59 protein-coding genes and 1 pseudogene (1 of these 60 running past the window's edge) are annotated in these 55568 nt (G+C 67.5%); 38 read left to right on the top strand and 22 right to left on the bottom strand.

The features are described 5' to 3' along the window. A protein-coding gene (locus MRAB57_RS06605) for a FadD7 family fatty acid--CoA ligase (protein WP_077090425.1) crosses the window boundary here: on the top strand, positions 1 to 1299 show its 3' portion. 282 nt of this gene lie to the left of the window's left edge; 1299 of the gene's 1581 nt are visible here — the last part of the coding sequence; its start codon lies beyond the left edge, outside the window; its stop codon occupies positions 1297 to 1299. A 10-nt stretch (positions 1300 to 1309) separates the two neighbouring features. On the opposite strand, the gene MRAB57_RS06600 is transcribed toward MRAB57_RS06605, so the two are convergent. The 3 genes from MRAB57_RS06600 to MRAB57_RS06590 form a co-directional block, all read right to left on the bottom strand. Beyond that, positions 1310 to 1783, bottom strand: a complete 474-nt coding sequence (locus tag MRAB57_RS06600) for a DUF2231 domain-containing protein (protein WP_077086864.1) — start codon at positions 1781 to 1783, stop codon at positions 1310 to 1312. Positions 1784 to 1813: 30 nt separating this feature from the next. After that, entirely contained in the window at positions 1814 to 3979 is a 2166-nt protein-coding gene (locus tag MRAB57_RS06595; RefSeq protein ID WP_077086863.1) for an elongation factor G-like protein EF-G2, read from the bottom strand. A 122-nt stretch (positions 3980 to 4101) separates the two neighbouring features. Continuing rightward, a complete protein-coding gene (locus tag MRAB57_RS06590) occupies positions 4102 to 4527 on the bottom strand; it encodes a TIGR03668 family PPOX class F420-dependent oxidoreductase (RefSeq protein ID WP_077086862.1) in 426 nt (141 codons plus the stop codon). Between the two features lie 124 nt (positions 4528 to 4651). On the opposite strand from MRAB57_RS06590, the gene MRAB57_RS06585 reads away from it, so the two are divergent. From MRAB57_RS06585 to MRAB57_RS06565, 5 genes are all read left to right on the top strand, one after another. Further along, entirely contained in the window at positions 4652 to 5677 is a 1026-nt protein-coding gene (locus tag MRAB57_RS06585; RefSeq protein ID WP_077086861.1) for a S1C family serine protease, read from the top strand. A gap of 109 nt (positions 5678 to 5786) precedes the next feature. After that, positions 5787 to 7559, top strand: coding sequence for a maltose alpha-D-glucosyltransferase (treS, locus tag MRAB57_RS06580; RefSeq protein ID WP_077090424.1), 1773 nt, complete (start codon positions 5787 to 5789; stop codon positions 7557 to 7559). Then, positions 7556 to 8938 carry a maltokinase N-terminal cap-like domain-containing protein gene (locus MRAB57_RS06575; protein WP_077086860.1) on the top strand — a complete coding sequence of 461 codons (1383 nt, stop codon included), beginning with the start codon at positions 7556 to 7558 and terminating at the stop codon, positions 8936 to 8938. The genes treS and MRAB57_RS06575 overlap by 4 nt, the downstream gene beginning before the upstream one ends. 39 nt (positions 8939 to 8977) lie before the next feature. After that, positions 8978 to 9646: a YoaK family protein gene (locus MRAB57_RS06570; protein ID WP_077090423.1), complete on the top strand. Its 669-nt coding sequence runs from the start codon at positions 8978 to 8980 to the stop codon at positions 9644 to 9646. A 244-nt stretch (positions 9647 to 9890) separates the two neighbouring features. Further along, a complete protein-coding gene (locus MRAB57_RS06565; RefSeq protein ID WP_108638060.1) occupies positions 9891 to 10889 on the top strand; it encodes an IS481 family transposase in 999 nt (332 codons plus the stop codon). A gap of 66 nt (positions 10890 to 10955) precedes the next feature. Here MRAB57_RS06565 and MRAB57_RS06560 read toward each other — a convergent pair whose 3' ends face one another. The 5 genes from MRAB57_RS06560 to MRAB57_RS06540 form a co-directional block, all read right to left on the bottom strand. Beyond that, positions 10956 to 11984 carry an esterase family protein gene (locus tag MRAB57_RS06560; RefSeq protein ID WP_077086858.1) on the bottom strand — a complete coding sequence of 343 codons (1029 nt, stop codon included), beginning with the start codon at positions 11982 to 11984 and terminating at the stop codon, positions 10956 to 10958. A gap of 235 nt (positions 11985 to 12219) precedes the next feature. Next, positions 12220 to 12966 carry an ABC transporter permease gene (locus MRAB57_RS06555; protein ID WP_108637892.1) on the bottom strand — a complete coding sequence of 249 codons (747 nt, stop codon included), beginning with the start codon at positions 12964 to 12966 and terminating at the stop codon, positions 12220 to 12222. A 70-nt stretch (positions 12967 to 13036) separates the two neighbouring features. Beyond that, the gene (locus MRAB57_RS06550) at positions 13037 to 13855 is read right to left on the bottom strand and encodes an ATP-binding cassette domain-containing protein (RefSeq protein WP_077086856.1); all 819 of its coding nucleotides are present in this window, start codon (positions 13853 to 13855) and stop codon (positions 13037 to 13039) included. Beyond that, the gene (locus MRAB57_RS06545; protein ID WP_077086855.1) at positions 13852 to 14313 is read right to left on the bottom strand and encodes a MarR family winged helix-turn-helix transcriptional regulator; all 462 of its coding nucleotides are present in this window, start codon (positions 14311 to 14313) and stop codon (positions 13852 to 13854) included. The genes MRAB57_RS06550 and MRAB57_RS06545 overlap by 4 nt, the downstream gene beginning before the upstream one ends. A gap of 56 nt (positions 14314 to 14369) precedes the next feature. Then, positions 14370 to 14867, bottom strand: coding sequence for a metallophosphoesterase family protein (locus tag MRAB57_RS06540; RefSeq protein ID WP_077086854.1), 498 nt, complete (start codon positions 14865 to 14867; stop codon positions 14370 to 14372). Positions 14868 to 14902: 35 nt separating this feature from the next. Here MRAB57_RS06540 and MRAB57_RS06535 point away from each other — a divergent pair, with 35 nt between their 5' ends. Next, entirely contained in the window at positions 14903 to 15358 is a 456-nt protein-coding gene (locus tag MRAB57_RS06535) for a MaoC family dehydratase (RefSeq protein WP_077086853.1), read from the top strand. A gap of 76 nt (positions 15359 to 15434) precedes the next feature. On the opposite strand, the gene MRAB57_RS06530 is transcribed toward MRAB57_RS06535, so the two are convergent. After that, on the bottom strand, positions 15435 to 16730 hold the full coding sequence (locus MRAB57_RS06530; protein ID WP_077086852.1) for an acyl-CoA dehydrogenase family protein: 1296 nt from the start codon (positions 16728 to 16730) through the stop codon (positions 15435 to 15437). Between the two features lie 98 nt (positions 16731 to 16828). Between MRAB57_RS06530 and MRAB57_RS06525 the strand changes: the two genes are divergently transcribed. Next, positions 16829 to 17338, top strand: coding sequence for an SAM-dependent methyltransferase (locus MRAB57_RS06525; RefSeq protein WP_077086851.1), 510 nt, complete (start codon positions 16829 to 16831; stop codon positions 17336 to 17338). A gap of 6 nt (positions 17339 to 17344) precedes the next feature. On the opposite strand, the gene MRAB57_RS06520 is transcribed toward MRAB57_RS06525, so the two are convergent. After that, the gene (locus MRAB57_RS06520; RefSeq protein WP_077086850.1) at positions 17345 to 18448 is read right to left on the bottom strand and encodes a F420-dependent hydroxymycolic acid dehydrogenase; all 1104 of its coding nucleotides are present in this window, start codon (positions 18446 to 18448) and stop codon (positions 17345 to 17347) included. A gap of 333 nt (positions 18449 to 18781) precedes the next feature. On the opposite strand from MRAB57_RS06520, the gene MRAB57_RS06515 reads away from it, so the two are divergent. Next, positions 18782 to 19387: a GNAT family N-acetyltransferase gene (locus MRAB57_RS06515; RefSeq protein ID WP_077086849.1), complete on the top strand. Its 606-nt coding sequence runs from the start codon at positions 18782 to 18784 to the stop codon at positions 19385 to 19387. Positions 19388 to 19396: 9 nt separating this feature from the next. On the opposite strand, the gene MRAB57_RS06510 is transcribed toward MRAB57_RS06515, so the two are convergent. Then, on the bottom strand, positions 19397 to 20071 hold the full coding sequence (locus MRAB57_RS06510) for a TetR family transcriptional regulator (protein WP_077086848.1): 675 nt from the start codon (positions 20069 to 20071) through the stop codon (positions 19397 to 19399). Positions 20072 to 20141: 70 nt separating this feature from the next. Between MRAB57_RS06510 and MRAB57_RS06505 the strand changes: the two genes are divergently transcribed. From MRAB57_RS06505 to MRAB57_RS06485, 5 genes are read left to right on the top strand one after another with little or no spacing between them, the layout of a single operon-like run. After that, complete coding sequence (locus tag MRAB57_RS06505) at positions 20142 to 21215, top strand: ferredoxin reductase (protein ID WP_077086847.1); 1074 nt, start codon at positions 20142 to 20144, stop codon at positions 21213 to 21215. Positions 21216 to 21243: 28 nt separating this feature from the next. Further along, positions 21244 to 22365 carry a fatty acid desaturase family protein gene (locus MRAB57_RS06500; RefSeq protein WP_077090422.1) on the top strand — a complete coding sequence of 374 codons (1122 nt, stop codon included), beginning with the start codon at positions 21244 to 21246 and terminating at the stop codon, positions 22363 to 22365. Positions 22366 to 22387: 22 nt separating this feature from the next. Beyond that, positions 22388 to 22912 (top strand): SRPBCC family protein, encoded by a 525-nt coding sequence (locus tag MRAB57_RS06495; protein WP_173813908.1) that lies wholly within the window; start codon positions 22388 to 22390, stop codon positions 22910 to 22912. Then, positions 22912 to 23949: an LLM class flavin-dependent oxidoreductase gene (locus MRAB57_RS06490; RefSeq protein WP_077086846.1), complete on the top strand. Its 1038-nt coding sequence runs from the start codon at positions 22912 to 22914 to the stop codon at positions 23947 to 23949. Before MRAB57_RS06495 ends, MRAB57_RS06490 begins: the two co-directional genes overlap by 1 nt. A 52-nt stretch (positions 23950 to 24001) precedes the next feature. Beyond that, entirely contained in the window at positions 24002 to 24316 is a 315-nt protein-coding gene (locus MRAB57_RS06485) for a hypothetical protein (protein ID WP_077086845.1), read from the top strand. 2 nt (positions 24317 to 24318) lie between these two features. On the opposite strand, the gene MRAB57_RS06480 is transcribed toward MRAB57_RS06485, so the two are convergent. Further along, entirely contained in the window at positions 24319 to 25422 is a 1104-nt protein-coding gene (locus MRAB57_RS06480) for a DUF1214 domain-containing protein (protein WP_077086844.1), read from the bottom strand. After that, complete coding sequence (locus MRAB57_RS06475) at positions 25419 to 26006, bottom strand: TetR/AcrR family transcriptional regulator (protein WP_077086843.1); 588 nt, start codon at positions 26004 to 26006, stop codon at positions 25419 to 25421. Before MRAB57_RS06475 ends, MRAB57_RS06480 begins: the two co-directional genes overlap by 4 nt. A 28-nt stretch (positions 26007 to 26034) precedes the next feature. On the opposite strand from MRAB57_RS06475, the gene MRAB57_RS06470 reads away from it, so the two are divergent. The 4 genes from MRAB57_RS06470 (at position 26035) to MRAB57_RS06455 (ending at position 29646) form a co-directional block, all read left to right on the top strand. Next, a complete protein-coding gene (locus tag MRAB57_RS06470) occupies positions 26035 to 27270 on the top strand; it encodes a sulfotransferase family protein (protein WP_077086842.1) in 1236 nt (411 codons plus the stop codon). A gap of 167 nt (positions 27271 to 27437) precedes the next feature. After that, positions 27438 to 27995, top strand: a complete 558-nt coding sequence (locus tag MRAB57_RS06465; protein WP_077086841.1) for a CsbD family protein — start codon at positions 27438 to 27440, stop codon at positions 27993 to 27995. A 30-nt stretch (positions 27996 to 28025) separates the two neighbouring features. Then, positions 28026 to 28700, top strand: coding sequence for an IF2 family translation initiation factor (locus MRAB57_RS06460; protein WP_077086840.1), 675 nt, complete (start codon positions 28026 to 28028; stop codon positions 28698 to 28700). Between the two features lie 52 nt (positions 28701 to 28752). Continuing rightward, positions 28753 to 29646 carry an alpha/beta fold hydrolase gene (locus tag MRAB57_RS06455; protein WP_077086839.1) on the top strand — a complete coding sequence of 298 codons (894 nt, stop codon included), beginning with the start codon at positions 28753 to 28755 and terminating at the stop codon, positions 29644 to 29646. A 2-nt stretch (positions 29647 to 29648) separates the two neighbouring features. Here MRAB57_RS06455 and MRAB57_RS06450 read toward each other — a convergent pair whose 3' ends face one another. Together MRAB57_RS06450 and MRAB57_RS06445 are read right to left on the bottom strand one after the other, a co-directional pair. Then, positions 29649 to 29861 (bottom strand): TOBE domain-containing protein, encoded by a 213-nt coding sequence (locus MRAB57_RS06450; protein WP_077086838.1) that lies wholly within the window; start codon positions 29859 to 29861, stop codon positions 29649 to 29651. A 51-nt stretch (positions 29862 to 29912) separates the two neighbouring features. Beyond that, positions 29913 to 30518: a TetR/AcrR family transcriptional regulator gene (locus tag MRAB57_RS06445; RefSeq protein ID WP_077086837.1), complete on the bottom strand. Its 606-nt coding sequence runs from the start codon at positions 30516 to 30518 to the stop codon at positions 29913 to 29915. A 150-nt stretch (positions 30519 to 30668) separates the two neighbouring features. On the opposite strand from MRAB57_RS06445, the gene MRAB57_RS06440 reads away from it, so the two are divergent. Beyond that, positions 30669 to 31991, top strand: coding sequence for a cytochrome P450 (locus MRAB57_RS06440; protein WP_077086836.1), 1323 nt, complete (start codon positions 30669 to 30671; stop codon positions 31989 to 31991). Between the two features lies 1 nt (position 31992). On the opposite strand, the gene msrA is transcribed toward MRAB57_RS06440, so the two are convergent. After that, complete coding sequence (msrA, locus tag MRAB57_RS06435) at positions 31993 to 32508, bottom strand: peptide-methionine (S)-S-oxide reductase MsrA (RefSeq protein ID WP_077086835.1); 516 nt, start codon at positions 32506 to 32508, stop codon at positions 31993 to 31995. A gap of 128 nt (positions 32509 to 32636) precedes the next feature. On the opposite strand from msrA, the gene MRAB57_RS06430 reads away from it, so the two are divergent. The 3 genes from MRAB57_RS06430 (at position 32637) to MRAB57_RS06420 (ending at position 34598) form a co-directional block, all read left to right on the top strand. Then, positions 32637 to 33143, top strand: coding sequence for a nuclear transport factor 2 family protein (locus MRAB57_RS06430; protein ID WP_077086834.1), 507 nt, complete (start codon positions 32637 to 32639; stop codon positions 33141 to 33143). Beyond that, positions 33140 to 34153, top strand: coding sequence for an NAD-dependent epimerase/dehydratase family protein (locus MRAB57_RS06425; protein ID WP_077086833.1), 1014 nt, complete (start codon positions 33140 to 33142; stop codon positions 34151 to 34153). The genes MRAB57_RS06430 and MRAB57_RS06425 overlap by 4 nt, the downstream gene beginning before the upstream one ends. Positions 34154 to 34220: 67 nt before the next feature. Next, complete coding sequence (locus MRAB57_RS06420; protein ID WP_077086832.1) at positions 34221 to 34598, top strand: DUF427 domain-containing protein; 378 nt, start codon at positions 34221 to 34223, stop codon at positions 34596 to 34598. Here the strand turns inward: MRAB57_RS06420 and MRAB57_RS06415 are convergent. Next, positions 34582 to 35001, bottom strand: a complete 420-nt coding sequence (locus tag MRAB57_RS06415) for a nuclear transport factor 2 family protein (RefSeq protein ID WP_077086831.1) — start codon at positions 34999 to 35001, stop codon at positions 34582 to 34584. The genes MRAB57_RS06420 and MRAB57_RS06415 overlap by 17 nt on opposite strands. Before the next feature lie 61 nt (positions 35002 to 35062). Between MRAB57_RS06415 and MRAB57_RS06410 the strand changes: the two genes are divergently transcribed. Beyond that, on the top strand, positions 35063 to 35974 hold the full coding sequence (locus tag MRAB57_RS06410) for a DNA-3-methyladenine glycosylase family protein (protein WP_077086830.1): 912 nt from the start codon (positions 35063 to 35065) through the stop codon (positions 35972 to 35974). Positions 35975 to 36018: 44 nt separating this feature from the next. Beyond that, positions 36019 to 36570 carry a DNA starvation/stationary phase protection protein Dps gene (gene dps / locus MRAB57_RS06405; RefSeq protein ID WP_077086829.1) on the top strand — a complete coding sequence of 184 codons (552 nt, stop codon included), beginning with the start codon at positions 36019 to 36021 and terminating at the stop codon, positions 36568 to 36570. A 9-nt stretch (positions 36571 to 36579) separates the two neighbouring features. On the opposite strand, the gene MRAB57_RS06400 is transcribed toward dps, so the two are convergent. Then, positions 36580 to 38025, bottom strand: a complete 1446-nt coding sequence (locus tag MRAB57_RS06400) for a chloride channel protein (RefSeq protein WP_245835855.1) — start codon at positions 38023 to 38025, stop codon at positions 36580 to 36582. Positions 38026 to 38102: 77 nt separating this feature from the next. Here MRAB57_RS06400 and MRAB57_RS06395 point away from each other — a divergent pair. The 8 genes and pseudogenes from MRAB57_RS06395 to MRAB57_RS06360 form a co-directional block, all read left to right on the top strand. After that, positions 38103 to 39068: pseudogene (locus tag MRAB57_RS06395) on the top strand (pirin family protein); the annotation flags it as partial. 19 nt (positions 39069 to 39087) lie between these two features. Further along, a complete protein-coding gene (locus MRAB57_RS06390; protein WP_425436701.1) occupies positions 39088 to 39723 on the top strand; it encodes a TetR/AcrR family transcriptional regulator in 636 nt (211 codons plus the stop codon). 80 nt (positions 39724 to 39803) lie between these two features. Continuing rightward, positions 39804 to 40745 (top strand): class I SAM-dependent methyltransferase, encoded by a 942-nt coding sequence (locus tag MRAB57_RS06385; protein ID WP_077086827.1) that lies wholly within the window; start codon positions 39804 to 39806, stop codon positions 40743 to 40745. A gap of 25 nt (positions 40746 to 40770) precedes the next feature. Continuing rightward, entirely contained in the window at positions 40771 to 41712 is a 942-nt protein-coding gene (locus MRAB57_RS06380) for a class I SAM-dependent methyltransferase (RefSeq protein ID WP_077086826.1), read from the top strand. Continuing rightward, on the top strand, positions 41712 to 42635 hold the full coding sequence (locus MRAB57_RS06375; protein WP_077086825.1) for an SAM-dependent methyltransferase: 924 nt from the start codon (positions 41712 to 41714) through the stop codon (positions 42633 to 42635). Before MRAB57_RS06380 ends, MRAB57_RS06375 begins: the two co-directional genes overlap by 1 nt. A 79-nt stretch (positions 42636 to 42714) precedes the next feature. After that, positions 42715 to 44283, top strand: a complete 1569-nt coding sequence (locus MRAB57_RS06370) for an LCP family protein (protein ID WP_077086824.1) — start codon at positions 42715 to 42717, stop codon at positions 44281 to 44283. Between the two features lie 138 nt (positions 44284 to 44421). Further along, complete coding sequence (locus tag MRAB57_RS06365; RefSeq protein WP_077090419.1) at positions 44422 to 45843, top strand: aldehyde dehydrogenase family protein; 1422 nt, start codon at positions 44422 to 44424, stop codon at positions 45841 to 45843. Positions 45844 to 45904: 61 nt separating this feature from the next. Then, positions 45905 to 46768 (top strand): SDR family oxidoreductase, encoded by an 864-nt coding sequence (locus tag MRAB57_RS06360; protein ID WP_077086823.1) that lies wholly within the window; start codon positions 45905 to 45907, stop codon positions 46766 to 46768. Positions 46769 to 46772: 4 nt separating this feature from the next. On the opposite strand, the gene MRAB57_RS06355 is transcribed toward MRAB57_RS06360, so the two are convergent. Both MRAB57_RS06355 and MRAB57_RS06350 read right to left on the bottom strand, forming a co-directional pair. Next, the gene (locus tag MRAB57_RS06355) at positions 46773 to 47597 is read right to left on the bottom strand and encodes a tyrosine-protein phosphatase (RefSeq protein WP_077086822.1); all 825 of its coding nucleotides are present in this window, start codon (positions 47595 to 47597) and stop codon (positions 46773 to 46775) included. Next, on the bottom strand, positions 47594 to 48811 hold the full coding sequence (locus tag MRAB57_RS06350) for an acyl-CoA dehydrogenase family protein (protein ID WP_077090418.1): 1218 nt from the start codon (positions 48809 to 48811) through the stop codon (positions 47594 to 47596). The genes MRAB57_RS06355 and MRAB57_RS06350 overlap by 4 nt, the downstream gene beginning before the upstream one ends. A gap of 120 nt (positions 48812 to 48931) precedes the next feature. Between MRAB57_RS06350 and MRAB57_RS06345 the strand changes: the two genes are divergently transcribed. From MRAB57_RS06345 to MRAB57_RS06330, 4 genes are all read left to right on the top strand, one after another. Continuing rightward, positions 48932 to 49399 carry a nuclear transport factor 2 family protein gene (locus MRAB57_RS06345; RefSeq protein WP_077086821.1) on the top strand — a complete coding sequence of 156 codons (468 nt, stop codon included), beginning with the start codon at positions 48932 to 48934 and terminating at the stop codon, positions 49397 to 49399. Positions 49400 to 49472: 73 nt separating this feature from the next. After that, positions 49473 to 50561, top strand: a complete 1089-nt coding sequence (locus MRAB57_RS06340) for a Re/Si-specific NAD(P)(+) transhydrogenase subunit alpha (RefSeq protein ID WP_077086820.1) — start codon at positions 49473 to 49475, stop codon at positions 50559 to 50561. Next, a complete protein-coding gene (locus tag MRAB57_RS06335; RefSeq protein WP_077086819.1) occupies positions 50562 to 50885 on the top strand; it encodes an NAD(P) transhydrogenase subunit alpha part 2 in 324 nt (107 codons plus the stop codon). Then, positions 50882 to 52306 (top strand): NAD(P)(+) transhydrogenase (Re/Si-specific) subunit beta, encoded by a 1425-nt coding sequence (locus tag MRAB57_RS06330; RefSeq protein ID WP_077086818.1) that lies wholly within the window; start codon positions 50882 to 50884, stop codon positions 52304 to 52306. The genes MRAB57_RS06335 and MRAB57_RS06330 overlap by 4 nt, the downstream gene beginning before the upstream one ends. Here MRAB57_RS06330 and MRAB57_RS06325 read toward each other — a convergent pair. Then, positions 52303 to 52881 (bottom strand): TetR/AcrR family transcriptional regulator, encoded by a 579-nt coding sequence (locus MRAB57_RS06325; protein ID WP_245835853.1) that lies wholly within the window; start codon positions 52879 to 52881, stop codon positions 52303 to 52305. The two genes, MRAB57_RS06330 and MRAB57_RS06325, sit on opposite strands and share 4 nt — an antisense overlap. Positions 52882 to 52999: 118 nt before the next feature. Here MRAB57_RS06325 and MRAB57_RS06320 point away from each other — a divergent pair, with 118 nt between their 5' ends. Continuing rightward, entirely contained in the window at positions 53000 to 54232 is a 1233-nt protein-coding gene (locus tag MRAB57_RS06320) for a cytochrome P450 (RefSeq protein WP_077086817.1), read from the top strand. Positions 54233 to 54244: 12 nt separating this feature from the next. Here the strand turns inward: MRAB57_RS06320 and MRAB57_RS06315 are convergent, their stop codons facing one another. Beyond that, positions 54245 to 54373 (bottom strand): hypothetical protein, encoded by a 129-nt coding sequence (locus tag MRAB57_RS06315; protein WP_173814006.1) that lies wholly within the window; start codon positions 54371 to 54373, stop codon positions 54245 to 54247. A gap of 179 nt (positions 54374 to 54552) precedes the next feature. Between MRAB57_RS06315 and MRAB57_RS06310 the strand changes: the two genes are divergently transcribed. Next, positions 54553 to 55188, top strand: a complete 636-nt coding sequence (locus tag MRAB57_RS06310; protein ID WP_077086816.1) for a TetR/AcrR family transcriptional regulator — start codon at positions 54553 to 54555, stop codon at positions 55186 to 55188. Positions 55189 to 55568: the final 380 nt, after the last annotated feature.

The raw sequence follows: 55568 nt of genomic DNA, 5'->3' as shown, positions 1-55568 counted from the left end.
GTGGTGCCGTTGGATCCCGCGCTGCCCGTCGGTGAGCAGGCCGTGCGCGGCGACGCGGCGGGCGCGCGGGCCGTGCTCGTCGACGGCAGCGCCGACGGGGAGCCCGACACCGGCACGCGGTGGTGGCCGATCGCGGTGGCCTTCGGAGGCGACGCTGGTGCGCTCCAGGTCACCCTCGACACCGCGGCGGGCCTCCAGCAGGACGTCTCGACGCCGCGGGGCCTGCGCCCCGACGACGCGATGATCATGTTCACCGGCGGGACCACCGGCACGCCGAAGATGGTGCCGTGGACCCGCGCCAACCTCGCCGGTTCGGTGCGGGCCATCATCGCCGGCTATCGGCTGGGCCCACAGGACGCCACCGTCGCGGTGATGCCGCTCTACCACGGCCACGGCCTGGTGGCCGCGCTGCTGTCGACGCTGGCGTCGGGCGGCACGGTGTTGTTGCCGGCGCGCGGGAAGTTCTCGGCGCACACCTTCTGGGACGACATCGATGCCGTCCAGGCCACCTGGTACACCGCCGTCCCGACGATCCACCAGATCCTGTTGGAGCGGGCCAGGACCGAACAGCCCAACAGCGACAAGATCGCGCTGCGCTTCATCCGCAGCTGCAGCGCCCCGCTCACCACGGAAGCTGCTCAGGCGCTGCAAGATACGTTCTCGGCGCCGGTGGTGTGCGCGTTCGGGATGACCGAGTCCACCCATCAGGTCGCCACCACGGGCATCGGTGAGGACGAAAATCCCGCCGAGACAACGGGTCTCGTGGGCAAGTCGACCAGCCCGCAGATCCGGATCGCCGGCCAGGACGGGCGGCCCGTCGGCGCCGAAGCCGTCGGCGAAGTCTGGCTGCACGGCCCTACGGTGGTCCGCGGCTACCTCGGCGACCCGGCGATCACCGCCGCCAACTTCACCGACGGCTGGCTGCGCACCGGCGATCTGGGGTCGCTGTCGGAGGCGGGGGACCTGAGCATCCGCGGCCGCATCAAGGAACTGATCAACCGGGGCGGCGAGAAGATCTCCCCGGAGCGCGTCGAGGGCGTGCTGGCCAGCCATCCGGGCGTGCTGGAGGTGGCCGTGTACGGGCTGGCCGACAAGATGTACGGCGAGACGGTGGCCGCGGTGATCGTTGCGCGGGGATCGAGCGTGCCGACCCCCGACGAGCTTGCGGCGTTCTGCGCCAACCGGCTGGCTCCGTACGAAATCCCCACCAGCTACACGGAAGCCAGCGAGTTGCCGCACACCGCAAAGGGTTCGCTGGATCGCCGCGCGGTGGCCGAGCAATTCGGCAGTCCGGCCTGACGCGGGCCGCTTACGCGGCCGACGACGTCACGTTCCCCCAGGCGGCCCGGGCGCCGGAATCGCCGACGCGGTAGGTCTGCACCAGCGTGGCCACGGCCGCGATGAGCACCAGCACCGCGACCGCGGCGTGCAGCGTCCCCCGCACTTCCACGCCGCGCTCCAGGCGAACGTGCACGGCGGCCAGCAGCGCCACCGTCCCGGCCAGCGCCGCGATGATGTAGATCAGCGTCGAGCCGAGCTGCTCGTGATTGATCAGGATCGGCGACGGCCTACCGACGCGGGCCGCCAACCAGACGCCCGCGGTGGTCGTCATCGGCGTCAACACGAGCGTGCCCACCGCGAGCAGCAGCACCGGCCAGATCAGCCGGCGTCGCGCCGCGGGCCACACCACGCACAGGATCGCCAGGATCGCCGCCAGCGGGCCCAGGACGACGACGAAGTGGTTGAGCAGGATATGCAGGGGCAGGCCATTGAATGTCGACATAATCCCAATCTGGTTGGTCCGCAGGTGCTTTCACACAGTAGCCTGCACCCGGGTGGCCGCGGATTCGGGCATCGGTTCGTACCGGGCGAACGAACGGGTGAACGACGCCGCCCCGTGCGCCAGTGAACGCAGGTCGATGGCATACCGGGTCAGCTCCACCTGAGGAACCTCGGCGCGCACCATCGTGCGGTCCTGACCGACCGTGTCGGTGCCGAGCACCCGGCCGCGCCGGCCGGACAGGTCGCCCATCACCGCGCCGACGAAGTCGTCGGGAATCAGCACCGAGATTTCGTCGATGGGCTCGAGCAGGCTGACCTTGGTGGCGGCCGCGGCTTCCCGTAGGGCCAGCGAGCCCGCCATCTGGAAGGCGAAGTCCGAGGAGTCGACGCTGTGCGCCTTGCCGTCGAGCAGGGTGACCCGGATGTCGACCACCGGGTAGCCGGTGTGGACACCCTTTTCCATCTGCGCCCGCACCCCCTTCTCCACGCTCGGGATGAAATTCCGCGGCACCGCCCCGCCGACGACCTTGTCGACGAACTCGAAGCCCGACCCCTCGGGCAGCGGTTCGACCTCGATCTCGCAGACGGCGTACTGCCCGTGCCCGCCGGACTGCTTGACATGGCGGCCATGGCCTTTTGCCTTGCCGCCGAACGTTTCTCGCAGCGGGATGCGCAGCTGGACAGTGTCGACAGTGACGCCGTACCGATTGGCCAGCGCGTCGAGCACCACGCCGGCGTGCGCCTCGCCCATGCACCAGAGCACGATCTGGTGGGTCTCCTGATTCTGCGCGATCCGCAGCGTCGGGTCTTCCGCGGCGAGCCGGCCCAGCCCCACCGACAGCTTGTCCTCGTCGGTCTTTGCGTGCGCCGCAATCGCGATCGGCAACAGCGGTTCCGGCATGGTCCATGGCTTCAGCACCAGGGGCTCGGCCTTATCCGAAAGCGTGTCACCGGTTTCGGCCCGGCTCAGCTTGCCGATCGCGCAGATGTCGCCCGCCACCACCGCGGGCGCCGGGCGCTGCTGCTTGCCGAGCGGGAAGGACAGCACGCCGATGCGCTCGTCCTCGTCGTGGTCGGGGTGGGTGCTGGCCCTGGAGTCGGAGCCGTTGGACTCGCCGAAGAAGGACGAAAAATGGCCCGACACATGGACGGTCGTGTCGGGCTTGATGGTCCCGGAGAACACCCGGACCAGGCTTACCCTGCCGACGTAGGGGTCCGACGTCGTCTTCACCACCTCGGCCAACAGTGGGGCTCCCGCGTCGCAGGCCAGCTCGGCGTGCGGGGCGCCCAACGGTGTAAAGACTTCCGGCAGTGGGTGTTCCATCGGGGACGGGAATCCGCGGGTCGCCACCTCCAGCAATTCCAGCGTCCCCACGCCGGTGCCGCTGCACACCGGGATCACCGGGAAGAAGGAACCCCGGGCGATGGCCCGCTCCAGGTCCTCGATGAGCACCGCCTCGTCGATGGCCTCGCCGCCGAGGTACCGCTCCATCAGCGACTCGTCCTCGGATTCCTCGATGATGCCTTCGATCAGGGTGCCGCGCGCGTCCTCGATCCGCTCGGCGTCCGAGTCCTCCGGCGCCGCCGTGGTCCGCTTCCCGCCGGCATACAGGTACCGGGTCTGCGACAGCAGGCCGATCAGGCCCTCGCAGGACGCCGGCCCGATCGGCAGGTACAGCGGCATGACCTTGTCGCCGAACGCGTCCTGCGCGGCGGCCAGCGCCTCGGCGTAGTTCGCCCTGGCGTGGTCGAGCTTGGTGATCGCCACGGCGCGCGGCATGCCGACCTGGCGGCATTCCTGCCACAGCGACTTGGTCGGCTCGTCGACGCCCTCGTTGGCCGCGATCACGAACAGCGCGCAGTCCGCCGCCCGCAATCCGGCCCGCAGCTCGCCGACGAAATCGGCGTATCCCGGCGTGTCGACCAGGTTGATCTTGACGCCGTCATGCAGCAACGACACGACCGCGACACCGACCGACCGCTGTTGGCGGATCTCGGCGTCGTCGTAGTCGCAGATGGTGCTGCCGTCCACGATGGAGCCCGGCCGCACCAGCACCCCGGCCGCCACCAGCAGGGTCTCCACCAGAGTCGTCTTGCCGCCGCCCGACGGTCCCACCAGGACGATGTTGCGAACGTCGCCCGGGCCGTTCGCGATGGGCGCGGCTCCGCTCCGGGCGATGTTCGCTTTGTCGGCCATGGCGTTCCTCCAGACGGCCGCGCCGGCGGGTCCAGTTCGCGCGCGGTGTGGCCCAGCTCACAGATGTAGTAAGCAACCTTTCTCTCAACTGCCGCCCAGCACAAGGCCTGCGTGAGCGCGCCTCAGGCGTGCCAGCTCGACCAGCGGCGCACCGTCACCGCGATCACCGGGCCGTTCAGCGAAACAGATTGGTACTGAGGGTATTTCGCGCGCAGCAGCGCGTAACCGGCAGCCATCGCCGCGCCCTCTGAATGGATCGCCGCGACGCCGTCGACGCGTACCCACCACAACTGCGTCCAATCGTCGCCGTAGTGGTCGACGAGCAGGCTGACCCGCGGATTGGCCTGGATGTTCGCCAGCCGGCGGAGTCGTTGCGTCGTCTTCGGCTTGGCGTCCACGGCGGTGTACACGACGTCGTGACCGTCCGGCGGGTCCGGGTCGACCGCGAACACCACGGGCACCAGGTGCGGCTTTCCGTCGGGCGTGCTGGTGGCCAGCCGCGCCACCGGGGACCGTCCGAAGCCGGCCCGCGGGTCGAATTCGCCCATCTGCCCAGCTTATGGGCCGCAACGCTGTCTCAACTAGCTACCTGCACTACGGTGATGTACACAGTTCGTACCGCTTCGAGCAAATACTCGGCGGATTCTGGTGTTCACAGCAGGAGGCACGGGGATGAATAGACGGCATCACCGCCAGATCTGGTGGTCACGGTTGGCCAGCATCCTGGCCGTGCTCGCGGTGGGTCTGGGCCTGGCCGCGGTGCCGGCATCCGCCACACCTACCAGGCCGCTGCCGCTGGATGCCGCGGCGATCGTCACGCCGCAGATCGTCAACATCAACACCAAGTTCGGCTACAACAACGCGATCGGGGCCGGCACCGGCATCGTCATCGATCCGGGCGGCGTCGTGCTCACCAACAACCACGTCATCTCCGCCGCCACCGACATCAGCGCGTTCGACGTCGGCAACGGCCAGACCTACGCCGTCGACGTGATCGGCTATGACCGCAACGCGGACATCGCGGTGCTGCAGCTGCGCGGCGCGGGTGGCCTGCCCTCCGCCGCGATCGGCGGCGGAGTCGCCATTGGCGACCCGGTCACCGCGGTGGGCAACGCCGGCGGTAGCGGCTCGCCCGAGGCGGTCCGGGGCAAGGTCGTCGCCCTCAACCAGAGCGTCTCGGCGTCCGACACCCTGACCGGCGCCGACGAAAAGCTGGGCGGGCTGATCCAGGCCGACACCGCGATCCGGCCCGGCGACTCCGGCGGACCGCTGGTCAACAACGCCGGTCAGGTTATCGGCGTGGACGTCGCGGCCAGCGACAGCTACAAGATGTCCGGCGGGCAGGGCTTCGCCATCCCGATCGGTCAGGCGATGGGCGTGGCGGGCGCCATCCGCGGCGGGGCCGGCTCCAACACCGTGCACATCGGACCGACGGCCTTCCTCGGCATGGGCGTCGCCGAGAACTCCGGCAACGGCGCGAAGGTCGCCCGCCTGGTCAACGGCGGCCCGGCCGCCGGTACCGGGATCGCACCGGGCGACGTCGTCATCGGCGTCGACAACGTCGCGATCAACGGGCCCACGTCGATGACCGACGTGTTCGTTCCGCATCACCCGGGGGACACGATCACCCTGCGCTGGCGCTCCCAGGACGGCGAGCACAGCGCGCCGGTGGTGCTGGCGGAAGGGCCTCCGGCCTGATAGCCGCGCGGGAAGTGCCTGGCAGCCGGTCAATTCGGTTGTCATTAGGCAATTTAGGCCGCGTGGTTCCGAAGTGGCGGCCTCGGGTACCCGTGGCATCGTGGAATTGATGAACGACGCAAAAGACGCTGTCGAGCACCATCCCGCCGGGGGAAGTCACGTCGAAGGAGGCGTGGTCGAGCACCCCGAAGCCGAAGACTTCGAGAATGCCGCGTCGCTGCCGGCCGATCCCACGTGGTTCAAGCACGCGGTGTTCTACGAGGTCCTGGTCCGGGCGTTCTCCGATGCGAACGCGGACGGTTCGGGTGACCTGCGCGGGCTGATCGGGCGCCTCGACTACCTGCAGTGGCTGGGCGTGGACTGCCTCTGGCTGCCGCCGTTCTACGATTCGCCGCTGCGCGACGGCGGCTACGACATCCGCGACTTCTACAAGGTGCTGCCCGAGTTCGGGACGGTCGAGGACTTCGTCGCCCTGCTCAACGCCGCGCACGAGCGCGGCATCCGGGTGATCACCGACCTGGTGATGAACCACACCTCGGATTCACACCCGTGGTTCCAGGAGTCGCGGCACGACCCGGACGGGCCATACGGCGACTACTACGTGTGGAGCGACACCAGCGAGAAGTACACCGACGCCCGGATCATCTTCATCGACACCGAGGAGTCGAACTGGACGTTCGACCCGGTGCGCAAGCAGTTCTACTGGCACCGGTTCTTCTCGCACCAGCCGGACCTCAACTACGACAACCCCGCCGTGCAGGAAGCCATGATCGACGTCCTGCGCTTCTGGCTCGACCTCGGCATCGACGGATTTCGGCTGGACGCCGTGCCCTACCTCTTCGAGCGCGAGGGCACCAACTGCGAAAACCTGCCGGAAACGCACGCCTTCCTCAAGAAGGTCCGCAAGGTCGTCGACGACGAATTCCCGGGCCGGGTGTTGCTGGCCGAGGCCAATCAGTGGCCGGCCGACGTGGTCGAGTACTTCGGAGATGCCAGCACCGGCGGCGACGAATGCCACATGGCGTTCCATTTCCCGCTGATGCCGCGGATCTTCATGGCGGTCCGCCGGGAGTCGCGGTTTCCGATCTCGGAGATCCTGGCGCAGACACCCGACATCCCGGACATGGCGCAGTGGGGGATCTTCCTGCGCAACCACGACGAGTTGACGCTGGAGATGGTCAGCGACGAAGAACGTGACTACATGTACTCCGAGTACGCCAAAGATCCGCGGATGAAGGCGAACGTGGGGATCCGCCGCCGGCTGGCGCCGCTGCTGGACAACGACCGCAATCAGATGCAGTTGTTCACCGCGCTGTTGCTGTCGCTGCCCGGTTCGCCGGTCCTGTACTACGGCGACGAGATCGGGATGGGTGACGTGATCTGGCTGGGTGACCGCGACGGGGTGCGCACCCCGATGCAGTGGACACCGGACCGCAACGCCGGGTTCTCCAAGGCCACCCCGGGCCGGCTGTACCTGCCGCCCAACCAGGATTCGGTCTACGGCTATCAGGCCGTCAACGTCGAAGCGCAGCGCGACACCTCGGCGTCGCTGCTGAACTGGACCCGCACCATGCTCGGGGTGCGCCGCCGCCACAACGCCTTTGCCGTCGGGGATTTCGAGGAACTCGGTGGGTCGAACCCGTCGGTGCTGGTGTTCGCGCGCCAGGCTCGGGAAGACGGCGACACCGTGCTGTGCGTCAACAATCTGTCGCGGTTCCCGCAGCCCATCGAGCTGAACCTGCAGCAATGGAGCGGGAGCATCCCGGTCGAACTCACCGGCCAGGTGGAGTTTCCCCGCATCGGCCACCTGCCCTACCTGCTGACACTGCCGGGTCACGGGTTCTACTGGTTCCAGTTGTCGGCATCAGAGGAGAACGCATGACTGTCTCATCCGAGTCGGCGGCCAACTTGCCCTGGACCGACTGGCTGCCACAACAACGCTGGTATGCCGGGCGCAACCGCGAACTGGCCACTGCCGAGACCGCCCTGGTGGTCTCGCTGCGCGACGACCTCGACCTGGTGCTGGTCGACGCCTACTACACCAACGGCTCCTCGGAGCGTTACCAGGTGATCGTCGAGTGGGACGCCGCGCCGGTCTCCGAGTACAGCAGCATCGCGACGATCGGCGCCGCCGACGACCGGACCGGCTTCGACGCGCTGTACGACGCCGACGCGCCGCAATTCCTGCTGTCGCTGATGAACTCCGCGGCCGTGCGCGATACACGCGATTCAATGGGCACCGAGGTGTCGTTCTCCAAGGAACCCGACACCGAACTGCCGCTGGAGGCCGTGCCCCACGTGTCGGACGCCGAACAGTCCAACACCAGCGTGATCTTCGACCGGCGCGCCATCTTCAAGGTGTTCCGCCGGGTCAGCAGCGGCATCAACCCGGACATCGAGCTCAACCGGGTGCTCGGCCGCGCCGGCAACCCGCACGTGGCGCGGTTGCTCGGGACCTACGAGATCGCCGGGCCCAACTCCAACGGTCAGCGTGACACCGACGGCGCCTGGCCGCTGGGCATGGTGACCGAGTTCGCGGCCAACGCCGCGGAAGGCTGGGCGATGGCCACCGCCAGCGTTCGCGACCTGTTCGCCGAGGGCGACCTGTACGCCCACGAGGTGGGCGGCGATTTCGCCGGCGAGTCCAACCGGCTCGGCGAGGCCGTCGCGTCCGTGCACGCGACGCTGGCCGAGGCGCTGGGCACGACGCAGGCGACCTTCCCGGTGGATACCGTGCTCGCGCGGCTGTCGGCGACGGTCGCGCTGGTTCCCGAACTGCAGGACCACGCGGAGGCCATCGAGCAGCAATTCCAGAAGGTCGCTGGCGAACCGGTCACCATGCAGCGGGTGCACGGCGACCTGCACCTGGGCCAGGTGCTGCGCACCCCCGAGCGCTGGCTGCTGATCGACTTCGAAGGTGAGCCGGGCCAGCCGCTGGAAGAGCGACGGGCGCCGGACTCGGCGTTGCGCGACGTGGCGGGCGTGTTGCGCTCGTTCGAGTACGCCGCCTACGGCCCGCTGGTGGACCACGAGGGCGACAAGCAGCTGGCCGCGCGCGCCCGGGAGTGGGTCGAGCGCAACCGGACCGCGTTCTGCGAGGGATACGCGGCCGCGTCGGGCGTCAACCCCCGCGATCACGCACAGCTGCTGGCCGCCTACGAGCTGGACAAGGCGGTGTACGAGGCCGGCTACGAGGCGCGCCACCGGCCCGGGTGGTTGCCGATCCCGATGCGCTCCATTGCCCGGCTCGCCGCCGTTTAGTCAGCGCGGGCGCGCGCCGTTTGGCAGCATGTGCGGGTGATGTTCGACAGTGAGGATCGCTTGTCGTGGCTGCTGGCCGTGCTCGCCGGTGTGCTGGGGGCGACCGCGTTCACCCACTCCGAGGGCTACTTCGTCACCTTTATGACGGGCAACGCCCAGCGTGCGGTCCTGGGCTACTTCCGGCATGACGTGCTGCTCTCGATCACCGCGGGCCTGCTGCTGGTGTGCTTCGTCGCCGGCGTGGTGATCGCCTCGGTGTGCCGTCGGCGGTTCTGGTCGGGGCACCCGCACGGCCCGACCGTGCTGACCACCACCAGCCTGGTCGCGGCCACCGCCGTCGACGTCATCGAGGACGGTTGGGGCGTGAACATGCTCGACTTCGCGCCAATCATGTTGGTGGTCTTCGGCATTGGCGCGCTCAACACGTCGTTCGTCAAGAACGGCGAGGTGTCGATCGCGCTGAGCTATGTGACGGGCACCCTGGTCAAGATGGGCCAGGGCATCGAGCGTCACATGGCCGGCGGCACCATCGCGGACTGGCTCGGCTACTTCCTGCTGTTCTCCAGCTTCGTGTTCGGCGGCGTCATCGGCGGCTGCATCAGCCTGGTGGTCAACGGCACCTGGATGCTGGTGGTCGCCACCGCCGTCTGCGCGGTGACCACCGCCTACACGTATTTCCACATGGACCGGCGCCGCGTCCTGGACTAGCTGTGATGTCCAGGGAGGTTGTCCCGTTCGGTGTCGGTGAGCCTGTGTGACAGGTGAAGGCCTCCGGTTGTGAAGTGGAGCTGTCTAGAAACCGCTTCACCAACCAGGAGGCCTTCGTGTCCCNCTAGCTGTGATGTCCAGGGAGGTTGTCCCGTTCGGTGTCGGTGAGCCTGTGTGACAGGTGAAGGCCTCCGGTTGTGAAGTGGAGCTGTCTAGAAACCGCTTCACCAACCAGGAGGCCTTCGTGTCCCACGTTAACGCTGCATTGACCCCGCGCGCCCGTTTGAGGCTTGCCCAGCTCGTCGTCGAGCAGGGTTGGACCTACGCCGCAGCGGCCAAGATGTTCATGGTCGCGGAACGAACGGCCAAAAAGTGGGCCGTCCGATACCGCACCGAGGGGCCTGCCGGCATGCTCGACCGCAGTTCAAGGCCGCATCGCAGCCCGACCAAAACCAATGTTCAGCTGATGCGGCGAATCGTGAAACTACGGTGGCGCAAGCGACTGGGGCCAGTTCAGATCGCTGGTCAACTCGGCATGGCGGCCTCGACCGTGCACGCCGTGCTGACCCGCTGCCGAATCAACCGGCTCTCGCACATCGATCGCGTCACCGGCGAACCGCTGCGCCGCTACGAGCATGCCTATCCGGGTTCATTGATCCATGTCGATGTCACCAAGTTCGCCAACATCCCCGACGGTGGGGGTCACAAGTTCATGAGTCGCCAACAAAGCAGACGCAACGCCCGCCAGACCGCCCGCCGCACCGGCGAACGCAACAAGCGATATCAACCCAGAATCGGAATAGCGTTCTTACACACCGTCATCGACGATCATTCCCGCGTGGCATACGCCGAAATATGCACCGATGAAAAAGCCTCCACCGCCATCGGCGTGCTCCGACGTGCCATCGCGTGGTTTGCCGATCATGGGGTCACCGTCGAAAGGGTCTTGTCCGACAACGGCTCGGCCTACCGGTCCTACGCCTGGCGTGACGCCTGCACCGAATTGGGCATCACCGCCAAGCGAACCCGCGCCTACCGGCCCCAGACGAACGGCAAAGTCGAGCGATTCCACCGCACTCTTGCCGACGGCTGGGCCTACGCCCGACTCTACGAATCAACCGAACACCGCAACGACGCTCTACCCGGCTGGCTGCACTCCTACAATCACCACCGAGCCCACTCCGCCCTCGGAGGCCAGCCACCGGTCACCCGACTGACCAACCTCCCTGGACATCACAACTAGCCCGCAATAAAAAGCATCGGCAGCAGCGCTGACCGGTGCGCTGCTGCCGATGCTGGCTTAGTGCCCTCAGGTCCCCGGGGCGGGGGCGGGAGCCGCCGGGGGAGGAGCGTTGACGGCGTTGATGACCTGAATCATGTCCGGCTTCATGGCCATCAACTGCTGGTTCCAGTAGGGCCACGAGTGCGTGCCGTTGGCCGGGAAGTTGAACACCCCGTTGCGCCCACCGGCCGCCGCGTAGGTGTTCTGGAACTGCTGGTTGGTCCGCAGCGTCATGCCCTCGAGGAACTTCGCCGGCATGTTGTCGCCGCCGAGGTCGCTCGGGGTGCCATTACCGCAGTAGACCCAGACGCGGGTGTTGTTGGCGACCAGCCGCGGAATCTGCAGCGTCGGGTCGTTGCGCTTCCACGCCGGGTCGGTCGACTGACCCCACATGCTGCTGGCGCTGTAGCCGCCCGCGTCGCTCATCGCCAGGCCGATCAGCGTCGGCCACCAGCCCTCGGACGGGTTGAGGAAGCCGGACAGCGATGCGGCGTAGGGGAACTGCTGCGGGTAGTAGGCGGCCAGGATCAGTGCCGAACCACCCGACATCGACAGCCCCACCACGGAGTTGTTCACCGGCGACACCTGCTTGTTGGCCTGCAGCCACGTCGGCATCTCCTGGGTCAGGAACGTCTCCCACTTGTAGGTGTAGTTCTGCCCGTTGCCCGAGGACGGCTGGTACCAGTTGCTGTAGAAGCTCGACTGTCCGCCGACGGGCATGATCACCGACAGGCCGGACTGGTAGAACTCCTCGAACGCCGGGGTGTTGATGTCCCAGCCGTTGTAGTCGTCCTGGGCCCGCAGACCGTCGAGCAGGTACACGGCGTGTGTTCCGCCGCCCTGGAACTCGACCTTGATGTTGCGGCCCATCGACGGCGACGGGATCTGCAGGTACTCCACGGGGAGACCCGCCTTGGAGAACGCCCCCGCGGTCACGGGGCCGCCGACGAAGGCAAGACCCGACAACAGGGCAGCACCCACGGCCGCGATCGCCATCCGGCGCGGCATGCGCGCCGCGGCGCCGCGGAACTTTCGCACCTCTTCTAAGAACGACATAGCCCTCTACCCCATCCCAACTTTCATCTGCCGCACGACGCGGTGGAATCTGTTCTCGGGCAGTGAAACACAAACGTGGGATTCATTGCGTCTGTCATGGCCGCGTTACAAGATCGCGGTTGGGCAACGATTGGGACTCGGCCGGCAAACGTCGCGAACAGGTCACGATTGGCTATCGGAACTGTGTGGGCGTCTTCTCATCCGATCGCGGATGCGCTATCGAACCGCGAGCCCGTTAGGCGACCAGGCGGCGCAATAACGTTGAGGCCGTTGCGATTCCAATCAGCGCGGCGGCCAGCAGCACGATGAAGTCCAGGGGATTGAGCGGCGTGCCGATCAGCATCGCCCGCAGCGCGTTGACCTCGTAGCTCAGCGGGTTGACGGTGCTCAGCACACGCAGCCAGGACGGCATCACGTCGACCGGATACAGCGCGTTGGACGCGAAGAACAACGGCATAGTGATGGCCTGACCGATACCCATCAGGCGGTCGCGGTTGCGCACCAACCCGGCCAGCGTCATCGACAGGCAGGCGAAGAACGCCGCACCCAGCATCACGGTGACCATCGCCGCAAGGATCCGCAGCGGGTTGACGGTGAGGCCGATGTTCATCACGTAGGCCAGCGCCATCACGCCGACGACCTGGGCGACCGACCGCACACCGGCGGCGAATGCCTTGCCGGTGATCAGCGCCGACGCGGGCGCCGGCGTCACCATGAGCTTGGCCAGCACGCCGGCATCGCGGTCCCAAATGATTTGGATGCCATAGAAAATCGAGATGAACAGCGCCGACTGCGCGATGATGCCCGGCGCCAGGAACGCCAGGTAGGACACCGGCCCGGTGTTGATGACGTGCAGCTTAGAAAACGTGGTGCCGAAGATCAGCAGCCACAGCGCCGGCTGCACCATCCGGGTGACGAGCTCGGTGCGGTCGTGCTGCAGCTTCTGCATTTCGACGATCGCAAACGCGCCGACGCGGCTCATCGTGGCGCGCGCTCTATGCCACCCGCGTGGGGCGCGGACCAGGTTTACGGCCGGACTGTTCGGGGCGTGATCAACTCGCACGGCTAGCAACCTTTCTGCTGGAACGGATTTCGCGGAAGTCGGACGGCTCCGACGCCTCGCTCAGGTCCGAGGCCGCATAGTGGCGGAACACGTCCTCGAGCGTGGCGCTCGGCGACACCTTCGACTTCAGCTCCGTCGGCGTCCCCACCGCCCGCAGCACGCCGCGATGCATCAGCGCGACGCGGTCGCACAGGGCGTCGGCCTCTTCCATGTAGTGGGTGGTCAGCAGCACGGTCATGCCGAACTCGGCCTGCATGCTCTGCACCTGGGTCCAGACGCCGTCGCGAGCAATGGGATCCAACCCGACGGTCGGTTCGTCCAGCACCAGCAGCGACGGGCGGTTCACCAGCGCCTGGGCCACCTCGAGGCGGCGCACCATGCCGCCGGAGTAGGCCCCCGCCAGCCGGTCGGCCACGTCGAGCAGCTCCATCGCGGCCAGTGCCTGCTCGACCCGGTCGGTCCGCTCGGCGCGGGGGACGCCGTAGAGGCGCGCGAACCATTCGACGTTCTGTCGCCCACTCAGCGCTGGCTCGATCGAGAGTTGTTGTGGCACATAGCCGATATTGCTGCGAATGTCGGTGGTCTGGCGCACGGAGTCCAACCCGAAGATGCGCAAGTCGCCGCGCTGGATCGGTGTCAGCGTGGTCAGCATCCGCACCAGGGTCGTCTTGCCCGCGCCGTTGGGACCGAGCAGGCCCATGGTCTCGCCGGGGCGCACCTTCAACGTCAGGTCGTCGACCGCGGTGAACTGGCCGTAGCGGTAAGTCAGGTGCTGGCAATCGATCGCCATCGGCAGTAGTTCGGTCATGGTCTGCGCTCCCCTAGTCGTCGTGTCATCGTGTTGAGAACCTCCAACCCCTTTGTCAGAGAATCGATTTGATCGCTTTCTAGCTCGTCGAGCACGTCATTCAGCAGCAGCCGGCGGGCGGCTCGGGACGCGTCGACGACTTGCTGCGTCGGCTCAGCGAGCCGCAGCTGGCAGGCGCGCCGGTCGGTCTCGTCGACGGTCCGGATCAGCAGGCCGCTGGCGACCAGCTTGGAGACCAGCGTCGAAGCGGTGTTGGGCACCAGCCCCAATTCGGCGGCCGCGGCGCGCACCGAGATCCCCGGTTGGCGGCCGACGAGCCACAGCAGCTCCGTCTGCGACCCGGTGATCCGTGCGGAATCGAACTCGCGGCCCGCCGAGCGCCGGAGTTGTCGGCGAAATCGCCCGACGACGCCGAACACCTCGGCCGCCAGCTCCTCGTCTGCTTTCAGCGCGTGCATATACCTCTGTTTACGAGCTAAAGATGTGCGCGAGCTATGTCGCGGCTTTAGCTGAGCTACTTGTCGAGGCGGTGCAGCATGACGTCCGTCACGTTCCCGTCGTCGAGGCTGGCGGTCATGTAGCTGCAGAACGGCTGTTTGCGCCGGTCGGTGGGGGAGCCCGGGTTCAGCAGGCGCAGCCCGGTAGTCGTCATGGTGTCCCAGGGGATGTGGCTGTGCCCGAACACCAGAACGTCGGTGTCGGGGTACAGCCGCGACATCCGCGCGTCGCGGCCCGAGCTGGCGCCGGTCTCGTGCACGACGGTCAGGTGGACCCCGGCCAGTGTCACGTCCGCCCGCTCCGGCAGCCGCGCCCGCACGTCGGGCCCGTCGTTGTTGCCCCAGCACGCGACCAGCCGGGCGGACCGCGATTGCAGCTCGTCGACCAACTCGACCGTCACCCAGTCACCGGCGTGTACTACGACGTCGGCCGCGGCGACCTCGTCCCACAGCCGCGCGGGCAATTCGCGGGCGCGTTTCGGGACGTGGGTATCGGCGATCAGCAGCAGTCTCACGAGTTCTATGCTTACCCACGATCAAAGGAGAGACCATGCGCACTTTCGAGTCAGTCGCCGACCTCGCCGCCGCCGCGGGCGAGACTATCGGGCAGAGCGACTGGGTGACCATCACTCAAGAAGAGGTCAACCTGTTTGCCGATGCGACCGGCGATCACCAATGGATTCACGTCGATCCCGAGAAGGCGGCCGCCGGCCCGTTCGGCACGACCATCGCCCACGGCTACATGACCCTGTCGCTGCTGCCCCGGATGCAACACGACATGTACACCGTCAAGGGCATCAAGCTCGCGATCAACTACGGCCTCAACAAGGTTCGCTTTCCCGCGCCAGTGCCGGTCGGCTCCCGGGTGCGCGCGCAGAGTTCGTTGGTCAGCGTCGAGGACGTCGGCAACGGCGCCGTGCAGGCGATCGTGTCGACCACCGTCGAGATCGACGGGTCGGCCAAGCCGGCCTGCGTGGCCGAAAGCATCGTCCGCTACATCACCTAGGCGCGCCGAACGTCGAATTGTTGGGGGCTGATTGGGCTTTTCAGCCCGACAAGTCGACGCTCGGGCCGAGATGCCTTTAGAACTCGGCGATCGAGTGTTCCAGGCGTTCGGCCAGCCGCGCTTGGGCCTCCGCGCGTCGCGTCGGGATGTGCTGTGACGGGAAAGGCGTTGTCACAGGCGTGTATTCGCGCAACGTGCGGCGGGCCACCGTCATCTTGTGCAGCTCGGTGGCGCCGTCGGCGATGCCCAGCGATTCGGCGGCCACCATCATCTTGACGAAGGGCATCTCGTCGGAGACCCCGAGCGCGCCGTGTAGGTGCAGGGCGCGCTGCGCAACGTCGTGCAGCACCTGGGGCATCGCGACCTTCACAGCCGCGATGTCGCGGCGCACCTTCTGGTAGTCGTGATGCTTGTCGATCAGCCAGGCGGTGCGCAGCACCAGCAGCCGGAACTGCTCGATCTGGATCCAGCTGTCGGCGATCTTCTCCTGCGTCATCTGGAAGTCGGACAGATGACCCTGCCGGGTCTTGCGCGACACCGCGCGCTCGCACATCATGTCAAAAGCCTTGCGCGCCAAAGCGATTGTGCGCATCGCGTGGTGGACACGGCCGCCGCCGAGGCGGGTCTGCGCGATCATGAAGGCCGAGCCCTCACCGCCGAGCACATGATCGGCGGGCACGCGCACGTCGTTGTAGCGCACGTACCCGTGCGAGCCGTGCTTGCCCGACTCGCCGCCCACCGCGACATTGCGGATGATCTCGATGCCCGGCGTCTCGCCCGGGACAATGAACAGCGACATCTTGTCGTACGTCCGGGCGTCGGGCTTGGTTACCGCCATGACGATGAAGAACGACGCGTGCTTGGCGTTGCTGGAAAACCACTTCTCCCCGTTGATGACCCAGTCGTCGCCGTCGCGCGTCGCGCTCGTCACGAACATCCCGGGGTCCGAGCCGCCCTGCGGTTCGGTCATCGAGTAGCAGGACGAGATCTCGCCGTCGAGCAGGGGCTGTAGGTAGCGGGCCTTCTGCTCGTCGGTACCGAACAGCGCGAGAATCTCGGCGTTACCGGAATCCGGCGCCTGGCAACCGAACACCGACGGCGCCCAGCGGGAGCGCCCGAGGATCTCGTTCAGCAGCGCGAGCTTCACCTGACCGAAGCCCTGACCGCCGAGCTCGGGCCCCAGGTGTGCGGCCCACAGGCCCTGGTCCTTCACCTGCTGCTGCAACGGCCGCAGGATGCTCATCATCTCGGCGTTCTGCTTGTCGTACGGATCGAGGGCGACCAGGTCGAGCGGTTCCAGCTCTTCGGTCATGAACTTTTGGACCCAGTCCAGCTTCGCCTGATATTCCGGGTCAGTCTCGAAATCCCACACCGTCTCACAACCGTTCTCCAGCGCACCGTTGCACCGGTTAGATGAAGTCACCCCATGGTAGATGTGGGGCTGTGACCTGAGCGAAGGCGGCGTCGAAGATGAATGGTGATACCGAGTCCGAGGGCCACATCCCGATCGTCACGGTGGCCACGGTGCACAGCACCCGAAGCGTTGCGACCGACGACGACTGGGACCTCGAGACCACCGTGATCCGCATGTCCGACGATTTCGACGAGTCGGCGCTGCAGGGCCTGGACGCCTTCTCGCACATCGACGTCGTCTACGTGTTCGACCGCGTGGACGCGGACAAGGTGGAGACGGGCGCGCGCCATCCGCGGGGCAACCCGGACTGGCCGCAGGTGGGCATCTTCGCGCAGCGGGCCAAGAACCGGCCCAACCGGCTCGGTGTCACCACCTGCGCCGTGCTGGGCGTCAACGGTCGCGAGATCGCGGTGCGCGGACTCGACGCCATCGACGGCACGCCCGTCGTCGACATCAAGCCATACATGAGGGAATTCGGCCCCCGCGGGCCGGTCCGCCAACCCCGATGGGCGACGGAACTGATGAGCCGCTACTGGGATTCATCCGATCCCTCACCGGAGGGCTAGCGCCGTTCAGTGCAGCTTCGCCAAGACATTGTCGCGATAGAAATTGATGGCGGTGATCGGGTCGTCCTGAGGGAAGTGCATGAACGGGACGGCGCCGGCGTCGAGGATCGCCTGCACGGCGGTGACGTGCGTGGCGGGATCCGTGCCGACCGTCCAGTTGGCGAGCACCTTGTCGAGCGGGACCGACTCGGCCGAGCGCTGGATCTCGGCGGGGTTGGGCTGGTCGAAGCCGCCGGCGCAAATACGCCATAGGTTGGCGGCCCGGTTGGCCTGCGCGCTATCGCCCACGACGGCGAACACCTCGACGCGTTTACCCAAGGTGTTGGGGTCGCGCCCGGCGGCTTGCGCGCCCGCGCTCAGTGCGGCGAGCAGCTTGGGGTTCCTGACGTCGCGGGACTGGGTGATCCAGCCGTCGCCGTATTGTCCGGCCAGCTTTGCGCTCTTCGGGCCGCTGGCCGCCACGAAAATCGGCGGTGGCGTGGCCGGCACGTCGTACAGCTTCAAGGAATCCGTCTGAAAATACTGGCCCGCGAACGAGATTCGCTGACCGGTCCACAGCTGGCGGATCAGCCCGATGGCCTCGATCAGCCGGTCGTGCCGCTCCTTGTAGTTACCGAAGGTGTTGGTGGTGGCCTTCTCGTTGAGCTGCTCGCCGGTACCCAGCCCCAAAAACACCCGCCCGGGGCTGAGCAGTGCCAGGGAGGCAAATGCCTGTGCGACGGTCGCGGGGTGGTAGCGGTAGGTCGGGGTGGTGACGCCGGTGCCGAACGAGATGTGGCTGGTGCTGTTGCCGACCAGCGCCAGGGTCAGCCACGGAAACATCGAATGGCCTTCGTTGTCCTGCCAGGGCTGGATGTGGTCGCTGGCCCAGACGTATTGAAAGCCAGCGTCTTCGGCCGCCCGGGCTTGCGCCACCAGCTGATCGGTGCGGAATTGCTCGTGGCCGAGGATCATCCCCACGCCCTTGACCGTCGGGGGCGGGGGAGCCGTGGGCTTGGGCTTGGCCTGATCGGCGCCCGGCTTATCGCACCCGCCAGACATCCCGGCGGCGCCTAGCGCGCCTGCCCCGGCGGCCAACCGCCCGAACGTCCGCCGCGAAATGCGACTCACGCGACCAAGATACTGCCTTAGGCCGTCGCGGCGTTAGGGCCGGTGCTGGGAGCGGCCGGGGCGGCCCCGTATCCGGACGTCCCCACGGCGGTGAGAGCGACAATCAAAGCGACGACGACCTTCGCGGTGACGCGAGACATGTCCGCTCCATTCAGTTGGGTAACGTGGCGAACTCTAGGGCCGCCGCTGGCGACCCACCAGATTGCCGGGGGCAACGGATAGCCAACTCTCACAATGCAATTGGTGAACTCTGCACCGGGTCGCGGACGCCCGACGGGGCCGCTAGGATCACGCGTCTCGCGTGCGGTGTCGCCGGAGCGTTAGCCTGAGATCGTGACCCCGCAGGTACGTCCGGCGCACAAGTCCGACATCGGCGAGCTCGCCGCCACCTTGAGCCGGGCGTTCTACGACGACCCGGTGATGGAGTGGATCCTGCCCGACGCCGGCAAACGCCTACGACAGCTCAGGGGAATGTTCACGGCGATGACCCGCCACCACCATCTGGCCCATGGCGGCGTGGAGGTTGCGTGCGACGGGCGGGGCATCGGCGCTGCGGCGCTGTGGGATCCGCCGAATTGCTGGCAGGAGACGCGGCGGGCGGAGTGGGCCATGGTGCCGACATTCCTGCGGGTGTTCGGTTTACGGACGGCGCAGGCGCGCGGGGTGCAGGACGCCATGAAGCGCGTCCACCCCGAAGAGCCGCATTGGTACCTGGCCGTCATCGGCAGCGATCCCACGGTGCGCGGCCAGGGTTTTGGGCAGGCCCTGATGCGGTCGCGGCTGGACCGCTGCGATGCCGAGCACTGCCCGGCCTATCTCGAGTCGAGCAAGCCGGAAAACGTGCCGTATTACCAGCGTTTCGGCTTTTCGGTCACCGGCGAAATCGCGCTGCCCGACGGCGGGCCCCCGCTGTGGGCGATGTGGCGGGAAGCGCGCTAGCGTCCGCGGTTACGGACTGCTGCGCCAACCGGCGATGCCAATGGCGATCATCCGGAGTTGTTTGACGGCGATGCGGCGGATGTCTTCTAGCGCCTCGGCGGTCTGGGCGTCCTCGATCGCCTCGGCGATCACGATCATCGAGTTGACGAACAGGGTCGCCAGCACGTTGAGGTCCTCGGTGCTCCACGCGTTGAGGCCGGGGAAGCGGGCCAGGTCGGTCGCCAGCTCCGAGGTGATCAGCCGGATCTCGGTGCGAATTGCGTAGCGCAGCACGCTCACGCCGCTGTTGCGCTCGCGGCCGATGAGTCGCCAATGCTCGCGGCGGTCGGCGACGCTGGCGATCAGGATCTCGACGGACGACTCGATCACCCGGTTGGGGTCGAGCTTGCCGGCGCGCGCCTCGCGCAGGGTGTCGCGCAGGCTGCGGAACGACTCGTCGATGAGCACGAGGCCAAGGGCCTCCATCGACTCGAAGTGGCGGTAGAACGCCGCGGGCACGATGCCGACCTCGCGCGTCACCTCCCGCAGGCTCAGGCTGGACAGGCTGCGGTCCTGGAGAAGCTTGAGTGCCGCGGCGATGATGGCGCGCCGAGTCGCCTCCTTGCGCTCCTCGCGCGACTGACTTTCGCCCGAGCGGCTCCGGCTGGATTTGTGTGACCGTGAGCCAGGAGTACGACTGTTCACTATGTGAAGCCTACCACAAACCGGCACAAAACCCTTGACGAACTGGGGTCGGCGGTCGCACGGTGTACATATGTTCACTCAAACTTCCACCCGGACCTGGACCCAGCGCGTCTTGGGCTCGGGCCTGGTCGACCTGCTCACGGGGCCACACGGCGTGGACCGCTACACCGAGCTGGTGGCGCCGACGTGGACGCTGGGCGAGGCCCGCGCCAAGGTCGTCGACGTGCGCCGCAGCACGTCGCGCAGCGTCACCCTCACCCTGGCGCCGAACGCGGCGTTCTCCTCCGCCCACGCCGTCAAGGCCGGTCAATACGTCAACGTCGCCGTCGAGATCGACGGCCGCCGCCACACCCGCTGCTACTCGCCGGCCAACGCCGAGGGCGGCGCCACGCTCGAACTGACGATCGGTCAGCACGACGGCGGCCTGGTGTCGAACTTCCTGTACGAGCGCGCCCGCCGCGGCATGGTGGTCGGGCTGAGCGGGGTCGGCGGTGACTTCGTGCTGCCGGCCCAGCGCCCGCGGCGGATCCTTTTCGTCTCCGGCGGCAGCGGCATCACGCCGGTGCTGGCGATGCTGCGCACCCTGGTCGCCCAGGGCCATGACGGCGAGATCGCGTTCGTTCACTACGCGCGCAACGCCGCCGAGGCCTGCTACCGCGACGAGCTGGCCGCCATGCCCGGCGTTCGGGTGCTGCACGGGTTCACCCGTTCGGGTGCGGGTGACCTCGAAGGAAGATTCGGCGCCGGGCACCTGGCACACGCCATGCCGTCGCCCGATGCGGTATTCGTCTGCGGACCAACGGCTTTGGTGGAAGCCGTCCGCGAGCACTGTGAAAACGTGTTCACCGAAAGCTTCGTCCCACCGGCCGTCGCCGTACCGGCTAATCCGTCGGGAGGGCGAATCACCTTCGCCGACAGCGGCATCGACGCCGTCGACGACGGCCGCTCGCTACTGGAGCAGGCCGAGGCGGCCGGGCTGGCCCCGGCCAACGGCTGCCGGATGGGCATCTGCCACACCTGCACCCGGCGCAAGAACACCGGCACCGTGCGCAGCCTGACCACCGGATCGGTATCTAGCGCACCCGACGAGGACATCCAGATCTGCGTGTCCGTCCCCGTCGGCGATGTCGATCTGTCGCTCTAACCGCCCCGAGAAGATGGGAGAAAACGTCATGTCAGACAACAAGATCACCCTCACCCCCGAGCAGGCCGAGGAATTCGGCCGCGAACTCGACGCCGTCCGGGATCGCGTGACGGCAAAGCTCGGCGAAGAAGACGCCGACTACATCCGCCGCGTCATCAAGACCCAGCGCGCGCTGGAAGTCGGCGGCCGGGCCCTGCTGTTCCTGCCGCCGGCCTGGCTGCTGGGCACCGCGATGCTGGGCGTGTCAAAGATCCTGGACAACATGGAGATTGGCCACAACATCATGCACGGCCAGTACGACTGGATGCGCGATCCCACGATCTCCGGTCGCTCCTTCGAATGGGACACCGCCTGCCCCGCCGATCAGTGGCGGCATTCGCACAACTACATGCACCACACGCACACCAACATCGTGGGCATGGACCGCGACATCGGCTACGGCATTCTGCGGATGAGCGAAGATCAGCGGTGGCACCCCTACTACCTGGGCAACCCGCTGTACGCCTTCCTGCTGATGGTGCTGTTCCAATACGGCGTCGCGCTGCACGAACTGGAAACCGAGCGCATCCGCTCCGGCGAGATCAGCCTCAGCGACAAGCGTGAGGTGCTGCGCGAGATCTGGAAGAAGACGCGCCGCCAGACGCTGCGGGACTACGTCGCGTTCCCGTTGCTGGCCGGACCGTTCGCACCGTTCGTGTTCACCGGCAACCTCACGGCCAACCTGATGCGCAACGTCTGGTCCTACATGATCATCTTCTGCGGTCACTTCCCGGACGGCACCCAGGAATTCACCGTCGAGGAGACCCAGAACGAGTCCCGCGGGCAGTGGTACTTCCGCCAGGTGCTCGGGTCGGCGAACCTGACCGGCGGCAGGATCTTCCATCTGCTGTCCGGCAACCTGTCGCATCAGATCGAGCACCACCTGTTCCCGGACATGCCGGCCCGCCGGTACTCCGGCATCGCGCCCGAGGTTCAAGAGATCTGCGAGCGCTACGGCGTCCCCTACAACAAGGGACCGCTGCCGCAGCAGTTCGCCACCGTGGTGCGCAAGATCGTCAGGCTGACGTTCCCGACCCCGGGCAAGGTGTTGTCGTTGCTGCCGAAGCTCAACGCCAACAAGCCGGCAGATCGGGAGCCCGTAGCGGCCTAAGAAGTGCGCCGCGTGGTGGACAATGGCGGTCGTGGAATGGACCGGCGCGCGCTATACGGATAACCCGACGGTGGAAGCCTCGATGTGGATCGATGCCGACCCGGACCGGGTCTGGGATCTGGTGTCCGACATCAAGCTGATGCCGAACTTCAGCAGTGAGCTGCAATCGGTGGAGTGGGCCAGCGGCGCCGACCGTCCCAAGGTCGGCGCCCGGTTCGTCGGGCACAACGAACACGACGCGTTCGGGCAGTGGAGCACCACCTCGCAGATCGTCGCCTACGACGAGCCGCGGGAATTCGCCTGGGCGGTCGGCGATGCCGAATGTCCCGCGGCGATGTGGCGATTCCGGCTGACCCCCCGGGACGGCGGCACCAACTTGAGCTATTGGATGCAGATGGGACCCGGGCGCTCGGGGCTGTCGGCGGCAATCGAGTCGATGCCCGACAAGGAAGAAAAGATCGTGTTCGTCCGGATGCGGGAATTCGAGACCGCGATCGACAAGACCCTCGGGGCGATCAAGAGGCTGGCCGAGCACGGGGTGCGCTGATGCGCACGGCCACCACGGTCGAGCTGTCCGGCGAAGTTGACGAGGTAGTGGAGTTTGCCGTCGAGGCCGAACGGCTCGGCCTGGACGTCTGCTGGGTTGCCGAGGCCTGGGGCGCCGACGCGCCGTCCGCACTGGGCTACATCGCGGCCCGCACCGACCGGATGCTGCTGGGCTCCGGCGTGCTGCAGGTCGGGACCCGCTCGCCGGTGGTGCTCGCCCAGACGGCGATCACCCTGTCCAACCTGTCGGGCGGACGATTCCTGCTCGGCCTGGGCGCCTCTGGCCCGCAGGTGATCGAGGGCCTGCACGGCGTCGCGTTCGACCGGCCGCTGGCCCGGATGCGCGAGACCATCGACATCGTGCGGCAGGTGTTCGCCGGCGGCAAGATCTCCCACTCCGGCAAGGAGTTTCAGATTCCGCGCCCCGGCGAGGCCGTGCCGATGCGGTTGTCGACCGCGCCGCAGCACCGGATTCCGGTGTATCTGGCCGCGCTGTCGCCGGCCATGTTGCGGCTGACCGGCGAGGTCGCCGACGGCTGGCTGGGCACCAGCTTCGTCCCGGAGGGCGCGGCCGACGCGTATTTCTCCCACCTGGACGACGGGCTGGCCGCCGCTGGCCGGACCCGCGCCGACATCGACATCTGCCAGGGCGCCGAGGTCGCGTTCGCGGCCGACGAGGACGAGCTGCGCGCCATGGTCGCGGACCGTAAAAAGGAACTCGCGTTCAGCCTCGGCGGCATGGGCTCGTCGAGCACCAACTACTACAACCGGGCCTACAGCAGGCAGGGCTGGGCCGAGATCGCGGCCGAAGTGCATGAGCGCTGGCAGCGCGGCGACCGCGACGGCGCGGCGCAGCTGGTGACCGACGACATGGTGCTGGCCACCACGCTAATCGGGACCGAGGAGATGGTTCGGGCCCGGCTCGCGGTCTGGCGGGATGCGGGCGTGAACACCGTGCGGCTCTATCCGGCCGGCGACACCCTCGACGCCAAGCTCGCGACGCTGGGCCGGGCCATCGAGCTGGTCGGCGAGGCCTAGCGGCATCGCGAAGTTGTGATCGGTAGCGACGGCCGGGGCCTGAAATCGCCTGATGAACCGAACGCTCGTCACGGGGCTCGCCGCGGCCGCCGTCGCCCTTAGTCCAGTCGGCGTGGCCGCCAGCGCCCAGGCGGCGCCGGGTCCCTTCGCCACCGACAACTTCACGGTCCCGCACAACTGGTGCCCGGGCCAACCGCTGCCGATGCCCGACGTCCGCTGGGACATGAGCGTCTGCCACCACTGGTACTGGGTGGCCGTCGGCGGGACGGGCAACGTCGGCCAATTCGTCTGGGAGGGTGACGCTCCGCGCCGGCCGCTGGGGCCGCCCCCGTGCTACGGGGCCCCGATCTGCCTCCCGGGTCTGTAGCCCTAGCTGACCTGGGTCGGCGCGTCGGAGACCTTCACCAGTTTCACCTCGGGCCGCGCCGGAACCTCCTCGGCGAGGAACCACCGGAACGCCAGGTTACCGCGCGGATAGCCAAGGGCGGTAAGCGAATTCGGGTGCGCCGTGGTCCCGCGCGACAGGACGACGGTGACGGTGCCGTCGCTGTTGGGCACCGCGCTGTGGCCGTTGATGGAGCAGCGGGCGTCCGACGCCCCGAACGTGGCCATGAACTGGTTCCACACCACCAGGTTCCAGAACCTGCACGCCGGCGGCCGGTGCGTGATCACCAGCGCCTCGTCGTCGTCGAGCACGAAACTGCCGTATGCATAGCAGGCATCGCGCGCCGACCAGCCGAAGTTGGCGTCCGGCACCTGATAGGGTTCGGCGAATTCGTTTGCGGCGTGCACGGTTTCGTGCCCCAGCGCGTGCTCGTCGTCGAGTCGCGTCCCGACGGCCATCGGCACGATGGCGAACATGGTGCGCAGCCAGGTGGCCGCGGCCCGCAGGCTCGCCGCCGTCTCCGCGTCGCCGTGCCGGATCGGGTCGGACTCGTCGAGGGCTTCGATGTTCCACATCACCGGCCGGCCGGTCAGCGGATTCCCCTGGTAGTCACGAGTCATCAGCACCGCCGCGTCGGGTGTGGCGGGGAACTCGAAGCTGAAGTTGCCGTCGGCGTCGATGTCCAGGTCGGTGTCACGGATTATCGCCACGACCCGGTCCGACCAGGCGCCTGGCGTGGGCTCGTTGTAGGCGGTCAGCGAGAAGTACACGCTGTCGCCCTTATTGCCGCTGACGCGATAGCGCCGCTTCGCGTCGATGGGGCAGATGAAGTAGTAGGCGTCGGTGTTGTCGCCGCCCCACCGACGGTCCCGGCGGAACGGGGTGTTCACCGCGACGAACTGCGGCCGGCCCGGCTCGGGGAACAGGTAGGTGTCGAGCGCGACGCCCAGGGTGGCGGCAATCATCCGGTAGCCGTCGGCGACGTGGCGGTCGTCGGTGACGGCGCGGTCGCCCTCGAGGAAGCCGCGGTCGACGTCGCCGATGGTGGCGAGCAGCTCTTTCCACGCGGCCGTCGATTCGTGCGTCATGCGCTGATTCCTTTCAGGAGCAACGTGGTGGTGCGGTCGACCCAGGTGTCGTCGAGTTCGTCGGGGCGGGTGAGCAGGCCTATCAGCGTGATACCGGCGATGGCCTCGGTGAGTTGGGCGGCCAGTGCGGTGGCGGGCACGTCGTGCCGAACCTCGCCGCGGGCCGCGGCGCGCTCGAGCAGCTCGGCGAGGCCACCGCCGATGACGCCGGCGAACCGCTCCAGCAACGCCGAATGCAGGCTCGGGTCCGCGGCCATCTCGCCGACCAGCCCCGGCAGGGCAGCCCTGGCGGCCGGTGTGGTGAGGAAAGCCATTGAGCGGCAGATCATTTCGTGTAAGTCCTCGGGCAGTGAACCGGTATCGGGCAGCTCCGTCGCTGCGCCGATGGGGAACACCGCCTCGTGCACCAGGTGCGCCTTGCTCGGCCAGCGCCGATAGATCGCGGGCTTGCTGGTGCCGGCGCGCTCGGCGATCGCCGAGACCAATAGTGAGGAGTAGCCGGTCTCGGCGAGCAGTTCGACGGTGGCGCTGAGCACGGCGGCGTCGATGCGTGGATCACGAGGTCGGCCAAAATCTACTACCATTACGAAACTCAGAGTAACATAAGTCGCCGTGACCGATGCCGTTCGCCTCAATGACCTCGCCCAGCCCCAATTCAGCCCCGAAGCCCAGGGGATCCTCGACATGATGGCCTCCATCGCCCCGGACATGCCGCTGGACGCCGACTCGCTGCACACGCGGGCCAGCGCCGACACCGGCCTCGACGATTTCGGGCCGGACGACTACCGCGAACGGCTCGACGTCTACCTGGCCGCGCTGCGCGACATCGACGGGCTGCACGCGGCCGGAACGGTGAACTTCTACGGGCAGCTGCTGCAGCTGCTCAAGAACCGGCTGCTGCTGACCGACTTGCTGAACCGGCACCCCGAGATCGACGACATGGAACTGCATGCGCCCGTGGTGATCGCCGGTCTGCCCCGGACCGGCACCACCCACCTGCACAACCTGCTGGCTGCCGCGCCCACCTTCCGCACCATGCCCTACTGGGAAAGCGTCGAGCCGTTTCCACTGCCGGCTGAGGCGGGTGTCGACCCCGATCCGCGGCGCGCCCGGATGGATGTCGCGGTCGGGTTGGTCGACACCGTGATGCCGCACTTCGCGCTGATGCACGAGATGACCACCGACCACGTGCACGAGGAGATTCAGCTGCTGGCCAACGACCTCTCGACGATGCTGTTCGAGACGCTCGGCGAAGTGCCGCAGTGGCGCGACTACTACCGGGCCCACGATCAGACGCCGCATTACCAATACCTCGCCCGACAGCTCAAGGCCATGCAGTTCCTGCGCGGCGGGCGGCGCTGGCTGCTCAAGTCGCCGCAGCATCTCGAGCAGGTGCCGGTGCTCGACCGTGTCTTCGGCGACAGCATCGTCGTGTTCACGCACCGCGATCCCGTGCCGGTGGCGCTGTCGATGATCGCGATGATCACCTATTCGGCCCGCATGCACCGCTCGCCGGTGCCGGTGGAACAGATCGCGCACTCCTGGATCGACCGCCTCGATCAGATGCTGTCCGCGCTCGTCCGCGATCGCGACACGCTGGGTCCCGACCGCTCGATCGACATCCGCTTCGACGACTTCATGGCGAACGAACTCAGCGTCGCCGAGCAGGTGTACGCCCTGTCCGGCGAACCGTTCACCGACGAGGCGCGCACCGCGATCACAGACTACCTGGCGGGTCACCGGCGTGGCCGGCGCGGACAGGTGCAAACGTCGTGCGAAATGTTCGGGCTGACCGAGGACGCGCTGCGTGCTCGTTTTGCGCCGTATGTCGAGCGATTCCTGAAATAACTTCGATCGCGCGATTCGGTCCACGGCAAGTGGGAACCCCCTAACACATCGGACTGAGAAGCCAGTCCTACTCAGTGTCCGGGCCACGCCGAAATGTGGCCTCCCTAAGCCCTTGGCAGTACCGGGCTTTGACGAAAGCAACCAAATCCAGCGCCGAAGGAGACTCCATGGCTGACCAAGGCAAATCCGGCCAAGCGCGTAAAGGACTGATCGACTCGGTAAAGGGCAAGGTGAAGGAAGTCACCGGCGCGATCACCGGCAACGACTCGCTGACCGCCGAAGGTCAACTCGAACAGACCCAGGCCCACGAACGCAAGGAAGCCAACGCAATTGAGGCCGTCGCCGACGCGGAGGCCCGGCAGGCCCGGGCCGAGGAAGCCGCGACCAAAGTCGATGCGGCCCGGCAGCGCCTAGCCGCCAACGCGCAGACATCGATGGTCGAGGACTCGATCGAGGCGCAACAGGCAGCCCAAAACCGGGCCGCGGATCGCGCCGCGCAGCAGAGTGCCGCGGCGAAACAGACGCAGGCCGAGATGGATGCCCAACGCGAGATGCAACGGGCCCGCGCTGAGGAGCAGCAGGAAATCGGCGATGCGGCAGACGAAGTCGTCAATGCCGCCGCCGAGCATCAAAGCTCGGTGCAGGCGGCCACCAACGAGAAGGCGGAGGCCGATCGCTTGCGACGCGAGGCCGAGAACCTGTCCAACGAAGCCGACCTGCCCTGACGGCGAGACAGACAATAGAGGAGCAGTTGAATGAAGATTTCCAATGTCCCCCTGGCCGCCTTGCGCTTTCAGTACCAGCTCGCCCGTTTCCCCCTGCAGCTGATCGAGGACCGGGTCATCACCCGGATCGGTAGTGAAGTGCCCGCGCGACTGCTGTACGAGCGCTCGCTGGGCCTGCTGGACGCGACTGTCGGCAGGGCGCTGCGCGACGCGGGGCTCGCCGAGCGTGGCGCCGCGCTGCTCGAGCGGACCGACGCACTGAGCCAGGCCGCGCAGCTCGACGCGCAGGCGACAGCGCGGCGTGAGCAGGCCGATCAGAAGCTAAAGACGGTGCGTGACAATGCGATCGAGGAGCGGCAGGAGGCGCACGCGGAGACCGAGCAGCAGATCAAGGACGCACGTAACGCCGCGCAGGACCGCAAGCGGGAAGCGGTCGACGCCGCCCAGAAGCAGAGCGCCGCGGCCAAGCGGCAGGCCAACGAGGCCGCCGCCCACCGCAAGGAGGCCGCCGAATCGGCGCGAAGCCAGGTGGAGAAGCGAACTCGGGCCACTGAGAAGGCCGCGTCGCAGGCTGCCGACTCGAAGCTCGACGATGCGCGAGCTAAGCGCAGCGAGGCCGCAAGCACTCGCGCGCAGGCGGACCGGATCAAGGACTTGGCGACCGCCGAGAAGGAGAAGCGCCAGGCCGAGCGGGCGACCGACTAGCGCGAGGCGTCCCACCATTGCCGCGCGCGCACCGCGGGGCTAGCTTGGCCGCATGGTCACCATGCCCGCACTGGACGGCTCTGTCGCTTTGGAACATCGATACATCGACCTTGGCGACGGTGTCACCATCCACGTCGCGGACGCGGGGCCGGCCGAGGGGCCGCCCGTCATGCTGGTGCACGGCTTCCCGGAAAACTGGTGGGAGTGGCACGAGCTGATCGGACCGCTGGCCGCCGATGGCTACCGGGTGCTCTGTCCCGACCTGCGTGGCGCGGGCTGGAGTTCGGCGCCGCGCTGCCGCTATACCAAGGTCGAGAAGGCCGAGGACCTCGCCGGCGTGCTCGACCGACTGGGGGTGGGCCCGGTCAAGCTGGTCGCCCACGACTGGGGCGGGCCCACCGCGTTCATCATGATGCTGCGCCACCCGGAGAAGGTGAGCGGCTTCTTCGGCATCAATACCGTTGCGCCCTTTGTGAAATTCGGTCCGTCGTCGGTGCTCAATCTCTGGCGGCTCTGGTACCAGATCCCGATTTCACTGCCGGTCATCGGCCCCCGGTTACTGCGCGATCCCAACTCGCGATTCATGCGAATGCTGGGCCCCTGGGTGGGCGGCGGGTTTTCGATTCCCGAGGAAAGCGCCAGCCTGTACCTCGAGTGCATGCGCGAGCCCGGTCACGCGGAGGCGGGCTCGCGCTGGTACCGCAGCTACCAAGCCGGCGAGATGCTGCGCTGGGTGCGCGGCGAGTACGCGGACGCCCGCGTTGACGTCCCCGTCCGCTGGTTGACCGGCACCCGGGACCCCGTGATCACTGCCGACCTGACCAACGGATATGCCGACCACATCAGCGATTTCGACGTGGAGCTGGTCGATGACGTCGGCCACTGGATCGTCGCGCAGCGACCGGACCTGGTGCTGGACCGGGTGCGGGCGTTTCTGAAACTCTGAGTTCAGTCGACGCCAATGGTGACTTCGGTCGACTTGATGAACACCGTCGCGGCCTGACCGACTTTGAGGCCGAGGTCCTCGGCCGCGGCCTTGGTGACCGAGGACGTGACGACCTGGTCACCGCCGTCGAGCTTGACCTTGACGATCGCCATCACCGAGCCGAGATCGACCTCGGCGATGGTCCCTGTGAGCTGGTTTCGGGTGGATAGCCGCATCGCAGTCCTCCGTAAGTTGGGGGTGTGCGATGAGCGTAGACCGCGGAGCGGCTAGTGGCGGGGTCCGAGCAGAGCGATGGACGCATCCACGGCCGGCTCGAGGATCCCCCGAACGGGCTTTCCGTCTTCGACGGCAAGTGCGGTCAGTTCCCGCAGCCCGCCCAGCAGGATCACGGCCAGCGGGCTGGTCAGGGGCGGCAGGTCGGCCCGCCGAAAACCGGGGCTGGCGCTGAGGTCGATCAGCAGGGTCGACAGCAGCTGCAACCCGCGACGCTGGACCGGGCGGGCGACGGCGCCCAGCGAAGGCAGTTGGCGGATCCAGCTGAGCGTGATCGCCGGCCGCGCCTCGATGTAGCCGACGTACGCCTCGACCGCCTGGCGGATCTGCTGATGCCAGTCGGCCTCGAGATCGACGGCGGATTGGATGCCCTCGCCGAGCTTTTCGATGTCGACGCTGAGCAGCTCCAGGAAGCACTCTTCCTTGCTGGCGAATTGGCCGTAGAACGTGCGCTTGGACGTGCGCGCGTGCCGCACGATGTCGGCCACGGTGCTGGCGGGGTAGCCGCGCTCGCAGATCGAGGTGGCCAGGCCGTCGAGCAGCCGCACCCGAAAAGGGTCGGGCTCGTCGGTCACGGTGTCGCCCACCGGCGTTGTCACCGTCGTCGCTGCTGGCACGGTCCGCGGCCTTTCATTGCGATCTCACACCTTGTCAGGCTTGGTACCACAGAGTACCGTACTAAGAAAGGTCTGTGGTACATCGACGTACCAACCCCGGATTCGGGGCGGATATTGGGGAGCAGCGCCGCCATGAGCGAACTAGCCACCGCCGCACCTGCGGCCGCCGACGTCAAATTGCCCCCCGCGGCCCGAAGCCCGAAGCTGTTGCAGGGCTTGGGCTTTGCCATGTCCCGGCGAATGATGATGCGACGACTCTCCCGCCGCTACGGCGGCGTGGTCACGCTGCGCCTGCCGATGTGGGGGCCCGTCATTGCCGTCAGTGACCCTCAGCTGGCCAAGCAGATCTTCACCACCAGCCCCGACGAACTCGGCAACATACAGCCCAATTTGAGCAGGCTGTTCGGTTCCGGCTCGGTATTCGGACTCGAGGGCGACGAGCACCGCCGCCGCCGGCGGCTGCTGGCGCCGCCGTTTCACGGCAAGAGCATGAAGAACTACGAGAGCATCATCGAAGAAGAGACGCTGCGCGAGACGGCCGGCTGGCCCGAGGGCACGTCATTCGCGACGTTGTCGCCGATGATGCGAATCACGCTCAACGCGATCCTGCGCGCGGTCTTCGGGGCCGAGGGCGCCGAACTCGACGAACTGCGCCGGCTCATCCCGCCGTGGGTCACCCTGGGCTCACGCCTTGCGGCGCTGCCAAAGCCGAAGCGCTATCCCCGGCTCGGCCCGTGGGGCAGGCTGGACAAGTGGCGGCGCCAATACGACAGCGTCATCGAGAAGCTGATCGCCGCGGAGCGGGCCGACCCGAACTTCGCCGAGCGCAACGACGTGCTCGCGCTGCTGCTGCGCAGCACCTACGAAGACGGTGCGGCCATGTCGCACAAGGAGATCGGCGACGAGCTCCTTGCCCTGCTGGCCGCCGGGCACGAGACCACCGCATCCACGCTGGCATGGGCGTTCGAGCGGATCAGCCGGCACCCCGAGTTGCTGGCGGCGCTCGTCGAGGAGGCCGATGGCGGCGGCAGCGAACTGCGCCAGGCGACCATTCTGGAGGTCCAGCGGGCAAGGACCGTCATCGATTTCGCCGGCCGCCACGTCTACCCCGAGGCCTTCCAGCTCGGCGAATGGGTGATCCCGCGCGGCTACTCAATCATCGTCGGCATCGCGCAGATACACGATAACCCCGACGTGTTCCCCGATCCCTGGCGCTTCGACCCGCGGCGCTTCATCGACTCCAAACCCGCTGCGCTGTCCTGGATCCCGTTCGGCGGCGGAACTCGGCGGTGCGTGGGGGCGGCGTTTGCCAACATGGAGATGGACGTGGTGCTTCGAACGGTGTTGCGCCACTTCACTATTGAGACCACCGATGCGCCAGATGAGCGCTGGCACTGCCGGGGAGTCGCCTTCACCCCGAAGGACGGCGGCCCGGTGGCGGTGCGCCGCCGCTGAGTTACTGCGCCGCCGAGGCGCGGCGCGGCAGCTTCCAGTCCGGGCGGATGTAGTGGCAGGTATAGCCGCTGGGGTAGCGCTCCAGGTAGTCCTGATGCTCGGGCTCGGCCTCCCAGAAGTCGCCCGCCGGGCTGACCTCCGTCACGACCTTGCCGGGCCATAGGCCCGACGCCTCGACATCGGCGATGGTGTCCAGCGCGATGCGCTTCTGCTCGTCGTCGACGTAGAAGATGGCCGACCGGTAGCTCATGCCGCGGTCGTTGCCCTGGCGATCCTTCGTTGTCGGGTCGTGAATTTGGAAGAAGAACTCCAGCAGCGCCCGGTAGTCGGTGGCGGCCGGGTCGTACCCGATCTCGATGGCCTCGGCATGCGTGCCGTGGTTGCGGTACGTCGCGTTGGGGACGTCGCCGCCGGTGTAACCCACCCGGGTGGAGACGACGCCGGGAAGTTTGCGGACCAGATCCTGCATTCCCCAGAAGCAGCCGCCGGCGAGGATTGCCTTTTGGGTGGTTGTCATTGCCTTGCCTCGTTTCGCTCGCACCGCATAGTCGCAACTCTCCTCCGATTATCCTGATCTTTTCCGCCGGGCACCGCGGCGCCGCGAAACCCTCGACAAACTGCGGTAGAACGTGTTCTAGTTTTGGCGTGAGCAGCCCGCAATTCTCCCGGAGCGAACTCGTCGATGCCTTCGCGAAATTCGAGGCGACCGTCGATGCGGCGGCGCAATCACACGACTGGGACGCCTGGGTCCAGCACTACACACCCGACGTCCTCTACATCGAGCACGCGGCGGGCACCATGCACGGCCGCGACGAGGTGCGCGAGTGGATCAGCCGGACGATGGGCACCTTTCCGGGCAGCCACATGGTCGCGTTCCCGTCGCTGTGGTCGGTGATCGACGAGCCGACCGGCCGCATCATCATGGAACTCGACAACCCCATGCGCGATCCCGGTGACGGCACCGTCATCGGCGAGACGAACATCTCGATCATCACCTACGCCGGCGACGGACTGTGGCGCCAGCAGGAGGACATCTACAACCCGCTGCGCTTCGTGCAGGCCACGTTGAAGTGGTGCCGCAAGTCGCAGGAACTCGGCACGCTCGACGAGGACGGCGCGGCATTCCTGGAGCAGTACGGAGGGGCCAAGTGACCGGCAAGCCCAAACTTGTCATCGGCGCCAACGGTTTTCTGGGTTCGCACGTCACCCGCCAGCTCGTCGCCGACGGGGCGCAAGTGCGGGTGATGGTGCGCGAGGGCGCCAACACCCGGTCCATCGACGACCTCGACGTGACCCGCTTTCACGGCGACGTCTTCGACACCGCCACCGTGCGCGAGGCGATGGAGGGCGTCGACGACGTGTACTACTGCGTCGTCGACACCCGCGCGTGGCTGCGCGACACGGCGCCGCTGTTCCACACCAACGTCGAGGGCCTGCGCAACGTCCTCGATGTCGCCGTCACGCGGCCGCTGCGCAGGTTCATCTTCACCAGCACCTACGCGACGGTCGGCCGCAAACGTGGCCGCGTGGCGACCGAGGACGATGTGATCGCCTCGCGCGGGCTGACCCCCTACGTGCAATCCCGCGTGCAGGCCGAGGACTTGGTGATGCGCTATGTCGCGGACGCCGGCCTGCCGGCCGTCGCGATGTGCGTGTCGACGACGTACGGCGACGGGGACTGGGGCGGCACCCCGCACGGCGCCTTCATTGCGGGCGCGGTGTTCGGCAAACTGCCGTTCCTGATGAACGGCATCCAGCTGGAAGTCGTCGGCGTCGACGACGCCGCCCGGGCCATGCTGCTCGCCGCCGAGCACGGCCGCGTCGGCGAGCGATACCTGGTCTCGGAAAAGATGATGGCGCTCAACGATTCGATCCGCATCGCGGCCGACGAGGGCGGCGTCCCGCCGCCGCAACGCGCGATTTCCGTGCCGATGCTCTACACCCTGGCCGCGGCGGGCACGCTGAAGGCCAAGTTCACCGGCACGGACGCCCAACTCAGCCTCGCGTCGGTGCGGATGATGCGCGCCGAAGCCCCCGTCGACGCCGGCAAGGCCAGGCGGGAGCTGGGCTGGCAGCCACGTCCGGTCGAGGAGTCGATCCGCGAGGCGGCCCGGTTCTGGGCCGCGATGCGCGCCCCGCGAACGGCCGCGCAGCCCGAATAGGCTCGGCCGCCGGGAAGGGTTGAGCGCATGCTGGTGTTGAACTCGTGCGTCTGAGGAGGTATTACCCATGACCCACCGCGAAGTCTTGGAGCCCAACGCCGGGCACCCGATCACCGTCGAGCCCACCAAGGGGCGGGTGCAGGTTCGCATCAACGGCGAGGTCGTCGCCGACACGACGGCCGCGCTAGAGCTACGGGAAGCCACTATCCCTGCGGTGCAATACATTCCGCTCGACGATGTGGTCGCCGACCGGTTGACGCGCACCGACACCGTCACATATTGCCCGTTCAAGGGCGACGCCAGCTACTACAGCGTGACCACCTCGGCCGGGGACACCGTCGAGGACGCGATATGGACCTACGAGCAGCCGTATCCGGCCGTGGCCCAGATCGCCGGGCACGTGGCGTTCTACCCGAACAAGGCCGAAATCAGCGTTCTTCAGTAGCAGCCGGGGCTCGCCACCCCGGGAAGAGTTCTGCCGCCGAACGCGTGTCGCTGTATTCCCGCATCGACACGATCAGGCCGTCGCGCGTCTCGAAGACGCAGATGAACGGGCTGCTGTAGTGCTTGCCGTTGGCGGCGGTGCCTTCGGAATGCGCCTCGACCACCACCGTGTCGCCCTCGTTGATGCAGCGCAGCAAGTCGATTTCGATCTCGACCGCACGCTTGCGTTGGTCGACGGCGCGGCGAAAGTTGTCTCTGTCGACGCACAGGCAGGTATACAGGCTCCAGTAGGTGAAGTCGTCGCTGAGCAGCGAGAAACCTTCGTCCACATCGCCGCCCTGGCTGAGGCACTGCAGGAACATCCATGCGAGTTCGGCGTGCGGGGCGTCGAACGGAGTCACCACACGGCAATAGTGTCTTGAGAAACAGTTGCCGGTCAATAAGGACGGAAGCTAGGGAGCGTCGGTGGACGGTGTGCGGACGGTGACGTTCACCGGGGCGGTCAGCTTCGGCCATACCCTGGCGCCGTTGCGCCGGGGTCCGCGAGACCCGTGCTTCCAGATGCCGGGCGACGGCAGCATCTGGCGAACCAGCCTGCTGTCCACCGGGACTGTGACCGCGCGGCTGAGCCGCACCGCGCCTAACGCCGTTCACTGCCAGGCGTGGGGCGACGGTGCCGAGGAATTCCTCGAGCTGTTACCCGCGTCGCTGGGCGTCGACGACGACTCGTCGGATTTCGTGCCGCAGCACCCGACGGTTGCGGCCGCCCACCGGCGGGTGCCGCACTTTCGCCTGGGCCGCACCGGGCGGGTGCTCGAGGCGTTGATCCCGGCGATCATCGAGCAGCGGGTGCCCGGCGCCGACGCGTTCAAGGCCTGGCGCGTGCTGGTGTCCAAGTACGGCACGCCGGCGCCCGGTCCGGCGCCGGCCGGCATGCGGGTGTTGCCGTCGGCGCAGGCGTGGCGGGCCATCCCGTCGTGGGAGTTCCACCTGGCCAACGTCGATCCGCGGCGGGCACAGACGGTGGTCGCGTGCGCGCAGCGCGCCGCTTCGCTGGAACGGCTGGTGTCCCGCCCGGCCGAGCAGGCCCGCAAGGCGTTGATGTCGTTGCCCGGGGTGGGCGTATGGACCGCCGCCGAGACCGCGCAGCGCGCCTTCGGCGACGCCGACGCCGTTTCGGTGGGCGACTACCACATCCCGAAGATGATCGGCTGGACCCTGGCGGGCCGCCAGGGCGACGACGAGCTGATGCTCGAGTTGCTCGAGCCGATGCGGCCGCACCGGCATCGCGTGGTCCGCCTGCTGGAAGTCAGCGGGTTGGCCTACGAGCCGCGCCGGGGTGCACGACTTCCGGTACAGCAAATCCACTCGCTCTGACCAGCAAGTGTTTTCCACCGAGTCCATCGGGTACACGTCGGGACATGACTCAGTTCACGATTCCGGGATTGACCGACAAGCAGGCGGTGCGGCTTACCGAATTGCTGCAGAAGCAGCTGAGCACCTACAACGATCTGCATCTGACGCTGAAGCACGTCCACTGGAATGTGGTGGGCCCCAACTTTATTGGCGTGCACGAGATGATCGACCCGCAGGTCGACACGGTGCGTGCATATGCTGACGATGTCGCCGAACGCATTGCGGCCCTTGGTGGTTCGCCACAGGGCACTCCCGGCGCGATCATCAAGGATCGCTCCTGGGATGACTACTCCGTCGGCCGCGACACCGTGCAGGCGCATCTGGCCGCGCTGGACCTGGTCTACAACGGCGTCATCGAAGACATTCGCGAAGCCATCGACGAGACAGACGAACTCGACCAGGTGACCCAGGACCTGCTGATCGGGCAGGCCGGCAGCCTGGAGAAGTTCCAGTGGTTCGTCCGGGCGCACCTGGAGAGCGCCGGCGGGAAGCTGCAGCACGGGGGCGCGTCCACCGAGAAGGGCGCAGCCAAGACCGCGCGCAGCAAGGCGAAGTAGCCACCGAGGCTATTCGGGTGCCGCACGGCGCTCGCGCTCCGCTTGGGCGACTTCACGATTGAGGCGCTGCGCCTCGTAGATGGTCACGTTGGTGCGGGACAGTAGCAAGGCCGCGATGCCCACCGAGATGATCGCCCCCGGCACCACCGAAAATGAGCCGGTCATCTCCGCCACCATGATCATGATCGCCAGCGGAGCGCGAGCGACGCTGCCGAAGCACGTCATCATTCCGACCACGACGAAGATGCCGGGATGATGTGGCACGCCGGGCAGTTCGCATAGCTCGCCCAGCCGCCAGACCGCCGCCCCGACGAACGCGCCGATGACGATCCCGGGTCCGAACAGGCCGCCGGAACCACCGGTGCCGATCGACAGCGACGTCGCGACGATCTTGGCGACCGGCAGGACGACGACGATCCACAGCGGGATCTGCAGCAGCGCACTGCGATCGGCCGCCAGCTGGGCCCAGCCGTAGCCGCTGCTCAGTATCTGCGGGATCAGCAACCCGAGCAGCCCAACGAGGAGGCCGCCGGCCGCGGGCTTGAGCACCGGACCGCCCGGCAGCCGGCGGGTGAGCCGGACGGTGGCGTGAAAAACCCGCGCATACAGATAGCCGATCGCCGCCCCGGCCAGACCGATCACCACGAACCACAGCAGCGGCCATGCCCGCTCGAAGCGATACTCGGCGTCGATGTAGCCGAACAGCGGATCGAAGCCCAGCACGGCGCCGAGCACGGCGTAGGCGGTCCCCGACGTGATGAAACCCGGCAGCAGGCATCGGTAATCGAAGTCGTCGCGGTAGGTGATCGACGCGGCCAGCACCGCCCCGCCCAGCGGCGCGGCGAAGATCGCGCCGATGCCCGCGCCGATGCCGAGTGCCACCGCGATCCGGCCGTCCTCGTCGGAGAGGTTGAGACGTCGGGTCAGCAGCGAGCAGAAGCCCGCCGAGATCTGCGCCGTGGGGCCTTCGCGGCCGGCCGAGCCGCCCGAACCGATCGTCAGCGCGCTCGCCACCATCTTGACCAGCACGGCCCGGAACCGGATGGCGCGCGGGTCGCTGTGCACCGCCTCGATGGCCGCATCGGTGCCGTGGCCGGTCGCTTCCGGGGCGAGTCGGGCGACGAGCACCGCGGACACGAGCGCCCCGGCCGTCGTCACCAGCGGGATCACCCACGGGCGGGCGAAGCCGGTCGAGCCGCGGCTACCACCCTCGCCGACGGGCGTCGGCTGGTGATAGTCGGCCAGATATCCGAGCAGGAAATCCGCGGTGTATTTCAACGCGAGGTAGAAGACGACCGCGCCCAGGCCGGCGATGACACCGATGGTGAGGCCCAGCAGGAACCACTTGCGCAGGTAGCTCGCGTTCCTGATCGCCGCCCCGAATCGTCCGCCGGCGGCGGCGGCCGGAGCCGCCGCGGGCAAGGGCTCGTCCTCGGTCGGCTCAGTGGCGGGCACCGGGCCATCGTAGGGCATCGGGGAATAAACGGACTTTGGTCCGGTTATATGGGCAGCATCGAAAAATGGAGGTTGATATGCCTGCTATCACCGCAGACACGTTGACGCTGCCCCGGATCACCGCGGCCAGCCCCAGCGACACCGAGCGCCCGGTCCGGTCGATCACCACCGGCCCGCGCGGATACGAGGGCGAGGGATTCCCCGTCGTTCGGGCATTCGCCGGGGTCAGCGCCGCCGCCCTGGACCCGTTCGTCCACATGGACCAGATGGGCGAGGTCGACTATCAGCCCGGCGAGCCCAGGGGTACCGATTGGCACCCGCACCGCGGCTTCGAAACCGTCACCTACATGCTCGACGGCAAGTTCGCGCATCAGGATTCCCACGGCGGTGGCGGTTTGATCACCGACGGGGCCACGCAGTGGATGACGGCCGGGTCGGGCATCCTGCACATCGAGACGCCGCCCGTGGAGTTGGTCGAAAGTGGTGGGCTCTTCCACGGGATCCAGCTGTGGGTGAATCTGCCCAAGAAGGACAAGTTCGCGACGCCCCGGTATCAGGCGATCGCAGGCGGCGACGCCCGATTGTTGGCCTCCGACGACGGCGGTGCGCTGGTGCGCATCATTGCCGGCGAGATAGACGGTCATCGCGGGCCCGGCGTCACGCACACCCCAATTACGTTGGCGCACGCGACGATTGAAAATGGGGCAAGGCTCAATATTCCATGGCGGCGCGATTTCAATGCGCTGATTTATTTGCTGTCCGGAAGCGGTTATGTCGGTCCGGTCGGCCATCCGATTCACGCAGGTCAGCTGGCGGTGTTGGGGCCGGGGGATCGAATCACCGTGGGCGCGGAACCTGCCCAGGATTCGTCGTCGACTACGGCAATTGAGGTGTTGTTTTTGGGCGGCCAACCGATTCGCGAGCCGGTATTCCACTACGGGCCTTTCGTGATGAACTCGCGCGCGGAATTGATCGAGGCGTTGGAGGACTACCAGGCCGGAAAATTCGGCAATATTCCGCCGAATGCGTTAATGCCACATCGCGGCGTGGCACAATCCGCTAGTGCCATCAACGGGGAGGCGCAGGCCGGGGCGCCCACCGGCCGCGAAAGCAGATGAGACGCGCAAGAGGATCTTGCGCGCGGCTCGTCTTGTCTTCAGCGAGCGCGGCTACGAGGGAGCGACGTTTCAGGCCATCGCCGTGCGCGCCGACCTGACCCGTCCGGCCATCAACCACTACTTCTCCAGCAAGCGGGTGCTGTACAAGGAAGCGCTGACCCAGACCGCCGAACTCATCTTCGGCTCGGGCATCGCGCAGGCGGACCGCGAACCATCGCTGTTGCCGCGGCTGACCGGATTCATCTCCGCCGCGGTTGCGGTGAATCGCGAGTATCCGTCGGCGTCGGCGTTTTTGATGGGCTCCATCCTGGAAACCCAGCGGCACCCGGAATTGAATCAAGCCGAAAACGATGCGGTGCTGATTTGCCGCGACTTTTTGACCCGGGTCGTCAACGCCGCGATCGAGGACGGTGAGCTCGATCCCGCCATCGACGCCAACGCGCTGATCGAGACCCTGCTGGTGGTGATGTGCGGGGCGGGGTTCTATGCCGGGTTTGTGCACAGCTACCCGGAGTTTCAGCCCATCACCGACATGCTCGGGCAGCTGCTGGACGGCGCGCTGCTGGGGTCTAAGGACTGATCCGGCCGCTTACCCGGGGCAGTGAGATCGGGCACAAAGCGTATAGGCTAACTAACTTATTCGGGTAGCATGGCCGGGAAATGTCTGATGTCGGCGGCACCTCTTCGTCCGCGTCCTCGCTGCGTGCCGAGGGCGATTCCTGGGCCATCACCGAGCTCGTCGGCGCGACCGCGTTGGGCGTCGCCGCCTCGCGCGCCGCGGAGACCGCAGGCCGCAACCCGCTGATCCGCGACGAGTTCGCCCGCACCTTGGTGTCGTCGGCCGGACCGGCGTGGGCGCGGCTGACCGACCCCGACCTCGCCTGGCTGGACGGCGACGCGGCGGGCCAGCGCGCACATCGCCTCGGCATCGACTACCAGGCCGTGCGCACCCACTACTTCGACGAGTACTTCGCCGGCGCCGTCGGCGACGGGCTCCGGCAGGTCGTGATCCTGGCCGCCGGGCTGGACTCGCGCTCCTACCGCCTCGACTGGCCCGCCGATACCGCGGTCTACGAGGTCGACCAGCCGCAGGTGCTGGACTACAAGTCCAAGATCCTGGAATCGCACGTGCCCACCGCCAGCCGGCGTCCGGTCGCGGTGGACCTGCGCGACGACTGGCCGGCCGCGCTGGCGGCCGCCGGATTCGATCGCGCCCAGCCCACGGCGTGGCTCGCCGAGGGCCTGCTGCCCTACCTGCCGAGTGATGCCCAGGACCGGCTGTTCGAGATGTTCACCGCGCTGAGCGCCCCCGGCAGCCAGGTCGCCATCGAGATGTTCGGCCTGAACTCCCGCAGCAACACCAGCCGCTGGCAGCGGATGCGCGACCGCCTCGGCCTGGACGTCAACGTCGAGGCGCTGACCTTCCACGAGCCCGACCGCTCCGATGCCGCCGAGTGGCTGGGGAGCCACGGCTGGCAGGTGCGCGCGGTGAGCAACCGCGACGAGATGGCCCGGCTGGGCCGCGCGGTACCCGAAGACCTGGCCGACGATGCCGTCCGCAGCACCCTGCTGCGCGCGCGTTTCGCCGGACCGAAGCACTGACCCACCGAACAGACCGGAGCACGCGATGAGTTCACTGCGCACACACGACGACACCTGGGACATCAAGAGCAGCGTCGGCAGCACGGCCGTCATGGTGGCCGCCGCCCGGGCCTTCGAAACCGAGCAGCCCGACGCGCTGATCCGCGACCCCTACGCCCGGCTGCTGGTCAACAACGCCGGCGCCGACGTCCTGTGGGAGGCCATGCTCGACCCCGAGGTCGTGGCCAAGATCGAGGCCATCGACGAGGAATCCGCCGCTCGCATGCAGCACATGCGCGGCTACCAGGCGGTGCGGACCCACTTCTTCGACTCCTACTTCGCCGATGCCGTCGCCGCCGGGATCCGGCAGGTGGTGATCCTGGCATCGGGGCTGGACTCGCGGGCGTACCGGCTGGACTGGCCGACCGGCACCACGGTCTACGAGATCGACCAGCCGCAGGTGCTGGACTACAAATCCACCACGCTCGCCGACAGCGGTGCCACGCCGTCCGCCGACCGTCGCGAGGTGGCGATCGACCTGCGTGAGGACTGGCCCGCCGCGCTGCGCGCCGCCGGCTTCGACCCGGCCAAGCCGACCGCCTGGCTGGCCGAAGGACTGCTGATGTACCTGCCCGCCGAGGCCCAGGACAAGCTGTTCACCCAGATCGGCGAGCTGAGCTCCGCGGGCAGCCGCGTCTCCGCCGAAACCGCGCCCATGCACGCCGAGGAGCGGCGCCAGCAGATGCGGGAACGGTTCAAGAAGGTGGCCGACGAGCTCGGCCTGGAGGAGACCGTCGACGTCGGCGAGCTGATGTATCGCGACGAGCACCGCGCGAACGTCGCCGACTGGCTCAACGAGCACGGCTGGCGCGCCTCCGCGCAGAACGCGATCGACGAGATGCACCGCCTGGGCCGCCGGGTCCAGAGCGTCGAGCTGGACGACGACAAGGACGCGTTCTCGGACTTCGTGATCGCCGAGAAGTTGTAATGCCCCGGTCGGCGGACGACTCCTGGGACATCGCCACCAGCGTCGGCGCGACCGCGGTGATGGTCGCCCTGGCCCGTGCCGCCGAGACGGCCAGCGCCGAGCCCCTCATCCGCGACCAGTTCGCCGAGCCCCTGGTGTCGACGCCGGAGCTGGCTGGGGTTCGCGAGCAGGTGACCGCGTGGTGGGCTGGTGACCCGGACGAGGACTCCGACGACGCGCCGGACCCCAAGCACATGATCAATTACCAGGCGGTGCGCACCCACTTCTTCGATGCGTTCTTCGCCGCCGCCGCCGATTCCGGAGTTCGGCAGGTGGTGATCCTCGCCGCCGGCCTGGACTCGCGCGCCTACCGGCTGGACTGGCCGGCAGGCACCGCCGTCTACGAGATCGACCTGCCCAAGGTGCTGGAGTACAAATCCGAGACGCTGGCCGCTCACGGCGCCACGCCCACCGCCGACCGCCGGCCGGTGCCCGTCGACCTGCGGCACGACTGGCCCAAGGCGTTGCGCGACGCGGGCTTCGACACCGGCCAGCCGACCGCGTGGCTCGCCGAGGGGCTGCTGCCGTTCCTGCCCGCGGCGGCGCAGGAGGCCCTGTTCTCTTCGATCGACGCGCTGAGCGGACCTGGCAGCCGGGTGGCCGTCGAGAACTTCGGGGTCGACGCCGAGAAGCGCCGCGAGGCCGAGGAGCGATGGCAGGTACGGCGCGCCAAGCGCGAGGCGCGCGGCCAGGACACCTCCTTCAACCCGTTCGACCTGTGGTTCTCCGACGAGGGCCGGCCCGAATGCGCGGGCTGGTTCGCCGCCCACGGCTGGACCACCGACACCGTCACCGCCCTGGACGAGGGGCAGCGGCTGGGCCGGGCGCCGCACCCCGACCAGGCGCCGTTTACTAACAGCTTCGTCACGGCCACCAAGCCCTGACCACCGGCGGATCCGCCGTCGGCTCGCGGCTGCGGTTCCCGCGATTTCGCCAGGTCGTCCGGGACAATGTTCAGTCATCATGGGCGACGGTGGAGCTGAGCACGCGCGCGGCTGGACGCTGAGAAAAGGCCGGCTCGTCGCCGCCGTCGCCTCCGCGTCGGTCATGGCCCTCACCGGCATGGGGTGGACGGGTTACCACACGGCCCTGGGCAAGATCATCATCTCGCACGCGCTGCCGAACGCGTCGACGTCGCTGAACGGCGATCAGAACATCCTGCTGATGGGCCTGGACAGCCGGCTGGACCAGAACGGCAAGCCGCTGCCCCAGGAAATCTACGACGCCCTGCACGCCGGCGACGAGAGCTCCGGCGGCTACAACGCGAATGTGCTTATCGTCGTTCACATTTCGGACGGCGACGGGCCAGTCACGGCGGTCTCCATCCCCCGCGACGACTACGCCGAGTTGCCGGGCTGCCCGGGGTCGGTGTGCACGGGCAAGATCAAGCAGGCCTACGGGCTGGCCTACCAGCAGTCGCTGAATGCGCAGGCGTCCGGCAATGCCGGCGGCGCGGGCGCCAACGATCTGGCGGCGCGCGAGCAGACCGCCCGCGAGGCCGGCCGCAAGGCCGAAATCAGTGCCGTCAACGAATTCCTCGGCGTCTCGATCGACCACTTCGTCGAGATCACGCTGGGCGCCTTCTTCCAGATCGCCAAGGCCGTCGAGCCAATCACCGTGTGCCTCAGCGGCGATACGAAGGACAGCTACTCGGGTGCGGACTTCCACCAAGGCGTTCAGCGGATCGACGCGGCCGACGCGATGGCGTTCGTGCGGCAGCGCCGCGACGAGAACGACGGCTCCTTCACCGATTTCGACCGGACCCGGCGGCAGCAGGCGTTCCTGGTGTCGTTGGTCAAGGCCGCGCGCAGCGGCGGCGCGTTGTCCAGCGTCAGCGGGCTGCGCAAGCTGCTGCAGGTCGCCCGCGACAACGTCGCCGTCGACTCCGGGCTGGATCTCATGGAGCTCGCGTCGCGGGCGTCGAAGCTGACCGACCGGCCGCTGTCGCTCTACACCCTGCCCATCTCGGGCTTCGGCAAGGATCCGAACGGATCCGACATCAACCTCGTCGACCTCCCGACCATCCGGCGCATCGTGCACGAACGCTTCGACTCCGACCCACCGGCCGCGGTCGATGCCGGCCCGTCGGCCACCCCGACACCGCCTCCCGTGTTGGACAAACCGGCGATCCTCGACGTCGTCAACGCCACCAGCCGCGACGGCCTGGCCGCCGCGGTCGAGGAGTCCTTCGCCGCGCGCGGCTTCACCCGCGGCAGCGCCACGACCGCCGCGGTCCCGGCCGACGACACCGCCGTCGAATACGGGCCAGGCGCCGACCAGGGCGCGCAGCTGCTGGCCGATCAGCTGCACGTGGCGGCGACCGCCAACAGCGCCGTGCCCGCCGGTACCGTGCGGCTGACCGTGGGAACGCGCTTCCCCGCGGGTGACTACCTCACCCATCCGGGTGCTGCGGTCCAGACGCAGCAGTCCGGGGAGGTCAGCACCGTGGCGGCCACGGGCAGCGGCGATCGCTCCCCGGCGCCGACCGACCTCAGCCAGATGACGGGGACAAATGTCCCCTGCGTCAAGTAATCAGCGGAGGCCAGCGCCGCAAGAGCAGCGCCCTTACCGCCCTCCCAACCGGATGGTTAGGATCGCGAGTATCACCCGTTGAGTGTCTGCGTGCCGAACACTGGGCACCCCGGGATGGTGCACAAGGGAAGGACAACGATGACCACCGAATCGGTTGCACCAAAGACCTCCGCGGCCAATGGGGCGGCTGCGCCGGCCGACGTCCCGGCGACGGTCGCCCGGCTCCGCCAAACCTTCGCCACCGGGCGCACCCGCGACGTCGAGTGGCGCAAGCAGCAGCTGTTGCAGATGGCCAAGCTGATGGAAGAGAACGAGGGCGCCATCGCGTCCGCCCTCGCCGAAGACCTGGACCGCAGCCCGTTCGAGGCCTTCATCGCCGACATCGCGACGACGGTCGGCGAGGCGAAGTTCGCGGCCAAGAAGGTTCGCAAGTGGACGAAGCGCCGCTACCAATTGCTCGAGATGCCGCAGCTGCCCGGCCGCGGCTGGATCGAGTACGAGCCCTACGGCACGGTGCTGATCATCGGCGCGTGGAACTACCCGTTCTACCTGACCCTGGGCCCGGCGGTCGGCGCGATCGCCGCGGGTAACGCCGTCATCCTCAAGCCGTCGGAGATCGCCGCGGCGTCCGCGCACCTGATGGCCGAGCTGGTGCCGCGCTACCTCGACAACGACGCGATCGCCGTGGTCGAGGGCGACGGCGCGACCAGCCAGGAACTCATCGCGCAGGGCCTGGACCGCCTGTTGTTCACCGGCGGCACCGAGATCGGCCGCAAGGTGTACGAGGGCGCGGCCCCGCACCTGACCCCGTGCACGCTGGAGCTCGGCGGCAAGAGCCCGGTGATCGTGGCGGCCGACGCCGACGTGGATGTGGCGGCCAAGCGCATCGCCTGGATGAAACTGCTGAACGCCGGGCAGACCTGCGTCGCGCCCGATTATGTGTTGGCGGACGCCAGCATTCGCGACGAGCTGGTCAGCAAGATCGGCGCCGCCGTCAAGAAGTTCACCGCGGACAAGCCCGACGGCATGCGGATCGTCAACCAGCGACAGTTCGACCGGATCAGCAGCTACCTGACCGGCGGGGACGGCAACGTCGTCGTCGGCGGCAAGTGCGACGCGTCGACCCTGCGCATCCAGCCCGCCGTCGTGGTCGACCCCGACCCGGACGGTCCGCTGATGCAGAACGAGATCTTCGGGCCGGTACTGCCGGTCATCACCGTCCAAAACCTGGACGAGGCAATACGTTTCGTCAACTCGCGCGCCAAGCCGCTGTCGGCGTACCTGTTCACCAAGACGCGCGATACCCGCGAGCGGGTGATCAGGGAGGTGCCCGCCGGCGGCATGCTGGTCAACCACCTCGCCTTCCAGGTGTCGACGGCCAAGCTGCCCTTCGGCGGCGTCGGCGCGTCGGGCATGGGCGCCTACCACGGCAAGTTCGGCTTCGAGGAGTTCAGCCACCGCAAGTCGGTGCTGACCAAGCCGACCCGCCCCGACCTGTCCAGCTTCATCTACCCGCCCTACACCGACCGCGCCATGAAGATGGCCCGCCGGATGTTCTAGGGATTGCTTTTCGCACCAAATCACTTGCTAGACCCAACTTTTCACATCTGAGAGGAACCTTATGCCCGGAGTGCAGGATCGCGTCATCGTCGTCACCGGAGCCGGCGGGGGACTGGGGCGCGAATACGCCCTGGCCCTGGCCAAAGAGGGCGCCAGCGTCATCGTCAATGACCTCGGTGGATCCCGCGACGGCACCGGCGCCGGCCACAACATGGCCGACGACGTGGTCAAGGAGATCAAGGACGCCGGTGGCCGGGCGGCCGCCAACTACGACAGCGTCGCCGAGCCCGACGGCGCCGAGAACATCATCAAGACCGCGCTCGACGAGTTCGGTGCGATCCACGGCGTGGTGAGCAACGCGGGGATCCTGCGCGACGGCACCTTCCACAAGATGACGTTCGAGAACTGGGACGCCGTGCTCAAGGTGCACCTGTACGGCGGATACAACGTCATCCGCGCCGCGTGGCCGCACTTCCGCGAGCAGAGCTACGGCCGCGTGGTCGTCGCCACCTCCACCAGCGGCCTGTTCGGTAACTTCGGCCAGACCAACTACGGCGCGGCCAAGCTCGGGCTTGTCGGCCTGATCAACAGCCTCGCGCTGGAAGGCGCCAAGTACAACATCCACGCGAACGCGGTCGCCCCGATCGCGGCCACCCGGATGACCGAGGACATCCTGCCCAAGGAAGTCCTGGAGAAGCTCACCCCGGAGTATGTCGCCCCGGTGGTGGCCTACCTGTGCACCGAGGAAAACCCCAACAGCGCTTCGGTTTTCGTTGTCGGCGGCGGCAAGGTGCAGCGCGTCGCGCTGTTCCAGACCGACGGCGTCACCTTCGACACGCCGCCGACGGTGGACGACGTCGCCGGGCAGTGGGACGAGATCACCGACCTGTCCAAGGCGAAGAAGGCCGACTTCAAGCTGGGGTAGCGCCTCAGGACAGCAGCTCTGCGCGGAGCCGGTCCACCTCTGATTCGGTGACACCGGCCTCGCGCAGATAGGCGTTCAGCGAGCCGAACTCCGCATCGATGGTCTGACGCGCGGCGTCCAGATACTCCGGGCGCACGCCGAGGACACCGTCGGCCAGCCGGGCCTTGGTGAAAGTGACGACCTCCGGGGTCAATTCGACGTCCGAGCGCTTGTGGATCATCTCGTAGATGTGCTCGCGCAGCTGCGGTACCGCGGCGTTGCTGCGCAGGTAGTCGGCGACGATGGTGTCGCGGTCGACGTCGAGCACTTCCAGCACCGTGGCGATCACGAAGCCCGTGCGGTCCTTGCCCGCGAAACAGTGCGTGAGCACCGAACGTCCGGCAGCCAGCATCGAAAAGACTTGCCGCACAGCGCGTTGCGCCCCGTTGCGCGTCGGGAACTGCCGGTACTCGTCGACCATGTGCCGGATGGCGGCCTCGTTGACCTCTTCGTCGGACTGGTCGGACTCGCCCTCGAACAGCCGCCGGAACGCGGTCTCGTGCGGGGCGTCGTCCTCGGTTTGCTCGTCGTCGCCGAGATCGGGCAGCGGCAGCCGGTGGATCTCGATGCCGTCGGGCACCAGACCCGGACCACGTTTAGCGACTTCCTGGTTCGCGCGCAGGTCGGCGACGTCGGTGATGCCCAACGCGCGCAGCGTGTCCCGGCCCACGTCGTCGAGCCGGCTCAGCTCACCGGACCGAAACAGCCGCCCGGGCCGCAGCCCCGGCGTGCCGTCGGCGACATCGCGAAAGTTCCACGCCCCGGACAGTTCTCGCACTGCCTCGGTCATTCTCCGGTGACCGCCGAAGCGAAGGCCGACTGTTCGCGGCCGAGCTCGGTGCGCGCGACGGTCCGCATGTGCACCTCGTCGGGGCCGTCGAAGATCCGCATGGCGCGGTGCCAGCCGTACAGGCGGGACAGCACCGTGTCGTCGCTGACGCCGGCGGCGCCGTGCACCTGGATCGCGCGGTCGATGACGTCGCAGGCGATCTGCGGTGCCACCGCCTTGATCTGGGAGACCAGCAGGTGCGCGGCCTTGTTGCCGTGCTGGTCGATCGTCCACGCCGCCTTCTCGCAGAGCAGCCGGGCCTGGTCGATCTCGTTGCGGGACTTGGCAACTGCCTGCTGCACCAGACCCTGCTCGGCCAGCGGCCTGCCGAAGGCGATGCGGTTGTTGGCGCGGTGCACCATCAGCGCCAGCGCGCGTTCGGCGCCGCCGAGGGCGCGCATGCAGTGGTGGATGCGGCCCGGCCCGAGCCGGGCCTGGGCGATCGCGAAGCCGCCGCCCTCCTCGCCGAGCAGGTTGGTCACCGGCACCCGGACGTTGTCGTAGACGATCTCGCAGTGCCCGTGCTGGTCCTGCCAGCCGAACACCGGAGTGGAGCGCAGCACGTTGACGCCGGGGGTGTCCATCGGCACCAGCACCATCGACTGCTGCTGGTGGCTGGCCGCGTCGGGGTTGGTGCGGCCCATCACGATCAGGATCTTGCAGCGCGGGTCGGCCGCGCCCGAGGTCCACCACTTGCGGCCGTTGATGACGTAGTCGCCGCCGTCGCGCACGATGGCCGTCTGGATGTTGCGGGCGTCGCTGCTGGCGACGGCGGGCTCGGTCATCGAGAAGGCGCTGCGAATCTCGCCGGCCAGCAACGGCTCCAGCCACTGCTTGCGCTGCTCCTCGGTGGCGAACAGGTGCAGGGTCTCCATGTTCCCGGTGTCGGGCGCCGCGCAGTTGACCGCCTCGGGGGCGAGCTCGAGGCTCCACCCCGTCAGCTCGGCCAGCGGGGCGTATTCCAGGTTGGTCAAACCCGACTCGGCCGGCAGGAACAGGTTCCACAGGCCGCGCTCTCTGGCTTTGGCTTTGAGTTCCTCGATGACGGGAGGAACGGTGTGATCGTTTTGGCCGGCCTCGTGGCGGTAGCTGTCGTAGGCGGCCTCAGCCGGAAAGACAAACTCAGTCATGAAGTCGGACAACCGCTTGTGGTAGTCGGTGGCCTTAGCCGACATCGCGAAGTCCATGACCGTCACGATAGGACACCGGCAATTGGACACCGCGAGCAGACGCAGAATCGCATGCCGGAGCAGGGATTCGTGCGATTCTGCGTCTGCTCGCGGTAGATATGGACCATGAGCGACGCCGAATCCCGTCCCCCGTTCCCTCCGTTCACTCTCGACACAGCAGTACAGAAGGTGCAGGCCGCCGAGGACGCCTGGAACACCCGCGATCCGGAGAAGGTCAGCCTGGCGTACACACCGGACTCGCAGTGGCGCAACCGTGGCGAACACGTCGTCGGCCGGGACCAGATCGTCGCGTTCCTGACCCGCAAGTGGCAGCGCGAACTGGACTATTCGCTGCGCAAGTGCCTGTGGGACTTCCACGACAACCGGATCGCGGTGCGGTTCCAGTACGAGTGCCACGACGACAGCGGGCAGTGGTATCGCAGCTACGGCAACGAACTGTGGGAATTCTCGCCTTCGGGTTTAATGGCGCGCCGCGAGGCCAGTATCAACGATGTGCTCATCGACGAATCGGAGCGGCGCCACTTCGGGCCCCGGCCGGCGGCGGAGCACGGCCAAGACATTCCGCTGTGGTAGCTGCCGCTAGGGTGTTCAACTCAACGACGTTCGCAACAAAGCAGCTGAGCTAAGGAAAGTAGATGTACGCGCCATGACAGATGCGCAGACGACGATCGGTGTGGTTGCCGAGTCCGGGGCCGATGAGCGGCGCGTCGCGCTGGTACCCAAGGCCGTCGCAGCGCTGGCGAGCAGCGGCGTGGCGGTGGTGGTCGAGGCTGGCGCGGGCGCGCGGGCGCTGCTTCCCGACGAGCTCTACACCCAGGCCGGCGCCACCATCGGCGACGCGTGGGCCGCCGACGTCGTTGTCAAGGTCGCGCCGCCGACCGCCGACGAGGTGGGCAAGCTGCGCAGCGGCCAGACCCTGATCGGCTTCCTGGCGCCCCGCAATGCCGAGAACTCGATCGGTGCGCTGAAGTCCGCCGGTGTGCAGGCGTTCGCGCTCGAGGCCATCCCGCGCATCTCGCGGGCCCAGGCCATGGACGCGCTGTCGTCGCAGGGCAACGTCTCGGGCTACAAGGCCGTGCTGCTGGCGGCGTCGGAGTCGACGCGGTTCTTCCCGATGCTGACGACGGCGGCCGGAACGGTGAAGCCGGCGACGGTGCTGGTGCTCGGCGTGGGTGTGGCGGGGCTGCAGGCGCTCGCGACGGCCAAGCGGCTGGGCGCGCGCACCACCGGATACGACGTCCGTCCCGAGGTCGCCGACCAGGTGCGGTCGGTCGGCGCGCAGTGGCTGGACGTCGGCATCGACGCCGCCGGCGAGGGCGGCTACGCCCGCGAGCTCACCGACGAGGAGCGGGCGCAGCAGCAGCAGGCATTGGAAAAGGCGATCAGCGGATTCGACATCGTGATCACCACGGCGTTGGTGCCGGGCCGGCCCGCGCCGCGCCTGGTGACCGCCGCCGCGGTCGAGGCGATGAAGCCCGGCAGCGTCGTGGTCGACCTGGCCGGGGAGACCGGCGGCAACTGCGAGCTCACCGAGCCGGGGCAGACGGTCGTCAAGCACGACGTCACGATCGCCTCGCCGCTGAACCTGCCGGCGACCATGCCCGAGCACGCCAGCGAGCTGTACAGCAAGAACATCACCGCGCTTCTCGACCTGCTGATCAAAGACGGCGCATTGGCGCCGGACTTTGACGACGAGGTCATCGCGGACTCATGCGTTACCCGGGAGGTCTCCTAGATGTACGACGAACTATTGGCCAACCTCGCGATCCTGGTGCTGTCCGGGTTCGTCGGGTTCGCGGTGATCTCCAAGGTGCCCAACACGCTGCACACGCCGCTGATGTCGGGCACCAACGCCATCCACGGCATCGTGGTGCTCGGCGCGCTGGTGGTGTTCGGCGAGGTGGAGCACCCGTCGCTGGCGGTGCAGATCATCCTGTTCGTCGCTGTGGTGTTCGGAACGCTGAACGTCATCGGCGGCTTCATCGTCACCGACCGGATGCTGGGCATGTTCAAGGGCAAGAAGAAGCCCGTCAAGACCGAGGAGCCGGCCGCCAAATGAACTACCTGGTCACCGTCCTCTACATCATCTCGTTTGCGCTCTTCATCTATGGCCTGATGGGCCTGACCGGGCCCAAGACCGCGGTGCGGGGCAACCTGATCGCCGCCGTCGGTATGGCCCTGGCGGTGGCGGCGACGTTCATCAAGATCCGGCACACCGAGTCGTGGGTGCTGATCATCGCCGGCCTGGTCGTCGGCATCCTGCTCGGCGTTCCGCCGGCACGGATGACCAAGATGACCGCCATGCCGCAGCTGGTGGCGTTCTTCAACGGCGTCGGCGGCGGCACGGTCGCGCTGATCGCGCTCGCGGAATTCATTGAGACCAACGGCTTTTCGGCCTTCCAGCACGGCGAATCGCCGACGGTGCACATCGTGGTGGCGTCGTTGTTCGCCGCGATCATCGGCTCGATCTCGTTCTGGGGATCGATCATCGCGTTCGGCAAGCTGCAGGAGATCATCTCCAGCTCGCCGATCGGGTTCGGCAAACTGCAGCAGCCGATCAACCTGCTGCTGCTGATCGCCGCGGTCGCGGCCGCGGTCGTCGTCGGCGTGCACTCCCATCCGGGCACCGGCGGAGCGTCGCTGTGGTACATGATCGGGCTGCTGGCCGCCGCGGGCGTGCTGGGTCTGATGGTGGTGCTGCCCATCGGTGGCGCCGACATGCCGGTGGTCATCTCGCTGCTGAACGCGATGACCGGATTGTCAGCCGCCGCAGCGGGTCTCGCGCTGAACAACACCGCGATGATCGTCGCAGGCATGATCGTCGGTGCCTCGGGTTCGATCCTGACCAACCTGATGGCCAAGGCGATGAACCGCTCGATCCCGGCGATCGTGGCCGGTGGTTTCGGCGGCGGCGGGGTCGCGCCGGCCGGCGGCGACGGCGGCGACAAGACCGTCAAGGCCACCTCGGCGGCCGACGCTGCGATCCAGATGGCCTACGCCAACCAGGTGATCGTGGTGCCGGGTTACGGCCTGGCCGTCGCGCAGGCCCAGCACGCTGTCAAGGACATGGCCGCGCTGTTGGAGGCAAAGGGCGTGGAGGTCAAGTACGCGATCCACCCGGTCGCCGGCCGGATGCCCGGGCACATGAACGTGTTGCTGGCCGAGGCCGAGGTCGACTACGACGCCATGAAGGACATGGACGACATCAACGACGAGTTCGCGCGCACTGACGTCGCGATCGTCATCGGGGCCAACGACGTCACCAATCCGGCGGCCCGCAACGACGCGTCCAGCCCGATCTACGGCATGCCGATCCTCAACGTGGACAAGGCCAAGTCGGTGATCGTGTTGAAGCGGTCGATGAACTCCGGCTTCGCCGGGATCGACAACCCGCTGTTCTACGGCGAGGGCACCAGCATGCTGTTCGGCGATGCGAAGAAGTCGGTGACCGCGGTCGCCGAGGAGCTCAAGGCCCTCTAACCCGCATTGCGCGGCAGCGCCGCGACGACGGGACCGATCCACACGCCGACCAGCCGGCGTAGTTCGGTCGCGCCACCGGTCGGCGGCGACAGGATGAACGACTGCAGGGTGCGCAGCACGATCTGCACGATGTCCTCGATCGCGGCGGGGGTGAACGGCGACCAGTCGACGGCGAGGCGGTCCAAGATCGAGCGGCCCAGCACGCGGGCGGTGTCGTTGGTGACGGTGACCTGTTCGGCGACGGCCGCGCTGCGCGACGTCCGCAACAAGAGGCCGATGTAGGGGTCTTTGGGCAGGCGCTCCAGCGTCAGGCAGATGCCCTCGATCAGCGCCGCCGCCGGGTCGGTCATGCCGTGCAGCGCCGTCGCCAGGTGGTCCATGAAGTCGGCGGTCGCGTCCAGGGCGGTTGCCTGCAGCAGTTCGTCGGTCGAGGCGAAGTAGTGGTAGATCGTCTGGCGCGTCACGCTCAGCGTGCGTGCGACGTCGGCCAGCGTGATCTGGTCGCCGCGCTCGTCGATGGTCTTGCGGGTGGCCGACAGGATGCGGGCCGCCGCCTCCTCATCGCTGGCAGGCACGCTGCCACCCCATCCGCGGGTCCGCACACGGCGACGATAGCCGACGCGTGCGCCTCCGACGCCGGTCATACGCCTTGAAATCATCTGTATGATCGATGCAAGGTGTGAAGGAGACCACATGAACACGACGACGTGTCCGTTCGGCGAGAATTTCGATTTCACCGACCCCGACGTATTGCTGGCCGGTCTTCCGGTCACCCAATTCGCCGAGCTGCGCCGCACGGCGCCGCTCTGGTGGAACGCGCAGCCCGAGTCGATCTTCGACGACGGCGGCTACTGGGTGGTGAGCCGCCACGACGACGTCAAGGCCGTCTCCCGGGACGGCGACCTGTGGTCGACCAACCGCAAGGGCGCGGTCATGCGCCTTCCCGAAGGGGTCACCGCCGAGCAGCTGGAGCTGACGAAGGCCCTGTTGATCAACCACGACGCACCCGAACACACCCGGCTGCGCAAGCTGGTGTCGCGGCTGTTCACCCCGCGCGCGATCACCCAGCTCGAAGAGAAGCTGGCCCGGGCGGCGAAGGAGATCGTGCGCACCGCCGCGCTCAAGGGAGACGGCGACTTCGTCGGCGACATCGCGATGAACCTGCCCCTGCTGGCGATCGCCGACCTGATCGGCGTCCCGGAGGCCGATCGCGCGCAGCTGTTCGACTGGACCAACGCGATCATGAACACCGACGATCCCGACTTCGACAGCGATCCCACGACCGCCAACGCCGAGCTGATGGCCTACGCCTACAACATGGCCGACGAGCGGCGCCGCTGCCCGGCCGACGACATCGTCACGCGGCTGATCCATGCCGACATCGACGGGGACGCGCTGGGTGACGTCGAATTCGCGTTCTTCGTCATCCTGCTGGCCGTGGCCGGCAACGAGACCACGCGCAACGCGATGACGCACGGGATGAACGCATTCCTGGACAACCCCGAGCAGTGGGAGCTGTTCAAGCGCGAACGACCGGCCACCGCGGTCGACGAGATCATCCGCTGGGCCAGCCCCGTGCATTGCTTCCAGCGCACCGCCCTGACCGACGTCGAACTAGGCGGTGTCACCGTCCGGGAGGGACAGCGGGTGGGGCTGTTCTACAGCTCGGCGAACTTCGACGAGGACGTCTTCGAGAACCCGTTCGAATTCAATATTCTGCGAAACCCCAACCCGCACTTGAGCTTTGGCGGCAACGGGGTGCACTACTGCATCGGCGCCAATTTGGCCCGGATGGAAATCAAGTTGATCTTCGACGAACTGGCCGAGCAGCTGCCCGACATCACCAAGCTCGCTGAACCGCAGCGACTCCGCTCGGGCTGGATCAACGGAGTGAAGCGCCTCGACGTCGCCTACCGCGCTGGATAGGCGGATGGCCCGTTAGACGGGCGGGTAGGCCGGCGGCGGGTAACCGTGGCCGTCCTCGACCCCGCGCAGGCCCCAGGTCAGGTACCGCATGAAGAACTCGATCTCGTCACTGCCGTCGTAGTCCGGATTCGGGTCCATCAGCGCCACCTATCCCCTTGTCGTCCCCTCGCGAAGGTCGAATATCGAGTCTAGTCCCATCCGTACCGGTGCGACAGGCGGCGATGGTCTTAAACTGTCCAACCAGTTAGTTGGTACTTTGCCTTATCCGGGCAGCACCGGACCGTATCCGGACCCGCGGGCAGCGACGATAGCGAGTAGAGATGTCATCCGACAGCATCACCCCCAACGGGTTGACGCGCCGCGAGGAGTTGCTGGCTGTCGCCACCAAACTGTTCGCCGCGCGCGGCTACCACGGCACCCGGATGGACGACGTCGCCGACGTGATCGGCCTGAACAAGGCCACCGTCTACCACTACTACGCGAGCAAGTCGCTGATCTTGTTCGACATCTACCGGCAGGCCGCCGAGGGCACGCTGGCCGCCGTGCACGACGACCCGTCATGGACGGCGCGCGAGGCGCTCTACCAGTACACCGTCCGGCTGCTGATGGGCATCGCCACCGATCCCGAGCGGGCCGCCGTGTACTTCCAGGAGCAGCCGTATATCACCGAGTGGTTCACCAGCGAGCAGGTCGCCGAGGTCCGGGAGAAGGAAGCGCAGGTCTATCACCACGTGCACGGCCTGATCGACCGCGGGATCGCCAACGGTGAGTTCTACGAGTGCGACTCGCATGTGCTGGCGCTGGGGTATATCGGCATGACGCTGGGCAGCTACCGCTGGTTGCGGCCGAGCGGCCGACGGTCGGCCAAGGAGATCGCCGCAGAGTTCAGCACCGCCCTGCTGCGCGGGCTGATCCGCGACGAGGCGGTCCGCACCACCTCTCCGCTCGGACCGTAGGTTTTGTGGCGAGATTTCCGGCCATGGTCGTGGAATCCCGTCTGGGACGGCCCTGACGGCAATCTCGTCGGCACCGGGGAAGCGTCCTCCGATAGCTCATCGCGGCGAATGTCCGCTAACCCTGTGCATTACGCGGCTGAGCGGTTGATAAATGAGGTTGCTAAAGGCATTAATTGCGCCGATTCGACGCCGCGTGAATAATCATGAGAATGGTAGATACGTAAATATGCGGACACTGAATTGTGCACTTACGTGAATGTGCATGTCAGTAGATACGCATCGTTGACGGCCTCTGAGCTGCATATATGTTGCGGTTGTCTTCTTCGTAGAGGGAGTCGCGCGGGTTTCGCAGTCCCAGGGAATGTCCAGCCTTTATCCAG

Origin of the sequence: Mycobacterium rhizamassiliense (assembly GCF_900157375.1) — a bacterium.
GTDB classification, from domain to species: Bacteria; Actinomycetota; Actinomycetes; order Mycobacteriales; family Mycobacteriaceae; genus Mycobacterium; species Mycobacterium rhizamassiliense.
Note: the sequence above shows the minus strand (reverse complement) of the source record. Positions and strands in the feature narration are given on the sequence as shown.

Bases quoted from the DNA above. Each gene is read 5' to 3' on its own strand.
- MRAB57_RS06320 (WP_077086817.1), top strand. From the start codon at position 53,000: ATGAACACGACGACGTGTCCGTTCGGCGAGAATTTCGATTTCACCGAC.
- MRAB57_RS06330 (WP_077086818.1), top strand. From the start codon at position 50,882: ATGAACTACCTGGTCACCGTCCTCTACATCATCTCGTTTGCGCTCTTC.
- MRAB57_RS06490 (WP_077086846.1), top strand. From the start codon at position 22,912: ATGCGCACGGCCACCACGGTCGAGCTGTCCGGCGAAGTTGACGAGGTA.
- MRAB57_RS06460 (WP_077086840.1), top strand. From the start codon at position 28,026: ATGAAGATTTCCAATGTCCCCCTGGCCGCCTTGCGCTTTCAGTACCAG.
- MRAB57_RS06385 (WP_077086827.1), top strand. From the start codon at position 39,804: ATGTCTGATGTCGGCGGCACCTCTTCGTCCGCGTCCTCGCTGCGTGCC.
- MRAB57_RS06590 (WP_077086862.1), bottom strand. From the start codon at position 4,527: ATGGGCGAATTCGACCCGCGGGCCGGCTTCGGACGGTCCCCGGTGGCG.
- MRAB57_RS06475 (WP_077086843.1), bottom strand. From the start codon at position 26,006: ATGGTAGTAGATTTTGGCCGACCTCGTGATCCACGCATCGACGCCGCC.
- MRAB57_RS06550 (WP_077086856.1), bottom strand. From the start codon at position 13,855: ATGACCGAACTACTGCCGATGGCGATCGATTGCCAGCACCTGACTTAC.
- MRAB57_RS06420 (WP_077086832.1), top strand. From the start codon at position 34,221: ATGACCCACCGCGAAGTCTTGGAGCCCAACGCCGGGCACCCGATCACC.
- MRAB57_RS06440 (WP_077086836.1), top strand. From the start codon at position 30,669: ATGAGCGAACTAGCCACCGCCGCACCTGCGGCCGCCGACGTCAAATTG.
- MRAB57_RS06310 (WP_077086816.1), top strand. From the start codon at position 54,553: ATGTCATCCGACAGCATCACCCCCAACGGGTTGACGCGCCGCGAGGAG.
- MRAB57_RS06350 (WP_077090418.1), bottom strand. From the start codon at position 48,811: ATGTCGGCTAAGGCCACCGACTACCACAAGCGGTTGTCCGACTTCATG.
- MRAB57_RS06465 (WP_077086841.1), top strand. From the start codon at position 27,438: ATGGCTGACCAAGGCAAATCCGGCCAAGCGCGTAAAGGACTGATCGAC.
- MRAB57_RS06570 (WP_077090423.1), top strand. From the start codon at position 8,978: ATGTTCGACAGTGAGGATCGCTTGTCGTGGCTGCTGGCCGTGCTCGCC.
- MRAB57_RS06355 (WP_077086822.1), bottom strand. From the start codon at position 47,597: ATGACCGAGGCAGTGCGAGAACTGTCCGGGGCGTGGAACTTTCGCGAT.
- MRAB57_RS06555 (WP_108637892.1), bottom strand. From the start codon at position 12,966: ATGAGCCGCGTCGGCGCGTTTGCGATCGTCGAAATGCAGAAGCTGCAG.
- MRAB57_RS06525 (WP_077086851.1), top strand. From the start codon at position 16,829: ATGAATGGTGATACCGAGTCCGAGGGCCACATCCCGATCGTCACGGTG.
- MRAB57_RS06560 (WP_077086858.1), bottom strand. From the start codon at position 11,984: ATGTCGTTCTTAGAAGAGGTGCGAAAGTTCCGCGGCGCCGCGGCGCGC.
- MRAB57_RS06375 (WP_077086825.1), top strand. From the start codon at position 41,712: ATGCCCCGGTCGGCGGACGACTCCTGGGACATCGCCACCAGCGTCGGC.
- msrA (WP_077086835.1), bottom strand. From the start codon at position 32,508: ATGACAACCACCCAAAAGGCAATCCTCGCCGGCGGCTGCTTCTGGGGA.
- MRAB57_RS06535 (WP_077086853.1), top strand. From the start codon at position 14,903: ATGCGCACTTTCGAGTCAGTCGCCGACCTCGCCGCCGCCGCGGGCGAG.
- MRAB57_RS06500 (WP_077090422.1), top strand. From the start codon at position 21,244: ATGTCAGACAACAAGATCACCCTCACCCCCGAGCAGGCCGAGGAATTC.
- MRAB57_RS06480 (WP_077086844.1), bottom strand. From the start codon at position 25,422: ATGACGCACGAATCGACGGCCGCGTGGAAAGAGCTGCTCGCCACCATC.
- MRAB57_RS06360 (WP_077086823.1), top strand. From the start codon at position 45,905: ATGCCCGGAGTGCAGGATCGCGTCATCGTCGTCACCGGAGCCGGCGGG.
- MRAB57_RS06585 (WP_077086861.1), top strand. From the start codon at position 4,652: ATGAATAGACGGCATCACCGCCAGATCTGGTGGTCACGGTTGGCCAGC.
- MRAB57_RS06380 (WP_077086826.1), top strand. From the start codon at position 40,771: ATGAGTTCACTGCGCACACACGACGACACCTGGGACATCAAGAGCAGC.
- MRAB57_RS06545 (WP_077086855.1), bottom strand. From the start codon at position 14,313: ATGCACGCGCTGAAAGCAGACGAGGAGCTGGCGGCCGAGGTGTTCGGC.
- MRAB57_RS06455 (WP_077086839.1), top strand. From the start codon at position 28,753: ATGGTCACCATGCCCGCACTGGACGGCTCTGTCGCTTTGGAACATCGA.
- MRAB57_RS06335 (WP_077086819.1), top strand. From the start codon at position 50,562: ATGTACGACGAACTATTGGCCAACCTCGCGATCCTGGTGCTGTCCGGG.
- dps (WP_077086829.1), top strand. From the start codon at position 36,019: ATGACTCAGTTCACGATTCCGGGATTGACCGACAAGCAGGCGGTGCGG.
- MRAB57_RS06485 (WP_077086845.1), top strand. From the start codon at position 24,002: ATGAACCGAACGCTCGTCACGGGGCTCGCCGCGGCCGCCGTCGCCCTT.
- treS (WP_077090424.1), top strand. From the start codon at position 5,787: ATGAACGACGCAAAAGACGCTGTCGAGCACCATCCCGCCGGGGGAAGT.
- MRAB57_RS06575 (WP_077086860.1), top strand. From the start codon at position 7,556: ATGACTGTCTCATCCGAGTCGGCGGCCAACTTGCCCTGGACCGACTGG.
- MRAB57_RS06495 (WP_173813908.1), top strand. From the start codon at position 22,388: ATGGCGGTCGTGGAATGGACCGGCGCGCGCTATACGGATAACCCGACG.
- MRAB57_RS06450 (WP_077086838.1), bottom strand. From the start codon at position 29,861: ATGCGGCTATCCACCCGAAACCAGCTCACAGGGACCATCGCCGAGGTC.
- MRAB57_RS06505 (WP_077086847.1), top strand. From the start codon at position 20,142: ATGTTCACTCAAACTTCCACCCGGACCTGGACCCAGCGCGTCTTGGGC.
- MRAB57_RS06345 (WP_077086821.1), top strand. From the start codon at position 48,932: ATGAGCGACGCCGAATCCCGTCCCCCGTTCCCTCCGTTCACTCTCGAC.
- MRAB57_RS06370 (WP_077086824.1), top strand. From the start codon at position 42,715: ATGGGCGACGGTGGAGCTGAGCACGCGCGCGGCTGGACGCTGAGAAAA.
- MRAB57_RS06595 (WP_077086863.1), bottom strand. From the start codon at position 3,979: ATGGCCGACAAAGCGAACATCGCCCGGAGCGGAGCCGCGCCCATCGCG.
- MRAB57_RS06365 (WP_077090419.1), top strand. From the start codon at position 44,422: ATGACCACCGAATCGGTTGCACCAAAGACCTCCGCGGCCAATGGGGCG.
- MRAB57_RS06600 (WP_077086864.1), bottom strand. From the start codon at position 1,783: ATGTCGACATTCAATGGCCTGCCCCTGCATATCCTGCTCAACCACTTC.
- MRAB57_RS06340 (WP_077086820.1), top strand. From the start codon at position 49,473: ATGACAGATGCGCAGACGACGATCGGTGTGGTTGCCGAGTCCGGGGCC.